This is a genomic window from Lysinibacillus sp. NPDC093210 (assembly GCF_044753985.1).
In the GTDB taxonomy this organism is placed as follows: Bacteria; Bacillota; Bacilli; order Bacillales_A; family Planococcaceae; genus Lysinibacillus.
On sequence record NZ_JBIVOE010000001.1, the window covers coordinates 205,279 to 262,949 of the forward strand.

A 57,671-nucleotide genomic window follows, 5' to 3' on the forward strand; every position below is an offset into this window, starting at 1 on the left:
AGTTGGCTATTGAAAATGACACAACACACAAAATGAATACAAACCATTTATAGCTTATTTTCGGGAAAACTTCATGGAAAAATTCACTACAAGAAGTAATTAAGCCAATACTTGTTTTTAAACAAGCTAGCACAATAATTACTGCCAATAAAATCGCACCAAATGAGCCAAAATAATGGTCGGCTACTGCTGCGAAAATTAATCCACCATTTTCAAATGTTCCGACAGCCTCAATACTCGATGCGCCCATATACGTAATGAGCCCGTAAATTAGTGTCATTAATGCCATCGCAAAGATACCTGATGTCCATGTTGCCTTGGCAATTTCTTTTCTATCTGTAATACCTGCACTTTTAATAGCATTAATAACGACGATACCAAATGCAAGTGACGCTAGCGCATCCATCGTATTGTATCCTTCTTTAAAGCCCGTCATAAAGGAAGAATGGATATAGTCACCGATTGGCTGTTGGAAATGACCCATCGGCTTCACAATACTGATAATAATTAAAATAAATAAAACAACTAAAAAGGCTGGTGTTAGTACCTTACCGATATAGTCCATAATCTTCGCCGGATTTAACGAGAAATAATAGACAATTGCAAAAAATATAAAGCTAAATAGAGCTAGTAAAATTGTTGTATATTCCGCATTGATATATGGTTCAAAACCAACGACAAATGGTACTGTGGCAGTTCGAGGAATTGCAAAAAAAGGACCGATTGTTAAGTATAACGCTAGTGAAAAAATAACGCCAAATAAAGGATGAATGCGGCTTGCTAAATCCCGCAGACCATTACTACCCGATAAACCAATCGCTAAAATGCCCAAAAATGGCAAACCGATCGCGGTAACTAAAAAGCCGATCAGTGCAAACCAAAAGTTTGTTCCCGCAAGTTGTCCAAGTTGAATTGGAAAAATAAGATTCCCCGCTCCAAAATACAGTCCGAATAACATCGTTCCTATGACTGCATAAGTAGAAAAAGGTATTTTCTTTTGCATAATTGATGTACTCCTTAGATGTGTTTGACTATAGCAAAATACCTTGACGTAGTTGCGTCCAGATTTTTTCGAGCTTGCTCGAAAAGCACTCTTAAAATCTGTGATCTCCGCCGGGGCTTAAACCTGATTCAGACTGATTTAAGCTTTCACATAATTCAGTGATTATTCGTCCCCACTTAAAGTAGTAGAGGAGTTGCTAAAACAAGTTAAATCGAATGAATTTTCACTACAATTTCACTATGGTAACAGGCATTTATTATAAAAACAATAGTTTTTTCGTAGTTGATTGCTAATTGTACAGTTCCTAGCTAATAAGTTAAATGAAAAAATGAAAAGAGCTGTCAGAAGACAGCTCTTAGTTTGCAACAGACCATTCAATATGGTTTAAAAAATTGTACACGTCTTCATAAACTTTCTCACGTTCTTTATCTAACGTGATAATATGACCTGAATTTTCATACCAAATAATTTCTTTATCATCTGTTTTAACTGTATCTAAAATAAACGGAGCGCTTTGTTGATATAGCTCATCGTCTAATAATCCTTGCAGTACTAAAGTTGGCGCTTTAATTGCTGGTAAATCTTCACGCGTTTCTTCAGTTAAGCGTGTAACGCCATCTAAAGAATCCTTTGGTGTAATTCGTAATTCATGTAATTCAGAAATAATTTGGTCTTTTGATTTATTTTCAAAGTGTTTATAAAGTCTTGCGTAATTATATAAACGTGTAAATAATCCTTTTGAGCTATCGCGTGTTATCGGCGCACACATGGCAACAACTCCTTTAACAGGAAATTGCTCTGCTACTTTTAATGAAAAGACACCGCCAAGTGAAATTCCTACTACTGCGATTTCTTCATGGCCTTTATTTTTTAGGAAGTTGTAGCCTTCTACTACATCATTCCACCAGTCTTCAGGCTTTGTTTCAAGTAGGGCTTCTGGTTCTACCCCATGACCACTATAGATAGGTGCATGAACAGTATAACCACGTGTTGATAAAAATTCCCCTAGCTTTTTCACATCTTTTGTGCTACCTGTAAATCCATGCAGTAATAGTACGGCTTTTTTGCCTCCCTCAATTGTTAGAGGTTGCGGCTTTGATAACTTCATTTTATAATATCCCCTTCACGGAAATTTGTATTTGTGTATTTTATGTGTCTATCTTAACACCCTTTATTCATAATGTACAATTTATAGTTTTTATCGTTTCGATACTTTTCATGCATGAATGATGTGAGGTTGAAGCCTTGTATAATCACCATTTAGGGATGCTTAAAAATTATAAAAATTATTTTATTAAAATTCCTTTGCTATACCTTATAAAATATTTCCACGTTGCCTATACTTCCTATACTTTTACCGTTATAATGCAGGTAACAAATAGTAATACTATTAATGGAGGTGAAAAAAATGGAGTGGCAACAATTGGAATATTTTGCAACAGTAGCAAAGCTTGAACATATGACACGTGCTGCAGATGTATTAGCAATTTCACAGCCTGCACTAAGTCGCTCAATCTCTAAGCTTGAGGAGGAATTAGGTGTTCCGTTATTTGACCGACAAGGGCGTTCCATCATGCTAAATCGTTATGGAGAACAGTTTTTATATCGTGTGCAGCGTATGCGCAAAGAATATGAAAAGGCAGTATTAGAATTACAAGAGCTTAATAATCCTGAGCTTGGAGATGTGTCACTGGGCTTTTTACATACACTTGGAACAAGTATTGTACCTGATTTGATCCGCGCCTTTCGACAGCAACACCCGCAAATCCGCTTTCATTTCACACAAAACTATTCACACTCACAATTAAAACAACTACTTGCAGGTGAGCTTGATCTTTGCCTACTTGCTGCTATTAACACAGAACCACCTGTATGCTGGAAAGAACTGTGGCGAGATGAGCTTTACATTATGGTGCCAATTGATCATCACCTTGCCAATCGTAAAAGCATTACAATGAAGGAACTGGAGCATGAAAACTTTGTACTTATGAAAAAAGGCTATGCATTGCGCCGTACTGCTGATCGATTATTAAACGCAGCGGGCATTAAGCCTAAAATTACCTATGAGGGAGATGAGGTTTCGACCGTAGCAGGATTTGTAGGCGCAGGCCTTGGCGTATCACTACTACCTGATGATGAAGATCTTAATCCAAAAAAAGTCGTAAAAATCCACGTTGAAGATATGGTCTGTGAACGTATTATCGGGATGGCTTGGATTGAAAATCGTTACCTCTCCCCTTCCGCACGACAATTTCAGAAATTTGTTTTTGATTATTATGAGAAAATGGGACCTTCAAGGAACAACGACTAAAAGCGGAAGGATGCTTTATAGCATTCTTCCGCTTTTAATTTTATGATTTGAAAGTTATTGTAGGAAACTAATTATTTCCCTATATATTTTATTTGATAAGAAAACATATCTGTCGTGTCACCACTAATTTCAAATAACCCTTTCCTAGCTAGGGTGAAAATTCGATATTCTAAAAAGGCTTCACTCATATAGTCCTCTATTTTATTGAAAGTTCGCCCAATGACACTCACTGGTGAAAGCCATAACTCCTCATTGTTAGCTCGTAAATCTTTTGCACATTCAATAATAATTGCATCGTAAATGTGCTCCTCTGCATGAACAATACCATTTTGCCAAACGCGCAATGTACTTGGATTTTGCTTTAGCTCTTCCCATTCTTTAGCAAGTCGCCGACACTCATCAAGTGTAAACCGTTTAGCATCAGATCGAAGTTTCATAAGCAAATCCGATGATAGTTCTCCAGTATGGCGAATGGACATATCTGGCTGAATTCGCTTTAAAGCTGCGGTTGTATCTATTCCAAATACCATGCTGCATTTAGTGATAAACTCGCTCATCACATAGCGCAAACCAATTTCCTCATGTGAATTTTGACTATACCAAATCCAAACATCCAAATCACAAGGGATGCCGGCTATTGATTTTATCCACATCTTATGGATGTCCTCGTATAATTCTTTTTCTTCTATATCCTTAAAAACATTAGTTTCTAACCATTTTTTTCGATTTTCCAAGCTTGCAAGTGGTCCGATTGAGAAAACATCATTGACACAAATCACCGACTCTTCTCGCTGTAAATGGTGTTGTCGTATCGCGTGTTTAATAGAACCGTGTGTAGACAAGCTAAAGGTAATATGTAAAATTGCCATATAGCCTCCTCCTTTTATTGTTTACTTAGTGCGATTTGTATACCGATAAATGTAAATAGTATGCCTTGTACCATATTCAAGCGTTTAGCAATTGCTGGCTTCCCTATAAGGACTTTTCTAACTTTCCCTGCAAAAATACTAAATAATAAGAATAAAATAAGGGCCTGCACTAAAAATACCATACCCAAAATTATCATTTGTAACGCCACATGGCCGTGTATTGGATTTACAAACTGTGGCAATAGTGCTAAGAAAAATAAAGAAATTTTTGGATTTAACAAATTCATCAAGATTCCTTTGCGATACAGCAAATCTAATGCTTGAATATTTTGTTGCTCCAAATAGATCACCTTTTGCTCGAAATGATTGCCATGCTAAATATAATAAATAGGCGGCACCTGCAAATTTGACAACCGAAAAGATAACCGTCGATTGATAAATAATAGCTGAAATTCCTAAAACTGCAGCTCCGATATGAACAAGCAAACCTGTACATAAACCTAATGAAGTCGCAATACTTGCCTTTTTATCTTGTGTAATGCTTTGCGCAAGGACAAATAAATTGTCTGGCCCTGGCATTACCGTTAATATGACTGCCGCACCTAAAAACGTTAGCAACGTTGAAAATTCCAATTATTCCCCTTCTTTCCACTACTTTTAGAAAAAACCAAAATTATAATGGTTGTATTTTCATTATACTACACGACACTCGCTACTTTAGTTGTGAGTTTATGACTATATATAGAATTTTTACAAAAAAATTATTGTCTCAATTAATGTTCGTTCACACAACATTTTTCTTCGTTCATGCATTATAATGAAAATTAACACTCTATATTTAGTCCATATTGTATGAAGAAAGAGGTGTCGTCGATGGCAGTAAGCGATATTGTTCAAGAAATGGAGGACGAGCAAGGGAATGTCTTTTATAAAATGAAAACACATGATATCGACGTTCAAGCAATGCAATCCTCTGGCTTGGCACCAGTTATTACCTATCGGATTGGCGAAAAAGATATTACGGACGATATCCGAAATTTACGTTTCAGCCCCAGACCTCCATCAAGTTATATACAAGATTATGATGAATTTCAATCAATGCTCTACGCAAAAGAGCAAAGCGCCATCAACCAACTCTATGAAAAAATGAGCATTAAGCCAAAAAATATGACAACAGGTAAACAAATATTGTGGAGTTTCTTTGTGATGATTTTGGCCATGTTACCTTTATTTGTTGCCATCTGGTGGTTTAAATAATTTGTTTTTTTATTTGACACTTTAAGCGTGTTTTTTAGATATCCCCCTTTTAGTATAATGTTCACAACTTCAGCATTTTGTTCTCATTTATACAGAATTTTTCTATTCAGCTTGACAGACACACAGAAGTAGTGCATTCTTTATTCAATTACTAGTACGAACGAGAGCCTGTGGTCATTATATATGGTACGGACCTCTTTAAAATAATCAATACCTATAAAGCGCACGAAGACTAGTACGTAGAAACTAATTGCTAAGAGAGCGATGCCCACCGGCTGCAAGGCATTGTACAAAAAAGACTACTGAACCTACTTCGTGAAACGTCCTAGCCAAACTAGGCGCAGTCTCAAGCGTTATGAGGAAAGTGGAATATCTCAAGATATTCAATGTAGGTGGTACCACGGAAAGCAACCTTTTCGTCCTAATTTTTAGGATGAAAAGGTTTTTTTTATTGTTTTTTAACAAATGTTTTCATGTTGCAAGACACGTGGCGACCATGAATGGTGAACTGGAGGAAATGTGATGGAAAGAAAAAGAATCGTCGTAAAAATTGGCAGTAGCTCCTTAACGAATGCAAAAGGCGAAATTGACAAAGTACGCTTAATGGATCATGTGCAAGCTATTGCAGAATTAAAAAAATGTGGCCATGAAGTTTTACTTGTATCTTCAGGTGCTGTAGCAGCAGGCTTTAAACAATTAGGCTACCCTTCTCGTCCAGTGACAGTTAAAGGCAAACAAGCTGCTGCTGCAGTCGGCCAAAGTTTGCTTATTCAAACATATCATGCGCTATTTAGTATTTATGATATTATGCCTGCTCAGATTTTACTTACACGTACTGATTTTTCGAAAAAAGAACGCTATAAAAATGCCTATGCAACATTTGAGGAATTGTTAGAGCGTGCTATACTCCCAATTATTAATGAAAATGATACTGTATCTGTCAGTGAGTTAACATTTGGCGATAATGACATGCTATCCGCACTTGTAAGCGGACTTGTTCATGCAGACCAGCTCATTATCCTTACAGACATCAACGGCTTATACGATGCTAATCCCAATAAAAATCCGCAAGCAAAGCGCATTGATCGTTTAACAGAAGTAACAGATGAAATGCTTGGCTTCGCTGATGGTGCAGGTTCAAAAATTGGAACAGGTGGTATGGAGTCTAAACTATTGGCAGCGCGAGCAGCTTTAAATGCTGGTGTTAAGGTGTTTATCGGTACAGGCTACGGTGCGCATAAGCTGGTCGATATTATGGATGGTCATGGAGATGGCACATATGTTGAACATGAGGCGCTCGCTGTTTTAACAAATAATAAACAGTGGATTGCACTTACGGAAATTTCTGGTAAAATCTTTGTAGATAACGGTGCGGAAATGGCGTTATTAGAAAATGGTAAAAGCTTACTACCAGCTGGTGTCTACCGAGTTGAAGGAGACTTTGAACAAGGTGACGTTGTAGAGGTTTATAGTGAAAATAGGCTTATTGGACGTGGTGAAGTTTTATACTCATCACTTGAGCTAGCACATGCTATGGGAAAACGGACCGATGAATTAACGAACTATCCAATAGAAGTCATTCATCGAGATAAATGGTTAAAAATACAAACAAAATAAGGAGGCATAAAGATGACTAGTGAAGTCTATCAAAAAGGACAACTCGCAAAGACAGCAAGCTATGTATTAAATATTAAAACAACGTGCGAGAAAAATGATGCGTTAACTAAAATTGCTGAACAATTAATCATCGATCAAGATATGCTAATTGCAGAAAACTTAAAGGACTTAGCAAGTGGCAAAGAAAAAGGTATGCCCGCTTCAACACTTGATCGCATTATGTTAAACAAGGACCGAATTACAGCAATGGCAGATGCTATTCATTTACTTGTAACATTAAATGACCCAGTTGGCACAATACTTGAGCACATTGACAAAGATAATGGCTTGCATATCGAAAAACGTATGGTACCAATTGGTGTGATTGGCATGATTTACGAGGCACGTCCCAATGTTACCGTTGATGCAGCAACATTATCGTTGAAAACAGGCAATGCCGTTATTTTACGAGGAAGCTCTTCAGCTAAATTTTCAAATATAGCGCTTGTTTCAAGTATTCACCGAGCACTTGCTAAAACGTCTATCCCTGTTGATGCAGTGCAACTAATCGAAGATACGAGTCGTGAAACAGCGAAGGAATTATTTCATTTAAAAGAATATCTAGATGTATTAATTCCTCGTGGTGGTAAGGCACTTATCGATTTAGTCGTTCGTGAAGCTTCAGTGCCAGTGCTTGAAACAGGAGCAGGCAATTGCCATATTTATGTTGACCAAACTGCTGATTACATAAAAGCAGAAAGAATTTGTCGAAATGCAAAAACACAACGTCCTTCTGTTTGTAACGCTGCTGAAAGCTTACTTATTCATCCGGATTGGTTTAATGAATACGGTACAAAGCTGCTAAACGCTTTGCACGAAGCTGGGGTAACAATTATCGGTGATGCAGCAGTTTGCCAAGCGGTAGATTTCGCGCAGCTCGCAACAGAGGAAGATTTTGCTACGGAATACTTAGATTTAAAAATAAGCGTTAAAGTTGTCGAAAACGTATTTGAGGCCATTGAGCACATTCATCAATACGGTACAAACCACTCTGAAGCCATCATTACTGAAGATCCACTTGTAGCATCTACATTTTTAAATAATGTAGATGCGGCAGCTGTTTACCATAATGCCTCTACTCGCTTTACAGATGGTTTTGAATTCGGCTATGGCGCCGAAATTGGTATTAGTACACAAAAATTACACGCACGCGGACCAATGGGCTTACCTGCATTAACATCAACAAAGTATTTTATCCATGGAAATGGGCAAATCCGCGAGTAACGATTATTTACCAATATAAAGAGCCGACAGTAAACCACACTGTCGGTTTCTTTACTAACATGATAACTAAAAAAATAGTAGCTATTGTAGGTCTACTAGAAAGAAGGTTTGATATGAATATTTCTGCAGTAATAAAACTTACTGTATCGATGGCCATTTTCGGCTCTATCGGCTTTTTCACCATCCATACTGGCGTTCCAGCTATTGAGCTAGTCTTTATCCGTTGTATTTGTGCTACTCTATTTCTTTGTTTTTTATGGCTAATGACAGGTGGCCATAAAACCGAAGTATGGGACAAAAAGGAAATAGCGCGTACACTTCTATGCGGTGTCTTTATCGTCTTAAACTGGGTATTTTTATTTAAAGCATTTGAAGAAATGTCGATCTCGATTGCCATTTCAATTTATAATTTGGCACCTATATTTGTGCTTATTTTAGGGGCTCTATTGTTAAAGGAAAAAATGACTGTACAAGCTCTTGTCGCAACATTGACATGTTTTATTGGTAGTATTTTTATTATTGGTTTACAAAATTTTGTTTCTCTGTCTGAATTTATGCAGTCAGGCTTCGTTTGGGCACTACTCTCTGCATTGTTTTACGCCTTTACAATGTTAACGAGCAGAACGATTAAAAATTTAAGTTCCTATGCATTAACATTTATACAAACGACTGTTGGTATCGTCATACTATTACCTTTTGTGGACTTTTCACTATTTGAAGGATTAACAACAACGAATTGGCTTTATATTTTGGGTACAGGCTTTATTCATACTGGATTCGTTTATTATTTATTTTTCGATAGTATTCGCAATCTATCTACTATACTAGTTTCTGTTTTAGTATTCGTAGATCCAGTCGTTGCTATTTTATTAGATATGCTATTGCTCGATTTCATGCCTAGCATTATGCAAACTGTTGGCATTGTTTTAATTTTCGGAGGGATTTTTTATACAATTTATATCCCTAATCAAAAAGTTAAGTTAGAGGAATGAATTTTCCATGGTAAGAGGAGGAATTGTATGCGTAAACTATATGCAATCGGTGAGCTGTTAATTGACTTTACCCCTACTGAACAATGTGACTCACTTTCATCAGTAGAACAATTCACAAAAAATGCTGGAGGTGCCCCTGCCAATGTGGCCGCTGTCTGTGCAAAAATGGGACAACAAGCTGCCCTGCTATCACAGGTAGGGCAAGATGCATTTGGTGACTTTTTAATCAATACAGTAAAACAAGCTGGCGTGGACACCCAATATATTGTGCAAACAACTAAAGGCGAAACAAGCCTTGCCTTTGTTTCTTTGTCAGCAGATGGAGATCGTGACTTTTTATTTTACCGCAGAAATGCGGCTGATTTACTATATCGACCAGAACAATTACCAGCTAATTTACTTACAGCGAAAGACATCCTCCACTTTTGCTCAGTGAACTTAGTAGACAGTCCAATGAAGCAAACACATGAGGCAATCATTGGGCAGGCTCATCATACAGGCTGCCTCGTATCTTTTGATCCGAACGTACGACTCCCTCTATGGCATGACGCGGAAGCTTGTCGACAAACAATTTTGAATTTTATTCCGAGCGCACATATCGTGAAGCTTTCTGACGAGGAGCTATCGTTTCTAACTCATATAGACAATGTACAACAAGCGGTTCAATCATTATTTCAAGGGAAGGTCCAAGTGATTTTCGTGACCCATGGTGCACAAGGCGCTAGTCTTTATACGAAGCAACAACATGTGAACGTTTCTGCAAATGTTGTACAAGCGATTGATACGACAGGTGCAGGTGATGCCTTTATTGGATCCATTTTAAGTATGTTGTTGCTGAAAAATATTACAGCAGAGAAAGTCGAAGCATTTTGCAAAACGTTTGCTACTCCTCTCCTTAGCTTTGCTAATCATTATGCTGGTGCATCCACAACAAAACATGGGGCCATCCCTTCCTTTCCAACTCTCCAGGAAGTACCCTTTTCTTTTTAAATAAAAGACTCCATTTTGACAGCATCAAAATGGAGTTTGTTTTTATAGATTTTCTTCATCATCAATACATAATCAATTTTTAAGAAATATATGTTTGCCAAATGGTGTAGTTTTACAACTTAAATGTAAGCCGATTATTTTATGAGACATCTAACGAACAAAAAAGAGTAGCAATCTATGCTGCTCTTTTTCTTCTCTTTCATCCATCCATAACAATGTTGCATTTTCATTTACAATCTCATTTGGCTAAATCCTAAGTGTTTTCATCGGTAAAAGTCAGTGTGACTGCCTGAACTAAATACATTTCTTCAAATCTTGAAGGAGAAAAGAAATCTTCCATAGCAAAGCTTTTGATACTTGAACTATCATTGTAAATCATCATCGCAACAGGTATTTCTTTATTAATTTCTATCTTTTGAAATTCTGTTAGATAAACTTTTGAAGAAGCTAAAATTTCATCATCGACATCCAATATATCCGTTTTATACGAAATCGTCGCCGTTGTATTGATGTTGAAATCTACTGCATAGTCATCTTTAAGTATCATTGCAAACGTACCTTCTAAACTATCATTGGCATTGGCATCCGACCCTAAAAATATCTGTCCGCCACCTATCACACTCCAAGTGTCGTCATCCTGCAAAGTATAAACATTAACTTTAAGGCTTTTTGCAGTTTTAGGAGCTTTGAAAGATACAATATTTGTATCCTTTTCAAGTCCTAACGACTTCAAAAGATATGTATCACTTGCTGTTAGCGCATAGGGTGCAACGCCTTCCTTACTGGATGATTTTGGCATTTCTATGTTGTCTGAACAAGCAGAAAACATGATTGTTGTAACAATAACTAATAATATGGTAAAAAACTTCCTCATGCTAATTACCCCCTCATAATATAATTCCCCTTACTTGATAAATATTCCTTTTTAACCATAAAAATCATTATTTAAAATTTCCTTTATGATAAATGCGAGTAGTTATATGAATTCTCTACGAGACTGATATCTTCTTATAAAACAACTTAAATAAAAGACTCCATTTTTACAGCATCAAAATGGAGTTTGTTTTTATAAATTTTCTTCAACATCAATACATATTCGATTTTTTAGAAATGGATTCTATATTTTTTGCTTTCTATATTTTCGCTAGACAAAAAATACAAAATAATTATAAAATTTAATTATCTTCACTATCGTCGTATAAACATTATTCAACACTATAACTTAATATTCTTCGTTTACTTTAATGGTTACAATAAAAGATTGAAAGATTTGCTTGCTAACTATATTGGGGAAAAATGTCTCATAAAGTTACTTTCTATTGCGCCACTCTGAGTATAGTAAAAATGGTTGTTTACCACTGCTACATTTAAATCTAGGTAGGTAAAAATCAGAACATTCAGAGTCTATTGATGCGACAGTAGTGAAGTATTCTATAAGGTAAGGAGAAGGAGAAAATAGGAAAAAAATAGTCGCTAAAATCTTGCAAATTTTTCACGGCTCTTTTTGCTTTCGCTTGTATTCTCTTTATTTCACATAGTAGTGCTTCAGCAGCTACGTTAAGTCAACAGGAAAAAGAACAACTACATCAACAATATATCGAAATATTAGAAGAAGTAAAATATACAGTACCATGGGGAGATGGTCTCGTAGACATTGAAGTTTCTCCAATAGATTCATTCGAGGAAGAAGATTGGGTTTCCCTAGAAGAATATAAACAACGTGCTATTGACAGGATACAAGCTACCGTTGTTGTTGAAAATCCTGTCTATAATTTCGAAGATGCTGCTTGGGGTTCAGAAGAAGGTTGGATTTCACCAGAAATAGTTAATCAACAAGCCGTCGAGGAGACACAAACTAACGAAGTTGTAGCTCCTTCAAATAGTATTAAAAATAAAAGTACCGCATCAGCAACTATGTTAAGTCAAGAAGAAAAAGAACAACTACATCAACAATATATAGAAATTTTAAACGAAGTAAAATCCACAGTGACATGGGGAGACGGTCTAGTAGATATTGAAGTTTCTCCAATTGAGGATTTTGAAGAAGAAGCTTGGGTTTCTCTAGAAGTATTTAAACAACGAGCAATTGAGACAACAACATCTAGCGTTGTTGAACTTCCTTTGAATTATTTGGAAGGTGAAGGTTGGGGTTCAGAAGACGTATTTTATCACCAAGCAATTGAGACCACACAAGCAAACAATGTTGCACCTCTTTCAAATACAATAACGCCATTCTCTACTACTTCTGCATCACGTAAGGTCAGAGTTAGACATGGTAAAACGCCTGTTGATATAGCAGTATCTGCAACTTTTACAACACAGTTATCTGGTGGTCGTCAAGTTTTTGCTAGCTATTCTAATTTACGCACCACTGCTTCAGAAGGTAATTTTATGCGAACAGGAGTAAACGCTCGTATTACTGGTTTAGGCAGTACTTATGCATTCACTATCGGTGGAGGATTAAATTACCTTGGTTTTACAACTCACCATACATTAAATACAAACTTCATATGTTTGCCAACTGGGGTAGTTTTATAACATAATTCAAAAACAAATTACTTTATGAGACATCTAACGAACAAAAAAAGAGTAGCAATCTTTGCTACTCTTTTTCTTCTCTTTCAACAACTCCCCCTCCTTACCTATGCTAATCATTATGCCGGTGCATCCACAACAAAACATGGTGCTGTCACATCTTATCCAACACTTTAGGAAGTGCCATTATTGTTTTATAGATTTTCTTCAAAATCAATACATATTCTATCTTTCATTAATGAGCCTACTAACTGGCTAACACGGACATGGTCTGGATGAATTTGATATTGTTGCAAATGTTCTTCGCTTTCAAATAGGCTAATCAACAGTACTTGTCGATTACTAGATGCTAATGGATTTGTGATAACATTTAATGAGATAATCCCGTTTATTTTATCTGTCAGGCTCTCTAACTCTGTTTTGACGATTTGTGCATTGTGTGCTTTTTGTTCTTCGTTAAATTCATCTTTATGATTCCACATCACAATATGTCTAATCATGTACATATCCCCTCCTATACATCTTTTTTAATAATCATATAGAGTCGTCTATTAAATTTCAATACTAGTAATTTTGACAATTTTTATTTTTTTGAACAATATTCGTAAATTTATACGTCTAATCATTAAAAGACAAGTAAGGTGGTAGTTTTATGGAGCAGCTAGTGGACGAATACGGTGAATACCTATTCCATCTAAGCTATTTATATGTGAAAGATCGGCAACTCGCTGAGGAAATTACGCAGGATGTATTTTTTACATTTGCCACAAAGGGTGACGCTTTTCGCAAAGATGCATCATTGAAAACGTATTTAACAAGAATATTAATTAATCGCTGTCACGATGAATTACGCAAAATGAAGCGCAAAAACGTCCTGCAATTTTTAACACCCTTTTGGACGAATGAAAAATCAGCCGAACAGGAAGTCATGCGTCAACAACAATTTCTTTCGTTAAAACAAGAAGTAATGAAGTTACCGATTCACTATCGGGAAGTCATTATATTGTTTTATTACGAGGAATTTGAGGCATCGGAAATAGCCGATTTGCTAAATCTTTCTCAAAACACAGTTCGCACGAGATTACGTAGAGGAAAAGAATTACTTAAATCAAAGTTATCTGCACATACGGAGGTGTTTATCCATGAATAATTTTAAAGAGCAATTAAAGCAAGAGCTTCGTGCAGACGTTCCATTTACTGAGGACATGAAACAGCGTATGCTCATGCCTAACCGACCTGTAAATAAACGCATCAAAAAACAATATTGGCAAGTACCCTTAATTGCGCTGACATTTGTTTTGGTTTTAGGTGTCGTTTTGAAGTTACAATTCACAACCCATGAGGCAACCGCGGCAAAAACAGTTGCGACATTACCAACAGATCCTTATGACGTTGTCAAATTACTGCAAAAAAATGAAACTGTGCTACCAATTATCGAATCCAACGATTCAGTTGTCATTAAACCTACGATTTCCTATGTAATGGGGAAACAGTGGGCATTATCCTTCCTACCAATGGTGATTGATCCACAAGCAAAAATTGTAGTAGGTGATTATATTGCATACTATGATATGTACGATATCGTAGTTTCCCCTGTATTTGGCGTTGAAGGCGATAAAGTACAAACATCGAATGGACAAGTAACGTTAAATGGTGAATTTCTTGCTTTGCCGGGTGCAGTGGCTCCTGTGCAATTCGCGCAACCCGAGCAACAGGAAATATACAAATATTATTTTAACAGTCGCTTTCATATGGATGCTGTAAAAATGCAGACGATTGATGTAAACCTTGCACCATTGCAAGAAAATGAGTATGCCGTTTATAAGAATAAAAAAGGTGGGACAGTTGAAGTAGTAAATAATGACGCATTTATCGGTAAAGTTGTCGGAGTAAAAAAACTTAAGCCTACCTTTACATTAACTGACAAGGAACAATCACTTTATAATAAATTTAAAGAAAATTATGATTTAAATTTTCTTAAAGGTGTTAAACCACTATCCATTGCGAAAATGTATGCAATTTCAGAAGCACAAGGGGATTACTTAGCACATTATTCATTATTAGCGACGGATACACGATCGAAAATTGAAAAGTATATAAATAATCAAAAAATAAAGGAATATTATTATACAAAAGAAATTCAGATGCTTTTAAGTGCTTATAATTATAATGGTATTGAGGAAGCAGAATTTGAACAACTAAGTGAAACGCAAGGAACTATACTTATACATTCTATGGATTTTACATTCAAAATTAATTTTGTTAAAAACGAACAAGGTGTATGGCATCCTACAACTAAATAATTTTAAAAAATAATAAGGTCTTCTCAAAAATCAGTTGAGAAGACCTTTTTAATATCAATCGATTGACTTTCAAAATTAAGCTTTGGTAAATTGCTTTTTCATTAAAATATGTGGGATTCCTGCATCCAAATATTCTTCACCAGTACGTGTATAACCGAGCTTCTCATAAAAGCCCTCTGCATATACTTGCGCACTTAGCTTCGACTTCGTTAAGCCCTTTTCTTGTGCTAACTTTTCTAGCGTTTGAATAATCACTTTTCCTAGCCCATATTTACGGTATTCCTCTAAAATACAAATTCGCTCAAGCTTCCCATAGCCATCTACAACACGTAAACGACCTGTACCAACAGGCTGCGCATTGTAATACACAAGAATGTGATCACATACAGCATCGAGTGCATCAAATTCATCGTATTCTTCTGAAGCTGGAATTTGTTGTTCTTCAATAAATACAGCTTTCCGAATAGCAAAAGCTGTTTGTAAGTCATTTTCTGTTGTAATAATTGTTGTGTTCATGTATATAGCCCCCTCGTATTTAGCATGCGTAATCTATATAGTATAGAATGTTTTTTATCGCAATGACAATAGCCGTTTTTTATGATTTTGAACGAGGATCCAGATAATCACGTAAGGCATTGCTCAGCATATACAACCCTAGTACTAACATTGTAATCGCTCCTCCTGGTGCAAATGTATACCAAGACGCTTTCACTAAATAAGCCTGAGAATCTTTTAACATACGTCCCCAGCTAGGATTTGGTGGTTGTACGCCAAGCCCTAAATAACTAAGTGCTGCTTCAGCGAGCATGGCTGTGGCAAAAGTAACCGTTGCGGCAACAATAATTTGTGATGAAATATTGGGCAAAATGTGGCGAAACATAATTTTATATGGCTTTACACCAATTAATTTAGCCGCTAGTACATATTCGGCTTCACGATGTTGAACAAAACCACTGCGTGCAATTCTAGCGATGGCTGGTATTGCGATAACCCCAAGTGCTATCGCCGTATTGACTACCCCAGGTCCGAAAACAGCTACTAGCATTAAAGCTAAAATAATCCCTGGAAATGCCATTAAAGCATCCATTAAACGCATAAAAATTTCATCTACCCAGCCACCGATATACCCTGCTATACCACCGATTAAAATACCAAATGTTGAGCCAATAAATACCGTTAATAAACCAACCGCAAATGCAGTTTGTGTCCCTTTCATCATCCGACTAAAAATATCACGCCCGAATTCGTCTGTCCCAAAGAGATACTTACTACTTGGACTGTGCAATTTTTCTGGTATATTCATCGTATTGACATCATGCGGTGTATAAAAGAAGCTAATGACCATTACAAGTAAAAATCCGACGATGACGAGTAGACCAATGATTAAATTTATATTTTTCATGAAGCGCTGTACAGTTTTCATTGCATCCACCTCTCATCGTAATCGGATTCTTGGATCTAAAACAGAATATAAAATATCGACAACAAAATTAATAACAACTACTGCAACCGTTATATACATGACAATTCCTTGAACCAAAGGGAAATCGCGATTACTTATAGCAGTAATGAGTAACTGACCAACACCTGGCAATGAAAATACTTGCTCTACGATAATTGTCCCTGCCACCACTTCTGCCATAATTAATCCAAAGACCGTTAATATCGGTATCATCGCATTTTTTAAAACATGCTTATACATAACATTTTGCTCCGACATTCCTTTACTGCGTATTGTTCGAACATAATCAAGCTGCATTTGCTCTAAAATAGCAGTTCGCACGTAGCGGAAGTTGACAGCAATTTGGGGTATAGCAATTGTTAATGCTGGAAGGACAAGCGTACTTAACGCACCAGATACACTTTGTGACCAAGGGATATAGCCGCTAATTTTAAAAAAGCTAAATTTCATTCCGACATATAAAATAAGCATCATACCTAGCCAAAATGAAGGAACAGCCATTCCGATTTGTGTCAATGTCGATAATGACACATCGCTCAGCTTATTTTGTCGTCTCGCTGCAAACATGCCAAGCGGCAAGGAAACGAGCAATACAATGGTTAGTGTGAGCAATGCTAAAGACATCGTTACAGGAAGTCTATCAAACAATAAATCTTTTACAGGCATTGAGAAACGAATGGAATTGCCTAATTCCCCTGTCAATAATCCCTTCATCCAATCAGCGTATTGTTCATAAAGGGGGCGGTCCAAACCAAGCTCAGACCGCAAATTTTCAATTTGTGTAGGATCTGCTTCCGTTCCTAACATTGTTCGAACAGGATCCCCAGGTAAAATTTGAAAAACACCAAATGTTATGATTGATACTAGAAGAATCGTTGTTATTAACAGGATGAATCGACGTATGATATACATCATTTGCAATCATCTCTTTCTAGTTTGAGAATTTTACCTCCGACATATCGTGGAACCAGAATGGATAACTCTTCAGACCTGTCACTTGCTTATCAGATCCCCACACGATTTGGTAATCCGCCACATAAACGGACACTGCCTGCTCTGCTAAAATTTCTTGTGCGCGTTGGTAGTAGTCAATTTGCTTTGCAGTATCTGTTTCTTTTAACACGTCTGCCATGATTTTGTCGTACTCATCATTCTTAAATAAGAAGAAGTTTTCACTATCATTTGTAGAGATATAGTCATTTAGTATTTCATAGGCAGATGCGCGACCTGTTAAATCAATCGTTGTCATATTATAGTCACGGCCGAAGTACACACGATCAAGCCAAATACCCCATTCCACTACTTCAATTTCTACATCCACGCCAATTTCCTTTAAGTTAGCCGCAACAATTTGCGCTATATTTGAATAAATATCGTTATGTGAGGAAACTGTAATTTTTGTTTTAAAGCCATCTGGATAACCCGCTTCTGCTAATAATGCTTTCGCCTTTTCCACATCAAGCTTGTACATGTCCTCTAAACCTTTCTTTTGATAGTCCCCCATTGCAGGACTCATGTTCGAACCAAGTGGTACGGCATAGCCTGCAAATACCGAGTCAATAATATCCGATTTACTAATCGCATAGTTCATTGCCTGACGCACTTTCACATTATCAAAAGGTGCTTTCGTTTCATTAAACGTTACGATTAAGGAAGAGTTATTGTTTTGATGCGATAAATGATGACTACTCTCCACTTCATTAACGCGTTGCCAAGGAACACTTGTTAAGTCAACCTCATTTGCCATTAAGTTCATAATGGCTGCTTGATCATCCGATTGGAAGGTAAAGGTTACTTTATCTAAGTAAGGCAAGCCTTCTTTCCAATAGCTATCATTTTTTTTCAGTACTAAATTTGAACCAGGAGCATATTTTACATAGGCAAATGGGCCAGTTCCAATTGGATTTTCATTGTGTTTGCCATCATTACTTTTCGGTATAATTGCTGATTGGCGAGCAGTAAGTGAATATAAGAAATTAGAATTCGGTTCTTTTAACTTGATAACAAAGGTCGTAGCATCTGGTGCTTCGGTAGACGCCACATTATCAAAGTTATTCGACATTTTTTCTCCACCACTTTTACCCATTAAGCGATCAAAAGAATATTGAATATCTTCTATCGTTAAATCCTCACCGTTATGAAATTTCACACCTGAACGGATTTTAAATGTATAGGTTAAACCATCCTCCGAAATATCATAGCTTTCAGCAAGCCCTTCTTTTAATGAGCCGTCTGTTTCAGGAGCCATCAGCCCTTCAAAAATATTAAGAATCATCTGGTAGGAAATAGACGCTGTCGCTTTATGCGGATCTAAAAAATCCGGGTCATCATTAATTCGAACAACAATTTCTTGTGGTGTTTCCGTTGTCACTTGTCCAGTTGTAGTGACTTTATTTGTATCTTTTTTGTCGTTATCATTTGAACATGCGCTAATAATCAACCCTACGAGCAGTAACAGCATTAGTAAAAACCACTTTTTAATCGGCTTCAAGTGTTTCTCCCCCTTATCCTTTATGTTGTTGAATACTTATATAGCTTTCTACTTCCTCTAATTTTGTAGCAGCTTTAACACCAACAATAATGGCATCCTCCATGACCTTAGTTGCTAAGTGTCCGATATAATCAACAGGATACGTTTGCTCTCCAGTACCCAAAACAAAAATCGTATCGCCATCTAGCATTGTATGGACAGGGTATATCGTACGCGCTAATGCATTTTGTGCTAGTTGGGCAATTTTTTTTGCCTCTGCTTTTGTTAACTTTGCGTTCACAGCAACGACGCCAATTGTCGTATTTGTTCCTGAAAGTGCCTGAGAGTGTCCATGCTCTTCTAAATACGCACAGCTATCTAGCCATTGACCCGTTTCTCGGTTACGGGCTCCCGCAATGGTTGCTCTTGTATTGGGCTCCTTTATATCACCTACTGCATTTACCGCAACAAGTGCTCCTACTACAAGCCCCTCTTTGCCTTCAAGCGAGCTGCTGCCCAATCCTCCTTTCATACAATATTGCGGTCCTGCTAGCTTACCTACTGTAGCGCCATATCCAGCACCTATATTTCCATTAAAAAAAGGTCCAATCGTCGCATTTTCCGCTGCCTCATAGCCCATCTGAGCTGTCGGTCTTCCATGTGCGTCCCCAATAAATAAATCAAACAAAACTGCACTAGGTACAATTGGTATTTTTGCAATACCCGCATCTACCCCAACATCTTGCTCCTCTAAGTAATGCATGACACCTGTTGCGGCATCTAAACCAAATGCACTGCCACCAGCTAAGCAAATGCCATGCACTTGCTGAATTTCATTGATTGGATCGAGCGCATCTGTTTCACGGGTGCCCGGTGCAGAGCCTCGTACATCGACGCCACAAACTGCTCCATTTTCTACGAGAATGACGGTGCATCCTGTTATCGCCTCTTTATTTTCTGCATGACCAACTTTCACGCCAGGTACGTCAGTAATATTGCCGAACATCTATACACCTCCTAAAAAAATTGAATATTCAGATTATTAATCATATAAAAAACATGCTACTTGCTGTTGCGCATTTAGGTGTTGCAGTGTAGGTCGTTCTAAACGACACTTCTCCATGACAAATGGACAGCGCGTATGGAATACACAGCCAATTGGTGGATTCATCGGACTTGGTAGCTCCCCTTGTATTGGCACTACTTGCTTCGGCTCATCAAAATTCACAACAGGAATCGCGGATAGTAATGCCTGTGTATATGGATGGAGAGGATTTGCATACAACTCTTTTTTCGCGCCTAGCTCAACTACTCTCCCTAAATACAGCACTGCAACACGATCACTAATATGTTTAACAACACTTAAATCATGCGATATGAATAAATACGTTAAATGAAATTCATCCTGTAAATCCAACATTAAATTTAATACTTGTGATTGTATCGAAACATCTAATGCAGAAACAGGCTCATCTGCAATAATAAACTCTGGATTGATAGCAAGTGCGCGAGCGATACCAATTCTTTGTCGTTGCCCACCCGAGAATTCATGGGGAAATTTATACATAGCATCTTCAGGTAAACCAACCTTTTGTAAAAGCTCGCTAACTCGTTTTTTACGTTCTTCTTTTGACAACGTTAATTGTAATGCCATCGGTTCCTCTATAATGGATCCAATACGCATCCGTGGATTTAACGATGCGAAAGGATCTTGAAATATCATTTGCATTTGGTTGCGATACTTTTGTAAATGGCGTCCTTTCAAATGTTGAATAGGTTGGCCTTTATATAAAATTTCTCCGTCTGTCGGTTCAACGAGCTTTAAAATTGTACGTCCTAACGTGGACTTACCTGAACCTGACTCTCCTACAATTCCAAGTGTCTCACCACGGAAGATTTCAATTGAAATATCATCTACAGCCTTGACGACTTTTTTCTCTTCCTTCATAGATTTTCGTTTCACAGGAAAGTAGGCTTTTAAATGATGAATTTCAAGTAAAACTTCTCTCTCCGTCATGTGTAAGTGCTCCTTCCTCCGTGAATAAATGACATCGTACGCTATGATCATGCTGGATAAGCCTAGTCTGTGGCGTTACTTGACGACAATGTTCCATAACAAATGGACAACGTGGTGCAAAACGACAGCCATCCGGCAGTGCATAGGCTGGTGGCACAGTGCCAGGGATAGAAGGTAATCTAGTCATATCTGTTTCAAGACTAGGCATCGTTTTTAATAAAGCAACTGTGTAAGGATGTTTGGGCTGAAGAAAGAGCTCTCGGACAGGAGCCTCTTCCACAATTTGTCCAGCATACATGACCATCACACGGTCTGCCGTTTCAGCAACAACACTCATATCGTGTGTAATAAACAAAATGGCTGAGTGCTGTTCTTTTTTCATTTTCATCATTAGCTTTAAAATTTGCGCTTGCACAGTTACATCTAAAGCTGTTGTAGGCTCATCTGCGATTAATAGCTGTGGATTATTGGACATTGCAATTGCTATCATTACACGCTGTCGCATCCCGCCTGATAACTGATGTGGATATTCTGTTATAATCTTTTCTGCATTGGCAATGCCCACTTCTTTTAATAGCTGTAGTGACATTTCTTTTGCTTGTTTTTTGGATACTTTTTGATGCCTTCGAATCGATTCCATCATTTGATTGCCGATTGTAAAAACAGGATCAAGTGACGTCATCGGCTCTTGAAAAATCATACTCACTTCATTGCCACGTATCATACTCATTTCTTTATTTTTATAATGTAATAGATTTTTTCCATTTAAAATAATGTCACCTTTAGTAATTTCTCCAGGTGGCATCGGAAGCAAGCGCATAATTGACAGTGAAGTTATACTCTTGCCACTGCCAGATTCTCCAACAAGTGCAACGGTTTCACCTTTATGAATAACAAAGCTTACATCATCTACTACTTTTGCCTTTTTACCATTTTTTAAATGAAATTGTACATTTAATTGATTAACTTCCAACAACACTTGCATGTCTTGTGCTTGTTCCACATCCTACCCTCCTACTCACAGTCGAGATTGGGTGTTGCATAGCGTATCGCAATATTTTTCATTTGTGTATAATTTCTTAATGCAACAAAGCCCTTTTCACGACCGATACCGCTCTTTTTATAACCTCCAAACGGCATTTGAATGCCACCTGCTGCGCCATAATTATTGACGAACACTTGTCCAGCCTTCACACGACTTGCCACATAATGTGCTGTGTCTAAATCTTTTGACCAAACACCGGCTACTAATCCATAATCGGTCCCGTTTGCTAATGCAATCGCTTCATCTATTGTTGTAAACGTCAATATTGTTAACACTGGGCCGAAAATTTCCTCTTGCGCCAGTGCAGCATTTGCATCTACGCCATCGAGAATCGTCGGTTGAATATAATAGCCTTTTTCATAGCCTTTAATCGTTATTGTTGCGCCACCAGAGATGACATAGCCATTTTCTTTTGCCTGCTGCAGAAGTGTGGAAATCTTCACGTATTGCCGTTGGTTTAATAGTGGCCCCATATCAACATCCGCTTCTCCTGGGCCGACCTTCAATGCTTGAAATTTCGTAACTAGCTTTTCGACGAAAGCTTCTTTCACATCTTTTTCAATAAGTAACCGCGCACCCGCCGAACATGTTTGTCCAGCATTTTGGATAATGGCACGAACTACCCCTTCTAGTGCCTGTTCCATCGGCGCATCTGCAAAAACAATATTTGGCGATTTGCCACCAAGTTCTAAAGTGACAGGAACAATGTTTTGAGCCGCTGCCTTCATCACTTCAATACCAGTAGGGACAGAGCCTGTAAAAGTTATATGATCAATATCAGTATGTGTCGTTAAAAATGGTCCTACATCTCGACCTAAGCCTGTTATATGCTGAAAAATCCCTTTCGGCAATTTTTCAGCAAACCATTTCGTCATAGCATGCGTCGTCAAAGGCGTATCCTCAGCACTTTTAACAATTACTGCGTTCCCTGTTGCAATCGCTGCGGCAACGCTTCTTGCTGTAATTTGTAAAGGATAGTTCCACGGCACAATATGGACAGTAACCCCAACTGGTTCTAAGACAACCGCATTTAAAATACCGTCTTCGATAGGAATTGTGTCCCCCATAATCTTGTCTGCCGCTCCGCCGTAAAATTCAAAGTAGCGAGCAGCCGCTTCAACATCGGCACGTGCCTGTGTCAAAGGCTTACCAACATCACGACACTCTAGCAAACTCCATTCTTCAGCATGCATACGTATATATTGTGCTAATTGTATAAGTAGCTGACCTCGCTCAAAAGCTTTCACTTGGCGCCACTCTTCACTTTCATATGCATGACGAGCCGCACGTACCGCCTCGTCTACCTGTTCCTTACTAGCATTCTTTAGTTGCGCGAGTACTTCACCAGTAGATGGATTTACCACATCTATTAACCCCTTACCATCTCCTTGCACCCACTTACCATTTATTAACATAGGAATAATTTGCATCGTACCCCTCCTATAAGCCACGGCCACCGTCAACATGTAACGTTGTGCCTGTCACCATTGCTGCTGCGTCTGATAGTAAATAATTTACTGCACCTGCTATATCAGTTGGATCAACTAAACGACCAAGTGGCACTGATTGTATAAAGACATTGTGCTTTGTTTGCTCTGCATCAGCACCATCTGCAGTAAACTGTGCTAGCATCTGCGTATCTGCTGGTCCTGGATGAATTGTATTAACACGAATTTGATGAGATGCAAGCTCAATCGCCAGCCCACGTGTAAAGCTTTCGGCCGCTCCTTTTGAAGCAATATAAGCCTGCAAGCCAGGACGGGGACGCACTGCGGAAATAGATGCAATTGTCACAATTGAGCCTTTTTTTCGCTCCTTCATATAAGGAACTACGGCCTTTGTCGTAATAAATAAACTTTTCACATTTACGTCCATAAGCCGATTCCAGTCATCCATAGTTACTTGCTCAATCGGTGTCGCAGCCTGTGCAATACCTAGCGCATTAACGAGCCCATCAATCCTTCCATACTTTGCAAAAACCTCTTGCGTAATCGCCCGAATACTTTCTTCCTGCAAAACATTGACCTCGTATGTTTGTAACGATTCCTGCGCTAGGTCAGCGAGTGAGGCAACTGATAAATCAATGCCGATTACAATATTTCCTTGCTCTAGCTGATCTTGAATAATTGCTTTCCCCATGCCTCCACCAGCACCTGTCACAATAAGTACTTGCTGTGCCACCGCCATCTTACACACCCCCTGCTGTTTGTCTTATGTTTACAAGCGCCTGACAAATTGCATCGCCCATTTGTGAGGTTGTCGCTTGTCCTCCAATATCCGCTGTTTTTACGGCACCGTCTTTTAGCACGGCTTCAATTGCCATTACAACTCGTTTCTCTGCATCTGGTCTACCGATATGCCCAAGCAATAAAGCAAGAGACCAAATTTGTGCAATCGGATTGGCAATCCCTTTCCCTGCAATATTGGGTGCAGAACCATGCACTGGTTCGAACATCGATGGAAACTCCTTTTCAGGATTTATATTTGCCGAAGGAGACAGCCCAAGTCCTCCGACAATCGCTGACCCTAAATCCGACAGAATATCACCAAATAAATTGGATGCCACAACTACTTCAAAATCTTGAGGACGTTCTACAAAATAAGCGACTAATGCATCAACATAAATAGATTCTAGCGATAATGTTGGCGAGGCTTTTTCTACAATATGTTTCGTATGCTCATCCCAAAATTTCATGGAATGAATAATGGCATTTGATTTCGTAGCACTTGTAATTTTCGACTTACCATATTTACATGCATAGTCACATGCTGCTTGTACGATTTTTTCAACCCCGAGCCGTGTCATAATCGTATTTTGAATTGCCATTTCCTGTGGCTGATTAGGATACATATGGCCACCGCTATTGGAATATTCACCTTCTGTATTTTCACGAAAAATAACCATATCTATATCCCTGCCATTTATGAGTGGTGACGCAATACCTTGTAGCGATTTGACCGGCCTGAAATTTACATATTGCTGAAATTGTTTGCGTATGGGCATAATGAATTCCCATACTGTAACATCATCTGGTACACGAGCATCACCGATTGCACCGAATAAAATTGCATCATAGTTCCTTAATATTGTAAGTGCATCATTTGGCATCATAGTGCCATGTTGTACGTAATAATCCGAGCTCCATGGAAAAATGGTCGTTTCAATTTGTAAAGATGGATCATCTTGCTGAAGTTGGTCAAGCACTTTTAACGCTTCCACCATTACTTCCTTGCCTATACCATCTCCAGGAATAACAGCGATTTTGACCATTACACTTCACCTGCTAAAAACTTTAATGCCGCTAAACGGTAAATGGCCGTCGTTTCTGCCAGTTCTTCAATATCGACATATTCATTAATTTGATGCGGAATTTCACGATCACCCGCCCCAACCGTGACAATGGGTACACCATGTACATGAAGGAAAGTACCATCCGTTGCACCTGGGACACCGTTATAAATCGGCTCTTTCTGCGTTACTTCTGCCACCGCTTCATAAATTGCTTGTACTACTGGTTCTTCCTTCGCAGTAGCGGTTGCCGGGCGATTATCAAGTACAGTGAGCTCCACTTTAAAGTCTGGATCATCTGCTTGTAGTCGTTGAATAATGGCATCAATTTTCCCAAGTAATTCATCATGATTCTGTGCTGGTACGGTGCGAATATCAAGCGTCGTCATACAATGATCTGGAATAACATTAATTTGCGCATCACCTTTCACAGGAGCGCGTAAAATCGTTGGCGTAATCGATGGCCAGTTGAGCATTGGGTCTTTCCCTAATCGTGCCTGCTCTTCTTTTTCTAACTTTTCTAGCTCCACAATCAATCGTGCCATCCGCCAATTCGGATTAATGCCGCTCCATGAAATCGCACCATGCGCCATTTTGCCGAAAATATCGACCTGTAATCGAATAGCCCCACGCTGTGCAATGCATACATTGTTTTCCTGCGGCTCACAAATAATCGCCCCGTCTACGCCATCCGCCCAGCCATTGCGGATAAAATGTTTAATGCCAAGCATAAGCCCCTCTTCATCACACGGGATGCATAAAATGATTTTGCCTGTAAATTCCTCACCGTCTAGTAACAATGACTGACAAGCAGTAATCATACATGCGAGATTCCCTTTTGTATCATTTGTCCCTCGACCATACATACGCCCATCAATGATTTCAGCTCTGAACGGATCATAAGTCCACGCCTCACGATTGCCCTCCGTGACGACATCTGTATGTCCTTCAAATAGTAGGGTTTTCCCTGGCTTCCCCGAATCAATAATGCCAATGACATTTGGTCTTCCAGGTACAACTTCTTCCACAAACGTTTCAATACCGATATCTCGTAAATATTGTGCGACGTAATTGGCTACTTCCTGTTCATTTCCATGCGGGTCATTTTCCCGATAGACACTTTCGATCCGAACGAGCTTTTGTGTTAATGCAATGACCGTTTCTCGATCACGTTTATACGTTTCCGTTGTCTTTATAGTTGGTTCTAGCATTTAGGAAGCCCCCTTTATATTAGTAAAAAATTTACAAATCATATTTTCATATTGTATATTTACTAATATATTGGTTAAATTGATAATCATTCATAGAATTACAGGATCTTTTTTTGCTATGATTTCCCCAATAGAAAACACTCGCTCAAAACGCTATAAAAGCTACGTTTTGAGCGAGTGCACGTATGTTAATCCCCAGCTAGTAATTGGTACTCATACTTAGTAAAATCCATAAGATGCTTAATTTTCTTTTGAAAATATGGAGCAATATCTTCGGTAATTAAGAAAGCACCCGTGACTGGATGAATAGAAGAGAGTTGAAAAATAGTTCGCAACTCCTCTAAAGAAATACCTCTCAATGTTTCCCTACCTTGAATTAATTTACGCTCATCCCCTAAAAGATTCCACGTCACTTCCCGTATAACATTGTTTTCGGAAAGATAATAAGGAGACCTCATTTGTTCTACAAAAAGACACTGCTCGTTCGCAAATTGAAGCGCTTCCTGTTGTATATCATTTGCCCCAATAAACATATAATAGTCATAACCGAACTGTACGAAAAAATCCTCAGTAATCAGTTGACAATAAATATACTCTCTCAGCGCCATTTTACAGACAATAGGAATTTGATCAATGGTTACTAGCATATCTTCTGCCAATGGAATTGTATCAAACAATGGGTCATACAATGGAGAAGTTTTATCCACGTTACTCAAACCATACGTCTCAAGATGAATGAGTCGTACGTTCTCTATTTGATAAACCTCTAGAAATTTCATTACCGTATCCACATATGCTCTCTCGACCTGTAAATAATTGTCTAACGTTACTATTTCTCCATGAAAAGATTTCCCGATTTCTGAAGCACTTGTCCACTCATCTCTCAAATAATAGCCTTCTGCATTTCGATAAGCTGGATTGTATTTTGTAATCCGCCATTGATAATTGATTTCTTTACTCACAGATAGGCACCTACAATTTAAATAAAAGTAGAGATTAACTAAAGTGTTGTGTTAAAAACCTTATCAATTTTCGCTCTATCATAGTCTAAAATCCAATCATTATGCTTTTCATAAATATCTTTTATTGTAGCAGGTGAAGTTGCCAACAAATCACAACCTCTGTCATCGTAGACGTGAAAAATGGTTTTCCGATGACTATTTATGAAGTATACGTCATAGTAAATCCGCGGTTTCAATCCTAAGTCTTGATTGCAAATGGCTTTTAACAATGGAATATAGTTAAAATCGGAAGTTTTACATTGTAAAGTAAATCGATGCGTTATTAATTTCCCATCTTCATCATCTTCAGGGAATATATATGGTAACGCTTCATGCTTTAATTTCAACAATAAAGATTTGTTCACATAGCGCGGAAAATTTCTTAACTTACGTTTTAAGTTTCTATTATTTTTTAAATCATGAATGTCCATCACGACAAAAATCTCTTCATGTGGCACATGTAGTGCTTCAAATAAAGTAATGGCTCTTTTATAACACCCTAACACATAAGGGCTATTTAGATAATGATACTCATTTTTCCAATCGACACCCAGTTCAAAGCGAATTCCAATATCCCAGCTATAAAATAAAGGTGGTCGAAGTTGTAAATGGGGGTAATTTTCGTGCATAAAGTCATTTAACTGCATTTTATCACCTCTCATTATTATCTCCTTAAAATTTCGAATTTCGGGGAAACACAAACTACTATGTTTCAATAACTATAAATGTTAGTATATTAGCTCTTTACCAAATAAACAGTGGTTTCTAATAACTTAAACTCGCCCAAAACGCTTTAAATGTAACATTTTAGGCGAGTTATTGTGTTCATAATATTATATAAATGACGGCTTTGAACACCTCTATTTACTTAACTCCCAGCTAATAAATAGTATTCATACTTACTAAAATCCATTTTATGCTTGATTTTCTTTTGGAAAAACTTCGCATTATCCTTTGTAATTAAGTAAGAGCCTGTTACTGGATGGATAGATGATAGTTGAAAAATATTTTGCAATTCCTCTAAAGAAATATCAGTCAATATTTCACTATCTTCGATTATTCTTTCTCCTGGAAAGCTCCATGCCACTTCTCGAATAACATTTTTTTCAGAAAGATAATACGGGGATATCATTTGTTCTACAAAAAGACGCTGCTCGCTCGCAAATTGAATCGCTTCCTGTTTTATGCTAGTAGCACCAATAAATAGATAATAGTCATCACCGAGATGGACAAAGAAATCCTCGGTAATCATTTGGCAATGAATAAACTCTCGCAACGCCATTTTACAGACAATAGGAATTTGATCAATGGTTACTAGCATATCTTCTGCCAATGGAATTGTATCAAACAATGGGTCATACAATGGAGAAGTTTTATCCACGTTACTTAAACCATACGTCTCAAGATGAATGAGTCGTACGTTCTCTATTTGATAAACCTCTAGAAATTTCATTACCGTATCCACATATGCTTTCTCGACCTGTAAATAATCGTTTAACGTCAATATTGCCCCCTGAAAAGATTTTCCGATTTCTGAAACACTTGTCCATTCATCTCTCAAATAATGTCCTTCAGCATTTCGATAAGATGGATTGTATTTTGTAATCCGCCATTGATAGTCGATTTCTTTATGCACTAATATATACACCTCCATTTTTATAATATTAATTAGATATTATCAAAAACTAATCACGAATTCTTTTAAAAACAGCATCATAAGTACCTAATTTAATAGTGTTATTTTTTAAATATTCTACCTTGTCGGTCCCTGCTTGCCTACACCCTATTTACTTCTATTATCCAAAATATCTTGAATCGTATAGTCTGCTAGCACAGATTGAAACGTTTTTTCCGCTTTCGCAATAATCATTGAAATAAAACGTTCTGAACCGGTAGATGGTACTGACCAATAAGGTGTTTCACTATCATTTCCTAACACGATATAAATATCTTGCATCGTAATTTGCGCTGGTGCTTTATTGAGACAATAGCCACCGTAACGGCCACTATGCGCCTGTACATAGTCATGTTCTGCAAGCTTCGCAAGCATTTTCCTAACGAAGGTAGCATCCTCCCCTAGCTTCTCCGCAATAACATTACTTTTTTGTAGTTCATTCGATTCCGCCATTAGGACGATTGCTCGCAATGCTACATGGAACCATTTTGGCCCTAGATCACCCGATTGGATAAGTAGCTGCATTGTCATTCCCCCAATTTTCAAAATACTCTATTTTTAATTTGACTTCTCTTATTCATTGTACTATATTTTAATTGTGATATTTTAATCACAATTAAAATGATAGCGTTTTCAAAAATAAGGAGGGCATGCAATTGGAAAATCGAGTACATTCTGAGTTAACAACATTCTTATCCGCTATGCAGGAACTAAATTTAACAAGAGAGAATATTGCTGAATCACGTAGTGTCATGAATGAAGCGCTTGGTAGCGAAGAAGTAAAAATGGAAAACGTTACAACGACAGAACGCTATATTACTAGTCCTAACGGGGCACCAGATGTACGAATTCGAATTTACGAACCGACTGAAAAATACGGCACGTTGCCTGCTATTTTGTATATCCACGGCGGCGGTTTTATCATTGGGTCTATCGAAATGTTTGATGCAAGTTGTCAGATGCTTGTTTCACAATTAGATTGTGTGGTCGTTTCAGTTGGCTATCGCTTAGCACCCGAACATCCTTATCCTGCTGGTGTAGAAGATTGCTATACAGCGCTTGAATGGGTAGCGGCAAATGCGGATGAATTAGGTATCGATTTAACACGTCTTGCAGTACATGGTGCAAGTGCTGGAGGCGGATTAACGGCTGCTGTTTCACTCATAGCTCGGGATCGAAAAGGGCCTAAAATTGCTTTCCAAATGCCACTATATCCAATGATTGATAATCGTTGTACTTTACCTTCAAATGACGAAATTTCAGATGCCCGAGTATGGAATGGTCCACAAAATCATCTAGCATGGGAAATGTATTTAGGGCCAAATTACGCTGTTGATGCGCCTATTTATGCGGCTCCTCTTCATGCAGAGGATTATAGCGATCTACCTCCTACGTATACATTTATAGGAGATTTAGATCCATTCCGTGATGAAACAATCGAATATATTGCCAGACTGACAAAGGCGGGTGTACCGACCGAATTCCATCTATATCCAGGTTGCTTCCATGGCTTTGAACACATGGTCCCTCAAGCGGTAATCAGTCAACGTGCAATTGAAAATTATATGTATGCCTTTAAAAAAGCTTTTGAAAAAGCGGCTTCACCTACTACTTAACTAATCAGCGATTCTGGGGAATTTATCGGTGATTTCCAATGTTCTATCGGTAATTCCTGATGCTCTATCGGCGATTCCTGATGTTCTACCAGCGATTCGCATGGTTTTATCGGCGATTTCAAAATCAACCAATCCAACATTTCTGCCGTTGATGTCCGCTGCGGGCGGGGGTTCCTCGGGCACACCATTAGCCTCAGGAGTAGCCGACTCTGCTACTATCAACTATAAAAGAATCACATTCCTTTCTATATCAAGACAACAAAAAGAGCATCTAAATTTAGATGCTCTTGCGAATATTTTTTTATGCTATTATTGCTGACGTGATTCCGTCATTTGCTTCCATACAGAACCTTTTGCCTCTTCACCTTGTTCAATACGAGCGATGGCCATTTTTACTTGAAGCTTCACTTCAAACTCTTTATCCTCTTCAGCTGCCTTTAACGCTTGTAATGATTGCTCTGTCCCTACTTCATACAAATACATCGCTGCGCGCCAACGAACAAGCTTATTTTTATCTTGCAATGCTTGTTGCATCGCCTCTTCAAATTCCACCAAGCCTAGGTCACTCATACAGTCGCCCGCAGTACGGCGCACCGCAGCACTTTTATCACGTAATGCTTTTTCCAAATACGGTACAACTGCTACATCTTCTATCATGCCTAAGTAAACTGTTGCTAGGCGACGAATAGACATTTGTTCATCTTGCAACGCTAAATCTAAAAGTGGCAGGTCATCTAGCTCTGGATCCGCCATTTGGTCAAGTAATTGGAAACGTTTTTCCCATTCTGGCTGTTGGAACTGCTCCACCGTTATTTTTAGTTTAGCAGGCTTTTGGTAAACCTTTTCTGTATCATTAATCGTTGCCACAATGTCAGCTAAACGTTGTGCAGAATAAGTTACATCAATTTCCTGTTTGACCGCTTCTGCAATTTCCTCAAGCTCGCCATAACGAACACCGTAGTCAATCCATTTACGTTGGAAGATATAGTTTTCATCGACATCTGTTTCAATAATTTTATTGAAGGCATCAACAAAGCGTTCACCACAGCTTACACGGTATTCGCGTTGATTATCAAATACCTTTACTTGCAGTGGGACCTGTTTGTAAAACTGTACATGGACATAAACTTCACCGTAAAATTCATTGGCAATTTGTATATCACTAGCTTCCGTTACATCCTCGCCTAATACTTGTCGAATGCTCGATAAAATACTTTCCCATGCGTATTTTGCATTACGCTCAACTGCAAAGAAATCTGCTACATGATAAACACCTTTAACCCCCTCAATGGCTAAAATAGCTGCCGATTCACCAGTAGCCTCGTCTTTATTATCCTTTGTAAAGTTAAAGCTTTTGCCAAACGGTAACTCCGTATCGACGATAATCTTCATAGAATTGGGACTTGGTGTCGGCTCAATTGTAATAATTTTCATGTTATACGCTCCTTATCCGTTTACGATTTCATCTAAGTACGACCATCTTTCTATTAAATGCTCATATTTTGCATTCAGCTCATCTAGTTTAGCCGTTAACTCCTGTAATTTAGTAAAGTCAGCGCCAGCGCTTGCAATACCTTCTTCTGTCTCCATAATTGCAGTCTCTGTTTTTTCTATATCATCTGCAATGGTTTCCCATTCTTTTTGTTCTTTAAATGATAGTTTTTTCTTATCTGATTTTGGCTTCTCTATCTTTTGCTTGTCGGCTTTCGGTGCTTCCACTTTCACAGACGTTTCCTGCTCCCGCTTCTGTAAATAATCACTATAAATATCAAGTGACTCATCTACATGTCCTTGTCCGTCTAAAACCCATAGTTTTTTAGCAATACGATCGAGGAAGAAGCGATCGTGGGAAATAGTAATTACGACACCTGGGAAATGTTCAATAAAGTCCTCTAATACCCCAAGTGTTTCAATATCTAAGTCATTGGTTGGCTCATCCAGTAATAGCACATTCGGTTGCTCCATTAATAATCTTAATAAGTGCAGACGCTTGCGTTCTCCACCGGATAACTTACCAATCGGCGTACCATGTGCATGTAGTGGAAATAAAAAACGCTCCAACATTTGTGCAGCAGAATAGCGTACACCCTCGGCATCCGTAATATCATTTGACGCTTCACGAATATATTCAATCATGCGCTCATTTTCATTCATCTTCGGTAACGTTTGTTTAAAATGTGCAAGTTTTACAGTAGAACCGACATGAATTTCTCCTTTGTCTGGCGACAGTTCACCAGCAAGCATGTTGAGTAAAGTTGACTTTCCAACGCCATTGGCACCAATTATACCGATTCGATCGCCCTGTTGCAGTAAAAACGTAAAATGCTCTACTATTTTTTGCGAACCGAAAGCCTTTGATATATTTTCAGCCTCTAATACTTTTCGTCCAAGTCGCGTTGTTGCTAAGCCCAGTTCAAGAGAAACATCATCTGACTTGCGCTCTAAGTTATCTTCTAGCTGTTCGAAGCGCTGAATACGTGCCTTTTGCTTTGTTGAGCGTGCCTTCGCACCACGGCGAATCCATTTTAACTCTGAACGATAACGATTGCGATCTTTTTGGGCTGAAGCAGCAGCCATTTCCTCGCGAATTGCACGTGCCTCTAAAAAGTCTCCATAATTCCCTGTATGGCGATATAGCGTTTGGTCTGCTATTTCGTAAATATGCGTCGACAATTCATCTAAGAAATAACGATCATGGGTAATGAAAATAACAGCACCCTTTAAGCGTAACACCATTTCCTGTAGCCATTCTGTTGACTGAACATCTAAATGGTTGGTCGGCTCATCTAATAAATAAAGGTCTGCTGGTTCAATTAACACTTTCGCTAAAGCGACACGCTTTTGTTGACCACCAGAAAGGGTTAACACTTCCTTATCAAACATTTCAATGCCTAGCTTTGTCAGCGCAGTTTTAGCAAGTGCATTGACATCCCATGCTTGCTCTTCGTCCATGCGCTGCTGTAAGCTAAACAATGTTTTTTGTAAGCTTTCTGATGTTGGATTTAACGCGAGGGCTGCAACAATTTCTTCATATTGACGGTTAAGTTGTAAAACGGGAGAATCACCGGCAAACACTGCCTGTAGTACTGTTTCGCCACTATTAAATGTAGGTTCTTGCGGTAAATAAGCAACACGATATTTATTTGGGCGATCAATCTCTATTGCATCCGCTTCGATTTGACCGGCTAAAATTGATAGCAATGTTGATTTCCCTGTTCCGTTAATGCCAATTAGACCCGCACGTTCCCCTTCATATATTGTAAATTCAATATTTTGAAAGAGCGTTTTATCGCCCACTGTCTTCGTTAAATTTTGTACGATTAAATGACTCATTATGCTTTTCCATCTCTTTCGTTTTGTAATTGCTCTAAAAAGCATACCATAAATTGATGACGTTCATTAGCCATTTGCTTGCCTTTATCGGTCGTCATTAAATCTTTTAATAATAAAAGCTTTTCGTAAAAATGGGTTACAGACGACGTATTTTTACTACGATAATCTTCCTCAGACATTGTTGTTCTTGCTTCCTCTGTGTCATCATATAATTTCCGACCTTTGGCACCCCCATAAGCAAATGTCCGCGCAATTCCAATCGCTCCAATTGCGTCTAAACGATCAGCATCCCGTACAATTTTCGCTTCAATAGAAGTTGCCTCTAGCTCATTGCCACCATTAAATGACACTTGTGCGATACAATCACGAATATGTTGTTTTTTAGCTTCACTTATTTTCAATTCATGAATCAACTTGTCTTCTTGCTCTTTACTATCTGTATACTTCTTATCACTTACATCGTGTAAAAGCACTGCCATTTTCACAACGTCTGCATCTGCTTTAGGCTCTGTATGTAAAATCGCTAACGCATTTTGATAAACACGCTCAATATGTTGAAAGTCATGACTCGCATCAAATTGCTCATATATGCTACGCACCTTGTTCTTTAACTCATTCATATTATTAATCAGTCCTTTCTCTTTGCCTATTATACTGTATTGCTATGGGAAGTTGGTAACGATGTCGCCTTTTCTATAGGAAAAACAAAAAAAGATACATATCAATTGACTAATTATTCAGAATATTGTAGGATAAATATACAGAACAAACTTTATTGTTCTGTAAGCTCACAATTTGCGTAATGTACAAAAGCTATGTGTTTTTACAGTTTTAAACAACTTCAGCGGGTATACAATTGAATACTGTTTTGCAAAGAAATGCGTATAGTGTAACCGATCATCTTCAATAAAAGTGAACACTTTCCCTAAAATTTCAAGTTTGTTGACCCGCATAGTGGAAGTACAATACAAAAATGTGAACAACCAGTTAGCTTTGTTTTCGCGACCGCGAAGGTTTTGACCAAATGTAGCAAGGCGTTATGGATTTATCATTAAACGCTGTTACCTTCTAACATGCTTTTACTGAATATGTTTGAACGTAACTTCTCCTTTTAATGATTAATGTATAACCCACTATGCGATCATTTTGCGAAAAGCCGCTTCATTAGAGTCGTGTTAACAATATTCGATAATTCATTTAGACAATGAAAGTTCATTTAAGCCATTTGTAAGAAATACGTTATGAAGGAAGTAGGAAAGAAATTGATCGTATGTAATACCCTCCCGCTGAAGGAACAATAAAAGCTGCCCATCTCGATGAGATGTTGGCAGCTTTTATGAATTAGGTTGCTTTCTTTCTATTTTAGCATTCTATTTTTTTCTTTTTACAAACCCTTACCAATAACCGTATCAATTTCCTGTAATAGCTTGGCATTTTTCATCGTTGAGCTTAAATTTAAATGGCTTTGATCAACTTGAATAACAGCTATATGCATGCCTTCTTTAATGCTAGCACTTGGTACAGGTACCATCCCTTCAATATCAAATGTCATTATTAAATCTGGAAATCTCGATTGAATAGTCCCTGCCTTTGATAATGTCATATATTCATTCCAGAAAGTTAATTCAACATCCTCAACAGTTAAGCTACCGACATCAAAGCCGTTCTCCTTTATCAAAGAAAAATCCTTTACTACTCCAGATACGATATGCTCGCCATTTAACAGTTGAATAATATTATCTAATTTTTCATCCATTGTTCGCCCATTTAGGAAGCTATATCCGAGCTCAATAGCAGCAGATATTGCATTTGGTGCACCATGTTCCTTCAAATAGCCTATTGTTACTGGATTACGTGTCACCGCTACCATTCCTCCAGCTAGAATAGAAGCATGACGAACTGTTTTTGCAGTGTTTTGTAAATTACCTTCAGCTAAGCCTTGAATAGCGAAATCATCTTTTCCACCTGCATAAAATTGAACGGATTGATAATCTTGTTGCTCATGTAGGTTTAAAGAACCCATTATGGCAGTCGGGTGAGCCCGTCCATTGCAAGGGGCATCAACAACTGGTACGTTCAATAATACCGATTGTAACCAACCATTGATTGTCGTTATAGCACCATTTTCATTCGTAATAATTCCTTTTAATTGATGATCCATATAAGTATTCATATGTTGATAGCTCCAGCATAGCTGTTCATTGGATACATATTGTTCTTCCGCTGAAGGTGCTCCAACCATCGCTACGCAGGCTACTAAATCTTCATGGTTTAATGCCGTTAGATCGATAAGTTGAGGGTTTCCAGCAGCGAAAATTTCCTCAACTAACTTTAAGCCTTCCCCTAGGAGGCCACCACCGCCGCCTCCTAGGATTGCCCCTCCATAAACAGCAGCTAAACCATCCTCATACGTTAACACCTTTACCATCTGCACTTACCCCTTTCTATTTTCCTATTTTCAGAATGGAAGAAAAGAAGCTATATAAAGCGTCTCCAGCAATAACACCTGCTGCAAAAACAGTCATTTCAGATTCTCTCTTACCTTTTGTCATATAAGTGAAAATAACACGAAGTAAAATGCCTACTAATACTGCCCAACCAGCTATAGGATTGATTAGTAATAAACCAGTCGCAAACAGAATACCCATTTGTCTCTTTGAACCGCCAATTAATTGAATCAATGCCCCAGGAATCGCCCAAATCAATAGCTGTTTTGCTACGTCACCAGTCACTCCTGATTGGATAGTGGCTGCGTATACATGGTTGACAGGTGCTACTAAACCCTGTTCAAAATAAGATTGATATGAAAGTAAAACTACAACAGCAGCTATTGAAAACGCTAGCATACCAGCAATCATTTGCTGTTTACGTCCTTCTTTTTCTAATACAGGATCACTGCCATTTCCACGTAAAATAAAACCTGTTTTCAAGTCATAACCCATATCTGCAAATGCTACCCCTGTTGCCGCACTAAAGCCAGCTAACAAAGCAAGAGCAGGTGCCGGGAAACCAATTAATATTCCGACAATTAGTGTGATAAACGCTACTGCAAATGCAGGGAACCAGCCTGCATGCATTGCAGCAATCCCAACGATAAGTTCGTGAACAAACGCTGCAATTGTTGCGAAAATGATAAAGCCGATGAGCATTCCAAAAGACATATGTGAAATCATACCACCTATTAAAGCAATTAATAATGCAATCGCTAAATAAGCAATAAAACCTACACCGAAACCTTGTCGAATTTCTTTTTGGTCTTTTGAATAGATTAATTCTTCTGACTCTTTAGTTGCTCTTTTACCTAGCAAAGTAAAAGCAACCTGGAAAAGGGCTACAATGCCCGCTCCAATCATAACACCATGTGGTATATAATATTCATTCAAATCGACATTAAATAATTGAACAGAATAACCTCTCAGTAAAAGACCAATTCCAAACATGGTAAGCGCCCAAATATTTCCGATAAATGCTACCCCGAAAGCTGACATTGGAATTTTAAGAACAGACCCAACTATACCGATTAACACTCCGCCAATTAAAACCTTTGCATTTTTACCACCTTTATCACCGGCTTTAATAGCCTCTGCTGTTGCAATCCCCGGTGGCCAAGTACCTGTTGCTGGGAAAATCTTTGTATCAAAAAATTTATATAATAATAAAGCATCCACAAACATTGCTAATATAACACCAATAAACAATGGCAAAACTAAATTTTCATAACCTAAAACATATGGAATACCAATTGGCAACATTAAACTACTCGCTGCACTAAAAGTAGCCGATGAGATTGCAGTCTGTATAATATTTTGTCTATGCACGGATTTAAATGCAATTAGCTTGCCAATTGGAATTCTTCCTAAAATCATCGCAAATATCGCACCAATAATGGATGTATTAGCAGAAATACCTAAAGTCGTAATTAGCTGTATCCCAATAATTGCCCCTACAACAGATGTTAAGACAATCATTAGTAAAGTTACAGGCTCCAAAGCCCGTGGATGTAATACTTTATTATTCATAATGTCAGGTCCCCTATTGTTGTTATAGTTTAGATATGTGAGATTGAATTTGATGAGCAATTTTCACTAACTGTTCAAGCATGTATTTCTCCCTTTGATCGTCAATGTCATATACTAATCCAGATATCGTTAGAGATGCCATGATTTCTTTCTTATGATTGAATAATGGTACACTTATACCAAAAGCATGTTCATTGTACTCCCCGACAGTAACACACCACTTATTTTGTCGTATGGTTTGTAACTCCTCTTGTAAATTATCAAGTAGCTTTTTATGCTCCTCTTCAGACTGCTTTTCATGAAAATAGGCTAACAATTCAAGTTGCCTTTCTTTGTCTAAATAGGCAAACATAACTTTACAGGAAGCACCAATATAAAGCGGTGTTTTTGTACCTAAAGACACCGCATATTTTATATTCTTACTACTTTCAGCAATTTTTGTTGTGACTCCATACTCATTATCCATATAAGTTAGAAAGACTGATTCATTGATTTCACTTGCAAGACTTTGCATCAATTCATAAATTGTAAAGTGAGGGTCATTTGTATGGGAGAGCATGTCATGAAATATAAACATTTTATAACCTAATTTATATTTTTTTGTAGCTTCATCCTGTAATAAATACCCTGCTTCAGTAAATGTATTGATCGTTCTTTGCACAACACTTGTATGTAATTTTGTCATGCGTGCAATTTCACGTACACCTAAAGCACTTTCTGTAGTTGCAAAGCATTCTAGTATATCCAATGAGTTTTTTAATGTCTTGACAGTCATTTATATATTTCTCCTTTTATGCGTTTTGGTAACCGTAACGTTTTTCAGCTACCTCTAAAGAAATATATCCATTTAATAGATCTTTTTCAATTGCTTTCGTACTTCTCTCTTGTGGATTGCCATAGCCTCCCCCTGTTGCTGTGACAAGTTCAATACGATCGCCTTTCTGTAATTCATAATTGGCGAGCACTCCTACTGGCCCGACCTTTGCACCATCTTTTTTATGAATAATCAGATAGTTATGCGAACCTTCCTCACCATCATTTAAGCCAAACGGTGCAAATTTATGTCTACCTAAGTTGACAGAAACCTTTTGGCTATCATGATTAACGGTATAAACTCGGCGTACACCTAAGCCACCTCTATATTGCCCTGCACCAGCACCATCGCAATTTAAGCTATATTCATCAATTTGAATACCGTATTTTGTCTCTGCAATTTCAACAGGAAGATTATACGTTTCTCCATCTCCCATACAATATTGCCCACTTTGACCATCGTCATCATTTGATGCTCCCCAGCCACCTACTGATGGCTCAACAATTAGGAATGATTCATTATTTTCAGGATTTTTGCCTGTTAAAATAAATGTACAAACCGACTGTAAATGCCCAGCTGATAATCTTTCAGGTAAATGAGGTGCAAGTGCCTTCCAAATTAAGTCTGCTGCTCCAATACGTGCCTCAAAGTTCATCGAAACAGGATGTGGACGCTTGGCTGATACAATTGAATTATCATCTGTAAGAATTGTTAGGCGTGTAAAGACACCTTCATTAATCACGTCAATATCTCCAAGTAATGCTAAGAACATTACACGAACACTAGCCATTAAGCCAAATTGTGAACAGTTTACTGGCACATTCACAGCAGGGTGTGAGCCTCTAAAGTCACAAATAAATTCTTCATCGCTAATCGTTACTTTCACTTTAATTGGATAAGGTCCACCTTTTAATGGATCGCCCTCAATAAAGTCTTCTGCATAAAATTCACCTTTTGGTAGATGTTGAAGCTCAAGCTCTACAATTTTTTCACCTTTGTCCAATAATTTTTGAATGGACAACTTCACCGATTCAGCACCAAATTTCCGACAAAGCTCTGAAATCCGTTTCTCACCTGTTTTCAAGGCTGCTACTTGCGCTAACATATCTCCAATAGATAGCTCTGGTAGACGAACATTTGTATATATAATTTCATAAATGCCTTCGTTAAGCTCCCCCTTTTGATAAAGCTTCACACCTGGTAGCTGAAGACCTTCCTGATAGATTTCATTTGAATTACTTGTAAATGAACCAGGGTCCATCCCACCTACTTCGGTCCAATGTGCTTTGTTTGCAGAATAAGCAATAATTTCTCCATTGTAGAAAATTGGTAAAACTAATCCTACATCTGATAAATGCGAGCCTCCCCCAACATAAGGGTCATTTATAATGATGACATCACCTTCGTTTAATTTTCTCCCATTATCATATTTTTCTATGACACGTTGAACCATTGGACTCAACATCCCAATAAAACTTGTCACACCATTACCTTGACTAATCAAATTACCCTTTGCATCAGTTAAACCGCAGGCATAATCTAAAACCTCATAGATAACAGGGCTCATCGATGAGCGTGCTAATGCAACAAACATCTCATCTCCAATGGCCAGCAATGAATCCTGAATAATTTCTATAGCAAAAACATCTTTTTTCATGTGTTATTTCCCCTCCATCTCTACAATTAGATTTCCGAATTTATCTATTTCAATAGATTGCTTTTCATTTATCACAACTGTAGATGTAGGACTTTCCACAATAGCAGGACCAGCAATAACATAGTCAGGTACTAATTTTTGTTGATCGTATACGCTAACCTCTACCCAGCCTGTTTCTTTGACGTATAGCTTTCGAGTTGCTTTTATACATGTCGAAGCATCAATATGTGAGAAATCTAACTCCTTAAACTGGACCGCTTCATCTTTTCCATAAATCGTCAGATGTAAATTTACTAGCTCTATTGAAGTCTCTGGTAAGTCAAAAGCGAACTCCTGTTTATGTTTGATATGGAAAGCTTCTGCTAATTGAGCTAGCTCTTTTTCATGAAGCGAAGTATTAGAGGCATTTAATTTAACTGCATGCTCTTGACCTTTATAGCGCAAATCATAATTAATCTCGAAATAATAATGTTCCTTCGATAAAGGTGCATCCGCATAAGCATTTTCAATAGCCTCATCAATATTTTTTTGGATAGCAGTTAAATGATGATTATCAAAATTCATTAAGCTGGTTTGAATATAATCTTGTCGATATTCTGTCATCAACATCCCTAATGCTGAAAAGACTGATGAGCCATAGGGAATAATAACTTTCTTCATGCCTAGTTCTTCAGCTAAATTAATCGCATGTAGTGGACCACCGCCACCAAAGGCAACCATTGTAAAATCCTCAGGGTCATAGCCTTTACGAATAGAAATGAGCTTAAGAGCATTTAGCATATTAGAGTTGGCAATATCTAAAATTCCTTGCGCTGCTTCTTCTGCTGTCACATTAAACGGTTTTGCGATTGCTTCAGTAAGTGCTTCCTCCACTTTGTCAATAGACACTGGATTATCGAAATTTTCTAATGATAATCTACCTAAATAGACATTTGCATCTGTAATTGTTGGCTGCGTATTGCCTAAACCATAAGCAACAGGTCCTGGATTTGCTCCAGCAGAATCTGGACCAACTTTTAAGGAGCCGAATGGATCGACGCGTGCGATGGAACCACCACCATTACCGATTTCAACAATATCTACAACAGGTGTTTTAATCGGATAACCTGCAAATTTTTCATTTCTTTCAATATAGTAATCTGTTGTAACATTTACTTTTCCTTCCGTAATGAGTGAACATTTTGCTGTCGTTCCGCCAACATCAAATGCAATGATATTCGCTTCATTTAAAAGCTCTCCTAGCTTTGCGGCACCAAACATACCCGCTACAGGACCAGATTCAACTAGATTAATTGGCAATTCCATCGCTTTATCAAAGCTTGTCGTTCCACCGTTTGATTGCATTATTTTCAAATGATCTGTTATACCAATCGAGCTTAATTTTTCTTTTAGGTTTTTTAAATAAGCGTGTGCAATTGGTTTTACATATGAATTTAAAACAGTAGTATTTGTTCTTTCGTATTCTCGATATTCTTTAATTGTTTCGCTTGAAAGTGTGATGTACACCTCTGGCCATAGCTTTTCAATTTCTTCTTTTAGCTGTAATTCATGAATTGGATTTTTATAGCCATGGATCAATGAAATAGCAATAGCCTCTACACCTAATTCCTTGAATTTACTAACAATTACTCCAACTTCATCGGTCTTAAGCGCTTTCATAATATTTCCTTTAAAATCGATGCGCTCATCAATCTCTTGTCGTAAGTATCGCTCTACAAAAGGTTCTGGTTTTTTATATTTAAAATTATAAAGGTCTGGACGATTACCACGAGCAATCTCTAATACATCACGGAAACCTTTCGTTGTAATCAGCCCGACTACGCCCCCTTTTCTTTCCGTTAATGTATTAATAATGACCGTTGAACCATGAATAAATGATTCAATCAATGAATCTTCCGTAACGTGTCGCCCTAATACATTTAAAATACCGTCCTCAAAATGACCTGGAGTCGTATGTCCCTTATCAAAATGAAGATTTCCCTTTACATCTGTGTAAACTAGGTCAGTAAATGTACCGCCGATATCTGTTGCGATTTTCAAGACTTCACCCCTCCGTGTTCCTATTATCGGAACAGTGTTCCGATTAAGAATTAAATAAATTATATTTAAAATAAAAAGAAAATTCAATGTATTTTTTAAATAAAAATTTATTTGACAATTAAATTTATCGTAAAAAACCTCTTTTTCTTACCATTTTTAGGTTTTCATTTATAAAAACAACCAAATATTACATTTTATAAATTTGCTTTTATTAGTGTTATAAAAACACAAAAAGACCCTGGTTATACACCAGAGCCCTAAACTACATAATTAAAAAAAATCATATCCTCTATAGGAGAGGATAATTATAAATAAAAAGCCTTTTAGAAAATATAAGTTTATTGGAAAACGTTTATGAATTATCTATCGCCATACTTCTTCTATGTTCCCTGTTTATCGTAAGACTTCTAGAAAGATAAAGCGAGAAATAAAGCTTTCTGCCTTTGAATTTACAATGAATTTTTTAAAATATTTAAGCTGCCCTTTCTGACTAAAAAGGAGCAGCCTTTAATATTTTATAATAATTTAGAACAATCCTACCGCATGTCCTTCACTATCAACATCCATTCGTAAGGCAGCTGGCTGTTTTGGTAAACCTGGCATTGTCATAATATCACCTGTCAGACAAACTAAGAAGCCTGCACCAAGCTTTGGAATGACTTCACGAATCGTTACGGTAAATCCTTCAGGACGTCCAAGTAACGTTGGTTGGTCAGATAATGAATATTGCGTTTTTGCCATACAAATCGGCAGAACGTCCCAGCCGAATTTTTCGATTTGCACGATTTGCTTTTTCGCTTGATCTGTAAAATGAACATCTTTCCCGCCATAGACCTTTTGTACGATTGTACGGACTTTTTCTTCAATCGATTCTGCTACATCGTATAAAGGGGAGAAATTATTTTCTTCATCGAGGACAGAGAGTACTTGCTCAGCTAAGGCTAAACCGCCTTTGCCGCCCTCTTCCCAGACATTTGTACGGGCAATGCGAACATCATGTTCTTGACACCAATTTAACACTGCTTCCAGTTCAGCTTCTGTATCTGTAATAAAACGGTTTAACGCAATGATTGGTTCAACACCGAATGTGCGAATCGTCTCAACGTGTTTGGCTAAGTTTTCAATGCCTTGTAACAGTGCAGGCACGTTTTCTCCAACGAGTGCTGTTTTCGCGACACCGCCATGCATTTTCAATGCACGAATTGTTGCCACAATCACTACGGCACTTGGTTTGAAGCCTGCTTTACGTGCTTTAATGTTCATGAACTTTTCAGCACCTAAATCGGAACCGAAGCCCGCTTCTGTTACAACGATATCAGCTAACTTACGTGCTGTTTGTGTTGCCATAATCGAGTTACAGCCATGTGCGATATTAGCAAATGGACCACCATGAATAATAGCAGGTGTCCCTTCTAATGTTTGCACTAAGTTTGGTTTGAAGGCATCTTTTAATAGCAGTGTTAGTGCGCCTTCTACTTGTAAATCACGTACAAATACCGGCTCACGATTATACGTATAACCGATGACGATACTTGCTAAACGCTCACGTAAATCATCGATGCTTGTTGCTAAACAGAACACCGCCATAATTTCAGAGGCAACTGTAATATCAAAGCCATCCTCACGTGGCATTCCTTGCACTGGACCACCAAGACCGATAACCACTTTTCTTAGAGCACGGTCATTTAAGTCCATTACTCGTTTCCAAATGATACGGCGAGGATCAATGTTTAATGCATTCCCTTGATGGATATGATTATCTATAAATGCTGAAAGCGCATTGTTGGCTGTTGTGATAGCATGCAAGTCACCAGTGAAATGCAGGTTTATATCTTCCATTGGTACAACTTGAGCGTATCCTCCACCTGTCGCGCCTCCTTTTACACCCATTACTGGGCCAAGGGAAGGCTCACGCAATGCGACAACAACATTTTTCTTTAATTGATGAAGTGCATCTGCCAACCCAACCGTTACTGTTGATTTTCCTTCACCAGCTGGAGTTGGACTTATCGCTGTCACTAAAACAACCTTCGCATCCTCGCCCTGTGCTGTTATTTTTAAAGGATCTATTTTTGCCTTGTAGCGGCCATATTGTTCTAGTGCATCTTCTGGAATACCTGCCGCTTTTGCAATGTCTATAATAGGCTTCATAACCGCTTGACTAGCGATTTCTAAATCTGTTAAAGGTTGATTCTTCGTTGTCATTTGGCACCCTACTTTCTATATTATTTAACTCCATTATAGACTTTATTGAGAAAGAAAACACAGTTAGTTACGCAATATTTCGACAATCAATTGACAACTGTAATCAATTCATGTATGTTCTAAGAGAAAATGCAATTTTTTCATTTTTTATCAATTATGCCAAGAGTTAATTGATAGTATTTTACATTCAAGCGCATTGGAGGCGAATGCTTATGCAACAAGGAATCGTAAAGTGGTTCAATAACGAAAAAGGTTATGGCTTTATTGAATGTGATGATGGAGAAGATGTATTTGTACATTTTACGGGCATACAAGAGGAAGGCTTCCGTACACTTGAAGAAGGACAGAAGGTTTCATTTGATGTAGTGGAAGGCAATCGTGGCCCTCAAGCGTCAAATGTTGTAAAATTATAAGCGACAAGGAGCTGTTCAACAAATGAACAGCTCCTTCTTTATTTTTATTTTGTCATTATGGGTTAAGCCAATAAAATGCTCCAGGAGAAATTAATGTTTCCTTCGTCCGATCTGTATCTCTCAACGTAACACCGAACGGCCCTTCACATTTTCGACCAAGCATCATTTTTGTTGCGGCAGCTTCTTCGTAAAAATCTAAACGAATATTAGGCAAATGTAATGAAATAAATTCCGAGTGAACTTCAGGCTCTGATAATTGTAATACTTCTTGCCATATCTTTGCCGTTGCCCTCGCATCTTGGACATAAAACTGTACTGACTCCATCGAAATATTTTGTGTTGTTTTTAGTGCGCCACTTGTCTCTAATTGTGCGTAACGCTCCTCATCCCCATCAGCCCATTCAATAAAAAATGGAAAATCGATTACTTGCTCTTGTTTCCCGAAATGTAATAGTTTCCATTCAACAACTGATCCATCAGGTCGTGTTCGACTACAAGCATCTGGTCCATAAACTTCTAAACCTAGCGCACGTAAACGCTGTGCCTCTTCTTCTATTTTTGTAGTACGTAAAGCAATTCTAGAAAAACCATAGCACTCATTGTCCTGTTTAAAAGTATAATGTAAGGAATACGGTAATTTCGCCGCTTCCTCAAATAGCGCATGATCATAAACCGCTATTTGTTCAATGTAGCTTAACCCAAAATAGCTTAATGTGTTATACGTTCCCCACATTGTGTGCTGACCACCATTTACGGTATGGATATGACGTTTATTTAAAAAGACTTTCATATTTTCCGGTGATTGAACTTGATGAACGATATGATCAAAATACAAAGTCATTCTTCTTCCCCCTTTTTGTCCTTTCATTATATACTTTACCTGTTAGTTTTCTAGGTTTAAATTAAAATTAGGAATATTCAAATAATTAAAGGTGTTTAATTGGGTATTTGGAAGAGTAGAGATTCATTACAACTACAGATCGTTATGTATATTGTCATACACTATTTTATTCACTATCACTTTTTAAATTATTAAAAATGCTTAGCATGAATGTTAAACCTGCAACAATTTCAATGAAGTAGGAACTTATAACTTTAGTAAACCATACACCACCGATTGGATTTGACAAAGGCAAAATTGTGGCCAATGGCACATAAATCGAAATGAGAAAACAAGGAATAAACACGCAAATAAGTAAAGGCAGATTTAAATGAATGGTCCATTTTTTTATAAAAATAAGTGATAAATAGACACCCCACAAAAAGAGCGTAATAAAGTTAGCCCAAAAAACAGGAGTTATACTAAATGTTGAAGCTGACATAACTTTAATTTCATTTTTAATATCAAAACTGATAATTGTTAATAAAAATAAACCTATAACCCACATTAATTTCCATAAATAAGGTGACCATTTTTTCATAAAAAACCCCTCCTTAGCCTCTTAGAAGTTTAATTTATTATTATAAGTACGTTCCAAAATAGTCCATATATTATAAATTATTCGCTTTTTAAAATGAACACCAGTACGTAACTACAGAAAAGTTTCATACATAGGAAATAGGGTAATTTATTGATAAATGAATTAAACAGAATCAGCTAGAGTTATAAGGAGCGTTTTCTGTAGTCGTTTTTTCGACTTTTAGATGCTCCTTTTCATAGTCAAAAATATTGATATAACAGACATTCTTCATTTTGTCTTTTGTTAATGTGCCTTTTTTGGACAAACCAATTTTTTAAAGCAGAGCTAGCGGTCAGAAAGGATAAGAAAATGAAAAAAATTTTTTATGTAGGCCTAATCATCCTTAATTTTTGCCTATTTACCATAATGAAGGAAGTAGAGGCAAAGGAAAATCACGAAACGGATCGAAAGGTCATCCTTATCTCGTTTGACGGAATGAAAAATGACTATACTAAAAAATATGTTCAAGAGAATAAATTACCTCATATCAAACAGATGCTAGAAAATGGCGTTACGGCCGAAAAACCTACTACTATTACCCCTTCCCTTACTGCGCCATCACATGCAGCAATAGCAACAGGGGCTACACCGAAACAAACCGGCATCGTAAGTAATCATTTCCACGAACCAAACACAGCTTTGGATAATGAAGAAAGCGGTTTTCAGGCAGAAAGCGAAGTACCTCCTTTATGGGTAGAAGCTCGAAAACAAGGAAAAACAACAGCCACTATCGCTTTTCCTGGTGCTAATCCCAAAGAGGAAAAACAAGGCGATTATTCTATATATTTTGGAGAAACTTGGTCTCCAAGCAAGTTGGAATCGTTAACCTTTAAGAAAACTACTGAATGGGTTCAATCCCCTAATAGCTTCAGTCCTTTAAAGGATGCGGAATTCTCCATTAAAATGAAAAATGAAAAAGATCGTTCCATTCACATTTTGGCGATTGACTCAACTGATGATCAAAATGAAAACTATGACACGTTTATATTATCCGAAGATAAAAAAGTAGGTTCTGAGGACGCTATTGTAAAAGGAAGCAAATGGGGATCACTTCCAATCCAAATAAAAAATCATCAATCTGCGGGCTTTTGGTTCAAAATGAAAATAGATAACGAAGACCTTAGCCATTCTGTAAAGTTGTACCGAACAGCAGTAACTTCTAGTCGAATTAGTGGTCCTAAAGGATTTGCCGAAGAGATTGAGAAGGAATTTGGATATTATCCAGCACAAGATGATGATAGTGCCCTTGAGAAAGGATGGATTACAAGAAAGGAATATGAGGAGATAAGTAAACGACATATCATGTGGATCACAAAAGTTTCGCTTTATATAAAACAGCAATACAATCCTGATTTGCTAATGTTTTATACACCGCATATTGATCATGAACAACATAAATATTTATTAATAGACCCTCGTCAGCCAGACTATTCAGATGAAAAGTCAAAAAAATATATGAGCTATATCGAGTGGTCTTACCGATTAGCCGACGAAGTAGTTGGTGAAACATTGAGTTCCCTAAAAGACAATGATTATTTGTTTGTCGTCTCCGACCATGGAATGGAACCTGCTCATTCTACTCTTTCGCCTAACAAAGTATTACTAGATGCAGGGTTATTAACGGTCGATCAACAAGATAAAAATAAAATTAATTATGCAGAATCGAAAGCATATGCCATTCCAAGCGGATCAGCAGCGAATGTATATATTAACCTACAAAACCGTGAAAAAGGTGGAATTGTCCCTCAAGAAGAATATAATCATATCCGTGACCAAATCATCCAAGCTTTTAAAGAGGTCGAAGTCACATATAATAAAGGAGCAATGCTTCAATATGAAATGAAAAAAATGAAGTCTGCCATACAATCGGACAATTATTCGTTCTCTACTGTTCAACAGCATGTCAAAAATATTTGGAGCCATCTGTTGGAACCAAGAATCCATCCTTATGAAAGTGTATTGAAAAATGAAAATATAACCCTTTTGGAACATCAAAATGCAGGCGATGTCGTATTAATAGGTGCCCCTGGCTATGTTATTGGTAGCGACATTGAAAAAAATGTAACGCCACCAATTGAATTAGGGACACATGGAGGAGATGCAAACAGAAGCATGCTTAGACCTATTTTTATCGTTACTGGAGCAGAATTTTCAAAAGGGAAAGAAATTAAATCCACATCTAATTTAGATATAGCGCCTACAATTTATGATTTATTAGGGTTAAAAATACCTTCATTTGTAGAAGGTGAAATAATTGAAGGCATTTATAGAGATAATAAAATGAAGGAACTCGGGGAGTGAATAATACATTTTTCCAAATACGCTTTGATCTCCGCTAAGGGTGGACGCTTAACTCGAGCACATCGTAAGCCGCAACCCTCACTAACGTTCGTTTGGTTGCGGCTTACATAACGTGCTTTCCCACGACATAGGAAAGTTAGCCTTGCTAAAATAGCATTACGTCCTTAATTTGTAAGTAATGTTCCAGCATAAATTGCGTTCGTTCTTACTCCTGGTTTAATTTCTCCATTAATAGAGTAAATATTTTTATCCATTAATACTAAGCCCTCTCCACAAGGTGCATCAAATGGAACTTTTCCTACAGAGCGCCAAGTATCCTTTTGCGCATTATAGATTAGCACCTCTTTATTCCAGTTAAACTCATAAGGATCTGCAGTAAAGTATTTTGTTCTAAATGCCAATAATTCTTCATCTTTTAATGACCCTAAATTTTTAACAGCATCATCATACACTGTTTTATTAAAGCCACCGATTACCAACATTTCATTTTTATTTAATTTGACTGAATTAGCGCCAAGTAAAGAAATTTCTTTCCCATTTACTTTTACAGAAGAAACTTTTGTCCATTGATTTTTCTCGATGTTGTATTTGTAGCCATCTGTATAAGCAATTGATCCTCCCCCACTAAATACATAGAGGTTTCCATCTAATATTTGAGCTACGCTTTGATTTCTAACACTTTCTCCTGGTATTGTCGCTAGCTCTCTAGTTTTAGATGTTTTTAAATCATACTCGTATAATTTATTGCTTTCTTTTGCATTTTGCTTCCCTAGCCCAATATACAATTTTCCATCTTTCTCAGCAGCTATCCCATCACTAATAGTAAATGGAAGATCTCCTACTTTTTCTACTTTCAATTTTTTATTTTTATCAATCGTTAATAAAGTAATATCGTCTGCATATTCTTTGTCAGGACTGCCACCAATATAATAGATTCCTTTTTCTGTCGTTACGGAAGATCCATAGCCAATTTCATGGTTAAGATTCGTATGTTCCACCATTGTTAATTGATCTTTCTCTTTTTTATAAACATATATATCTGAGTAATGTTGCTTTGCGCCTCCATTTAATACTGTATCATAAGGGAAATTCGCGCCGCCTCCTACGATTAAATAATCTTTATATGAGCCAGATAACACGCCAGCTGTCCCAATATTCTTTTCAAATCCTTTTTGCGCCTCTAGTTCTCCTGCATATTCCCATGTTATTCTTTCCACTGAATCTCCGCCTTTAGAAGCTTCTACTTTACTTCCAATACCTACGCCCAAAACCAACATTGATGTCATAGCTGCTACCAAAAATTTTTTCATAATTTCTCCTCCTTTTAATATGGAAATTACATCAAATTTCTTTTATAGATAATGACAAAATATCTCCAATCACCTCCTTTGGGGATTGCATTTATTTCTAGATCACCATATCGAAATTCTTAATATTCCGAAAATTCAACTGTTAAAAGTTTTTTACTTTGTTATAAAAGGAAAACTAAAAGAGAAATGAGATAGAATCGACAATCTTAGTGATATATAGGCTACGCTGGAAGTCGCAAAAGCAATTTATCAATAATCATTTAAGAACGCGTCAAATTTCAAAACTATGTAAATGACTAGTTCAAGAAAATTATCGCGTTCTTTGTTTAACCGCTCCCTTTGTCTATTCCCCCTATAAATAGTCTGATAGGGTATATTAACAAAGAGATTTACAATATAATTATTTATTATCTATAGCTTTAAAAGTTCATTGCTAAAAACGATTAGAAGATTAATAATGCTAGTCCTCCATCGGGCTTTCTTTTTGATAAGATAAAATCCCTCGGCAAAATGTCATCAGCACATCCTAATCTTTGTTTAACACCACTAATCTGCATCCATTCCAGCTTTAATACTTCCTTTACGATCTCTTATATTTAACTGTTTTGCAGGATTAGTTGATGTCATTCTAATAACATCCTCGAGTGTACAGTCATCACAATATTTCAGCATATTTTTTAACGCAACACTTAGTATTAAAACACTGCCTGCTAATGTGCCGATCTCTAATCCAGCCATTCCATCTTTCACAATGACCATCTCACCGCCTAAAGGGATGCTATTTCTGCATCCATAACATCAGCGCCAGATGTCCCGTGCGTGTGAATATCAATCATGCCAGGTATTACTGATTGTCCTTGTAAGTCGATAACATAGAATTGATCATCTGCTTTATAGTTGGTCATCCAGCCTGTTTCTTGAATTTTCATTCCATCAATTTTAATAAATCCATCGGAAATAATCTGATTTTCTGCATAAATTTTTGCATTGATTAAAACAATTGATTGATCCATTCTATCTTACCTCTCAATTCATATAGCTTAGCCATTCCACATTTTACGAGCTCTTAGCAACCTCAAGTAATCCTCTAAAACATCTTTTCAATAACTGCTTGAGCAGTTAGTTCTTTGTTATGAACAGATTCTTTGTTCGTTTTCTTGAAGTATTCAAGATAAAGTAAATCTAAAAGATAGAGCTGTGAAATTTTTGCAGATAAGCTGCCCCCTTGCAGTGGCCCTTCATTTGCACCACAAAGCAGTGTAATATCTGCGAAACTTGTCAAAGGAGATTTTGCAAATCTCGTTATCGAAATAATTTTTGCGCCTCTTTCTTTTGCTACTTTTGCTACTTCAATCGTATCTTTCGTTGAACCTGAATAAGATATAAGAACAGCTACATCTTGCTCAGTCATTAAAGCAGCAGACATAATTTGAAGATGAGAATCCACTGAGCACTCAGTTTTATTGGTAATTCTCATAAATTTATTTTTTGCTTCCATTGCTGTCATTAAGGAAGAACCGACGCCAAAAAAGTGTATTCTTTGAGCGTTTATCATGCACTCGACAGCATGCGCTATATCGCTTTCCGATAGTAGATTATAGGTTTCAGTCAGCGCATGGACATTTGACGATAAAACCTTGGACGATAGTTCTGCAATTGTATCTTGCATCGTAATCGCACTGGAAAGTTGCGGGGTTTCATTATCAAGCGTAATGCTATGTGCTAGCATAATTTTAAACTCTTGGTATCCTTTAAGATCCATCGTTTTACAGAATCGAAACACGCTTGACTCACCTACGTTACATGCGTCAGCTAAATCAGTAATTGACATGTAAATGACATCTTTTATATTTTCGAGAACATAATCTGCTACCTTTTTTTCCGTGTTAGTAAATGAGTTGTATCTCGAATGAATAAGTGAAAATATATCTTGATTTCCCATAATAGTACTCCTTCTATTAATCGCCTCTTAAATGAAGTGATACTGCGCCAAGAATGCCAGCTTTATTTCCAAGAGAGGCTTTCATGATTTTTACATCCGAGAAACTCTCCATCGTTAACAATTTAACTTTTTCCGCTATATTGTTGACGAGATTTTCTTGCTCCATTACACCACCACCTATAATAATCGCTTGTGGATTAAAAATGTGAATGAAGGAAGCTAACCCTAATGCTACTTCTAAAATCCAATCCTGAAGAACCTTTTCTAAACTTTGATCCCCTTGATGCATTCTTTCAAAAATGACTCTACCATTTATAAAGTCAGCGTTTATTTCCTGTGCTCTTTTTATTAAAGAGGTTGTAGATGCATATGTTTCATAGCATCCATTTTTACCACAGTTACAATTTTCACCGAATGGATGGGTAATAACATGCCCAAATTCTGCTGCCAATCCATTATGTCCTTTATAAATTTTAGAGTCTATTATTATGGCCCCCCCAATACCTGTACCATATGTTAAACAAAGAAAATCTTTATAGTCCGTTGCTGCACCAAAATACTTTTCCCCTAATGCAGCTGCGTTTACATCATTTTCTACTTTAACAGGAACTTTAAATTGTTGTTCAAGGATAGCTTTTAGTTGAGTACCAGTATAATTTGGAATATTATCATTAGCATAAATTATAGATCCATCTGTACTATTAACCTGTCCTGCTGTGCTAATACCTATTGCCTGAAAGCCCTGATACTCACTTATTATCTTAATTAGTTTTTCAACTAAATACTTTCCACCTTTTTTACTTTCTGTATCATATTCTTTAAATACTTCTATTTGCCCATTTTCATCAGACATGCCAACTTTTATCGATGTGCCGCCAATATCAGCTGCTAATATCTTCACTTCAATCATCCCTTTAGCCTGACTATCTAATTTACTTTATACTGATTGAATCGCACTAACAAATCTTTTAGTAATTTCCATCGGTCTTGTAATAGCAGTACCAACAACTGCTGTATGAACGCCAAGATCAAAAACACGCTTTAGTTCGTCTGGAGTCCAAATGCCACCTTCCGCAATGACAGGAATAGGGAAACTTTGGATTAGTCTTTTAATCAACTCTAAATCGGGTAATTTTTTATCATTTGTATATTCTGTATAACCGCTCAATGTTGTACCTAAGCAATCAAACCCCAATTCATACGCCTCTTTAGCCTCTTCATAAGTAGAGCAATCCGCCATAAAAATCTGATCTTTATACTTCTGTCTAATTTCAGGGAATATTTCACTTATTGTAGTGCCGTCAGGTCTAATTCTTTTCGTGGCATCAAGAGCGATTATATCTACCCCCTCCTTGTAAAGCAATTCGACCTCTTTACTAGTCGGTGTAATACATACGTCCGATTCGTCAGATGACTTTTTGATAATGCCAATAATGGGTAGATCAACCATACTCTTTATTTCTCTAATATCTTCAATACTATTTGCTCTAATTCCCTTAGCCCCTCCAAGCATTGCTGCATAAGCCATCTTCCCCATAATAAAAGAGCTGTGAAGAGGTTCTTCTGGAAGTGCCTGACATGAAACAATCAGTTGTCTTTTAATATCATCAAAAACTTGCTGTTTTTTATTCATTTGCATACATCTCCATGGATAATCATATTACTTATCTGCCCCAATCGTAATTCCTTTTGTAAAATACTTCTGGAAGAAAATAAATATTAGTAGCATAGGAATTGCTGCTACAGTAGCACCCGCCATCTTATAAGCGAAGTTTGGATTTAAATCTTGCATTAAAGTTGCAATACCTACCATTAGTGTTTTTGAGTTAACATCTTGGCCTACAACGAGTTGCCATAAGTAATCATTCCAAACCTGAACAAAATTAAGAATAAATAATGCACCAATTCCCGGCTTAACTAGCGGTAGCATGATTTTATAAAATATACGAAATTCGCTAGCACCATCGATTTTTGCGGCTTCTCTTAATGAATCAGGAATTGTATCAAAAAAACCTTTTAATAAAAATACGCCAAATGCTGTTGCTACGTTAGGCCAAATCATGCCACTTAACGTATTTACCATATTTAAGTCTTGAATAATTCTAAACAGTGGAACAATCATAACTTCTTTTGGAATCATTAAACTTGAAATAAAAATAATGAAAATCACATTTTTCCCTTTAAATTTTAGCTGTGAAAAAGCATAAGCTGCAAGCGAACTAACAACAATTAAAGCAAATGTAGACATCAGCGCTACAAATAAACTATTATACGTCCATGTTAGAGCAGGCTGATTATTAAACACATCTACATAGTTACTAAAGTTTAAGCTTTTAGGAAACCAATCTGGTGGCATTTTCACAACATCAGCACTGTTCTTTAAAGAACTTGTCACAAGCCAATATAATGGAAAAAGACTTAAAACAGCGAAAAATATAACAATGCAGTTTGTTATAATTTCTATTTTTTCTCTTTTCCTCTTGTTCTTATTTCTTAACATAATCATTCACCTCTAATCCTTCTTAAACATAGCTCTTAGCTGTGGAGTAGATAACACTAATGTAATAAGGAACATAATTACACCTACTGCAGAAGCAATACCAAGCTGATTATACTTGAATGCATTATTATATAAGTAATACATAAGTGTCGTAGAGGCGTTGTTTGGACCCCCACCTGTTAATAGCTGTATTACGACAAATATTTTGAGTACAGCAATAATGTTCATAATAATAATGTAAATCGTTGTTGGTTTTACCATTGGTATAATAATCTTGAATATTATTTTCATTCGGCTTGCACCATCTACTTCTGCTGCTTCAAATAGTTCCTTTTGTACACCAATCATAGAGGCAATATAAAGAATGATTGCCTGCCCTACATTTGTTGCAAAGGTCACGAAAATAATTACTGGCAGTACCCAATGTGTATCTCCTAAAAAATTGACTGAGGTTTCCATTTTCCTCGCTATAAATGGTATAAGTCCGTTTGCAGGATTTAGCAAAAAACTCCAAATCATACTCATAACAACCATCGAAACCATGACCGGAATATAATATGCTCCTTGTATGAAGGACACATATTTTGCATTTTTATCAAAAACAGTAGAGGCAACAAACAGAGCGAAAATTACTGTTAATGCTACAATGAATACAACAAAAATAATTGTGTTGATTGTAGATTGCACGAAAACAGGATCGCTAAATAATTTTCGATAGTTTTCAAACCCAACAAATATTTCATTCTGATAGTTAATCTTAAATAAACTTAAGCGAATCCCTTCAATGATAGGGTAAACTAAAAATACTAAAAAAAGTAATATTTGCGGTCCAATAAACAAGTATCCTGTCATATTTTCTTTAAAAGATTTTTTATTGATTTTCATCGGTATCATTTACCTTTCTACAATTTAAGCCCCCAAGATAAAGGGGCTTAAATTGTTGTAAAGTTATATACGCGCAGAGCTATTTATTATAAATTACAGAGTCTACTTTTGATTCCTCTATAACTTTATTACCTTTTGTTTGGTAATCTTTCACAGCCTCATCTGCCGTTTTACCACCAGTATATAAAGCTTGTAATTCTGGATATAAAACTTGTCTTAATTGGCTGTATCCAGGTACATTTCCAGTGAAATTAAACATGTATGGATCATTAGCAGAATACGCCTCGAAGTAAGGTTTTTCTGATTTAAACTCATCAGCAACAGTTGTTCTAACTGGTACACCATTTTTAGATGCCTTTACAAGTTCAGGATCAGTTGAAATAAATTTCACGAAATCCTTACTAATTTTAATTCTTGTTTCGTCTTTTGTATCAAAAACGGCTGCACCTGTTACATAAGTGAAGGTTAATGGGTCCCCACCCTCAGAAGGAATATTAGCCAGTCTTATATCAAACTTAGGCGCTTTTCCACTTTCCATATCAGCCTTTGCATTATTGAATAAAATTGCGTTTGTAAAACTAATTGCAAGCTGTTGATTTTGGAACATTGCGTTCACATCGTTTGAAGAAACGGATTCCGCACCTGGGTTTGTTAAGCCCTCATCATAAATTTTCTTTAACCAATTAGCAGCCTTCACACCATTTGCGTCATCAATGATTACATTTCCATTGTTATCAAAGAACTGATTGCCAAACATTCTTAAATAAGCAAGATTCCAAGTATCACCTTGATTATTTAGCGCGTATAATCCCATTGGATACGCATTTGAATATTTATCTTTAGGTAAATCCGTTTTTAACTTGTTTAGAATTTTTTCATAGTCAGCTAGAGTCCAAGTTTTGATTTCATGCTCTCCACCAATGTACTCATCTAGTCCAGCTGCTTTAAACATATCTGCGTTGTAAGTTAAAGTACCTGGGTTATGAGAGTAAGGGAAGAAGTAAACATCATCACCAAATGTCACGCTATCCCAATAACCTTGCGCAATATCTTTTTTTGATTCGTCATCAACAATATCATTTAACGGTACTAAAGCACCTCTATGAGCATAGTCACCCATAGCAAACACACTTTCAAAAAATACATCAGGAGGTGTTCCACCATTAAGGCTTACGTTTAATAGCTCATCACGTTGATCTCCTGCAATAACTTCTACATTAACCTTTACTTTGTGATCCTTATACTCAGCAGCAAATCGCTCCCCTGCATGTTTGAAAAAGCTATCATAATCAGCTCCATCTTCAGAAGAATCCAAAACACCTTTCCACTGTGGAGTTAACCAAACTTTTAATTCTACCTCATCAGAAGAACTAGATTTAGAACTATCTGTAGAATTACTTGTACAACCAGCTAGCACTGAGAGTACAAACAAAATTGCTATTGCGGTTGCTAGATAACGCCTTTTAAACATAAACTACTCCCCCTTAATAATTTAATTTATAAATGAAAATTACCTTTATGAAAGACAAGCCAAGTAATAAGCTTGTGACCTTCCTCCTAATGTGAAACAACTTCCGCTTTGCTTTAAGAAATTCAAAACTTTGAATCGCTTTTTAGCTACTCTTTGTACTTTAATATTGTTTGATCGATTAACGCTTTAATGCCTGCTACTTTATTTAAATCCTCACCAGATACTGGCTCTAATGGGCCCCTTACGCTGCCAATAGTAACCCCGTTTAATTTTAAAACTTCTTTAATCGTTGAATACATGGAACCATTTAATGAACATAAAGCAACGATAATATCATTAATATCATGCTGAATTTTTCTCGCATTTGCGAAATCCCCGTTTGATACAAATTCCTC

Annotated in this window: 54 protein-coding genes and 1 pseudogene (2 of these 55 only partly in view); 13 read left to right on the forward strand and 42 right to left on the reverse strand. The window is 37.2% G+C overall.

What is annotated here, in order from left to right; genetic code table 11:
• Both brnQ and ACIP9C_RS01020 read right to left on the reverse strand, forming a co-directional pair.
• Positions 1-1,003, reverse strand: partial view of a branched-chain amino acid transport system II carrier protein gene (gene brnQ, locus ACIP9C_RS01015; RefSeq protein WP_401007800.1) — the 5' portion only. 347 nt of this gene lie to the left of the window's left edge; 1,003 of the gene's 1,350 nt are visible here — the first part of the coding sequence; the start codon lies at positions 1,001-1,003; the stop codon falls past the left edge of the window.
• 355 nt (positions 1,004-1,358) lie between these two features.
• Positions 1,359-2,111 carry an alpha/beta hydrolase gene (locus ACIP9C_RS01020; RefSeq protein ID WP_172771105.1) on the reverse strand — a complete coding sequence of 251 codons (753 nt, stop codon included), beginning with the start codon at positions 2,109-2,111 and terminating at the stop codon, positions 1,359-1,361.
• A gap of 300 nt (positions 2,112-2,411) precedes the next feature.
• On the opposite strand from ACIP9C_RS01020, the gene ACIP9C_RS01025 reads away from it, so the two are divergent.
• On the forward strand, positions 2,412-3,314 hold the full coding sequence (locus ACIP9C_RS01025) for a LysR family transcriptional regulator (protein ID WP_340824840.1): 903 nt from the start codon (positions 2,412-2,414) through the stop codon (positions 3,312-3,314).
• 71 nt (positions 3,315-3,385) lie between these two features.
• Here the strand turns inward: ACIP9C_RS01025 and ACIP9C_RS01030 are convergent, their stop codons facing one another.
• Both ACIP9C_RS01030 and ACIP9C_RS01035 read right to left on the reverse strand, forming a co-directional pair.
• Positions 3,386-4,183: a DUF1835 domain-containing protein gene (locus ACIP9C_RS01030; RefSeq protein ID WP_401007803.1), complete on the reverse strand. Its 798-nt coding sequence runs from the start codon at positions 4,181-4,183 to the stop codon at positions 3,386-3,388.
• Positions 4,184-4,197: 14 nt separating this feature from the next.
• A pseudogene (locus ACIP9C_RS01035) lies at positions 4,198-4,816 on the reverse strand (LysE family translocator).
• A 240-nt stretch (positions 4,817-5,056) separates the two neighbouring features.
• Here ACIP9C_RS01035 and ACIP9C_RS01040 point away from each other — a divergent pair.
• The 5 genes from ACIP9C_RS01040 to ACIP9C_RS01060 all read left to right on the forward strand — a co-directional run bounded on the left by ACIP9C_RS01040 (position 5,057) and on the right by ACIP9C_RS01060 (position 10,302).
• The gene (locus ACIP9C_RS01040) at positions 5,057-5,440 is read left to right on the forward strand and encodes a sodium:proton antiporter (protein ID WP_401007804.1); all 384 of its coding nucleotides are present in this window, start codon (positions 5,057-5,059) and stop codon (positions 5,438-5,440) included.
• A gap of 522 nt (positions 5,441-5,962) precedes the next feature.
• Positions 5,963-7,057 carry a glutamate 5-kinase gene (gene proB / locus ACIP9C_RS01045; protein WP_401007806.1) on the forward strand — a complete coding sequence of 365 codons (1,095 nt, stop codon included), beginning with the start codon at positions 5,963-5,965 and terminating at the stop codon, positions 7,055-7,057.
• A gap of 12 nt (positions 7,058-7,069) precedes the next feature.
• The gene (locus ACIP9C_RS01050) at positions 7,070-8,320 is read left to right on the forward strand and encodes a glutamate-5-semialdehyde dehydrogenase (RefSeq protein ID WP_401007808.1); all 1,251 of its coding nucleotides are present in this window, start codon (positions 7,070-7,072) and stop codon (positions 8,318-8,320) included.
• A 113-nt stretch (positions 8,321-8,433) separates the two neighbouring features.
• Positions 8,434-9,312 carry a DMT family transporter gene (locus ACIP9C_RS01055; RefSeq protein ID WP_401007811.1) on the forward strand — a complete coding sequence of 293 codons (879 nt, stop codon included), beginning with the start codon at positions 8,434-8,436 and terminating at the stop codon, positions 9,310-9,312.
• Positions 9,313-9,339: 27 nt separating this feature from the next.
• Entirely contained in the window at positions 9,340-10,302 is a 963-nt protein-coding gene (locus tag ACIP9C_RS01060; RefSeq protein WP_401007813.1) for a carbohydrate kinase family protein, read from the forward strand.
• A gap of 253 nt (positions 10,303-10,555) precedes the next feature.
• On the opposite strand, the gene ACIP9C_RS01065 is transcribed toward ACIP9C_RS01060, so the two are convergent.
• Positions 10,556-11,176: a hypothetical protein gene (locus tag ACIP9C_RS01065; RefSeq protein ID WP_401007815.1), complete on the reverse strand. Its 621-nt coding sequence runs from the start codon at positions 11,174-11,176 to the stop codon at positions 10,556-10,558.
• Positions 11,177-12,216: 1,040 nt separating this feature from the next.
• Between ACIP9C_RS01065 and ACIP9C_RS01070 the strand changes: the two genes are divergently transcribed.
• Entirely contained in the window at positions 12,217-12,840 is a 624-nt protein-coding gene (locus ACIP9C_RS01070) for a hypothetical protein (RefSeq protein ID WP_401009182.1), read from the forward strand.
• Positions 12,841-13,031: 191 nt separating this feature from the next.
• Here the strand turns inward: ACIP9C_RS01070 and ACIP9C_RS01075 are convergent, their stop codons facing one another.
• Entirely contained in the window at positions 13,032-13,337 is a 306-nt protein-coding gene (locus tag ACIP9C_RS01075; protein WP_401007817.1) for a Dabb family protein, read from the reverse strand.
• Between the two features lie 152 nt (positions 13,338-13,489).
• Between ACIP9C_RS01075 and ACIP9C_RS01080 the strand changes: the two genes are divergently transcribed.
• Positions 13,490-13,987, forward strand: a complete 498-nt coding sequence (locus ACIP9C_RS01080; RefSeq protein ID WP_401007819.1) for a sigma-70 family RNA polymerase sigma factor — start codon at positions 13,490-13,492, stop codon at positions 13,985-13,987.
• Positions 13,980-15,140 carry a hypothetical protein gene (locus ACIP9C_RS01085; protein WP_401007821.1) on the forward strand — a complete coding sequence of 387 codons (1,161 nt, stop codon included), beginning with the start codon at positions 13,980-13,982 and terminating at the stop codon, positions 15,138-15,140. Before ACIP9C_RS01080 ends, ACIP9C_RS01085 begins: the two co-directional genes overlap by 8 nt.
• A gap of 75 nt (positions 15,141-15,215) precedes the next feature.
• On the opposite strand, the gene ACIP9C_RS01090 is transcribed toward ACIP9C_RS01085, so the two are convergent.
• From ACIP9C_RS01090 to ACIP9C_RS01160, 15 genes are all read right to left on the reverse strand, one after another.
• Positions 15,216-15,656, reverse strand: a complete 441-nt coding sequence (locus ACIP9C_RS01090; protein ID WP_401007823.1) for a GNAT family N-acetyltransferase — start codon at positions 15,654-15,656, stop codon at positions 15,216-15,218.
• A gap of 79 nt (positions 15,657-15,735) precedes the next feature.
• Entirely contained in the window at positions 15,736-16,563 is an 828-nt protein-coding gene (locus ACIP9C_RS01095; protein WP_401007826.1) for an ABC transporter permease, read from the reverse strand.
• A 12-nt stretch (positions 16,564-16,575) separates the two neighbouring features.
• A complete protein-coding gene (locus ACIP9C_RS01100) occupies positions 16,576-17,517 on the reverse strand; it encodes an ABC transporter permease (RefSeq protein ID WP_401007828.1) in 942 nt (313 codons plus the stop codon).
• Between the two features lie 16 nt (positions 17,518-17,533).
• The gene (locus ACIP9C_RS01105; RefSeq protein ID WP_401009160.1) at positions 17,534-19,063 is read right to left on the reverse strand and encodes an ABC transporter substrate-binding protein; all 1,530 of its coding nucleotides are present in this window, start codon (positions 19,061-19,063) and stop codon (positions 17,534-17,536) included.
• Between the two features lie 43 nt (positions 19,064-19,106).
• Entirely contained in the window at positions 19,107-20,078 is a 972-nt protein-coding gene (locus tag ACIP9C_RS01110) for a P1 family peptidase (RefSeq protein ID WP_401007830.1), read from the reverse strand.
• 36 nt (positions 20,079-20,114) lie between these two features.
• Positions 20,115-21,089 (reverse strand): ABC transporter ATP-binding protein, encoded by a 975-nt coding sequence (locus tag ACIP9C_RS01115; RefSeq protein ID WP_401007833.1) that lies wholly within the window; start codon positions 21,087-21,089, stop codon positions 20,115-20,117.
• The gene (locus ACIP9C_RS01120) at positions 21,064-22,074 is read right to left on the reverse strand and encodes an ABC transporter ATP-binding protein (protein ID WP_401009161.1); all 1,011 of its coding nucleotides are present in this window, start codon (positions 22,072-22,074) and stop codon (positions 21,064-21,066) included. The genes ACIP9C_RS01115 and ACIP9C_RS01120 overlap by 26 nt, the downstream gene beginning before the upstream one ends.
• A 29-nt stretch (positions 22,075-22,103) precedes the next feature.
• Positions 22,104-23,564, reverse strand: coding sequence for an aldehyde dehydrogenase family protein (locus tag ACIP9C_RS01125; protein ID WP_401007835.1), 1,461 nt, complete (start codon positions 23,562-23,564; stop codon positions 22,104-22,106).
• A gap of 10 nt (positions 23,565-23,574) precedes the next feature.
• Positions 23,575-24,321, reverse strand: coding sequence for an SDR family NAD(P)-dependent oxidoreductase (locus ACIP9C_RS01130; protein WP_401007838.1), 747 nt, complete (start codon positions 24,319-24,321; stop codon positions 23,575-23,577).
• Position 24,322: 1 nt separating this feature from the next.
• On the reverse strand, positions 24,323-25,405 hold the full coding sequence (locus tag ACIP9C_RS01135) for a tartrate dehydrogenase (protein WP_401007840.1): 1,083 nt from the start codon (positions 25,403-25,405) through the stop codon (positions 24,323-24,325).
• The gene (locus ACIP9C_RS01140) at positions 25,405-26,634 is read right to left on the reverse strand and encodes a M20 family metallopeptidase (protein WP_401007841.1); all 1,230 of its coding nucleotides are present in this window, start codon (positions 26,632-26,634) and stop codon (positions 25,405-25,407) included. Before ACIP9C_RS01140 ends, ACIP9C_RS01135 begins: the two co-directional genes overlap by 1 nt.
• 188 nt (positions 26,635-26,822) lie before the next feature.
• Positions 26,823-27,596, reverse strand: coding sequence for a DUF7683 domain-containing protein (locus ACIP9C_RS01145; protein ID WP_401007843.1), 774 nt, complete (start codon positions 27,594-27,596; stop codon positions 26,823-26,825).
• A 38-nt stretch (positions 27,597-27,634) separates the two neighbouring features.
• Positions 27,635-28,264, reverse strand: coding sequence for a DUF3885 domain-containing protein (locus ACIP9C_RS01150; protein ID WP_401009162.1), 630 nt, complete (start codon positions 28,262-28,264; stop codon positions 27,635-27,637).
• Positions 28,265-28,503: 239 nt separating this feature from the next.
• Positions 28,504-29,271 carry a DUF7683 domain-containing protein gene (locus ACIP9C_RS01155; RefSeq protein WP_401007845.1) on the reverse strand — a complete coding sequence of 256 codons (768 nt, stop codon included), beginning with the start codon at positions 29,269-29,271 and terminating at the stop codon, positions 28,504-28,506.
• Between the two features lie 147 nt (positions 29,272-29,418).
• A complete protein-coding gene (locus ACIP9C_RS01160) occupies positions 29,419-29,835 on the reverse strand; it encodes an RrF2 family transcriptional regulator (RefSeq protein WP_401007847.1) in 417 nt (138 codons plus the stop codon).
• A 131-nt stretch (positions 29,836-29,966) separates the two neighbouring features.
• Here ACIP9C_RS01160 and ACIP9C_RS01165 point away from each other — a divergent pair, with 131 nt between their 5' ends.
• Entirely contained in the window at positions 29,967-30,926 is a 960-nt protein-coding gene (locus tag ACIP9C_RS01165; RefSeq protein WP_401007849.1) for an alpha/beta hydrolase, read from the forward strand.
• A 28-nt stretch (positions 30,927-30,954) separates the two neighbouring features.
• Complete coding sequence (locus ACIP9C_RS01170) at positions 30,955-31,245, forward strand: hypothetical protein (protein WP_401007851.1); 291 nt, start codon at positions 30,955-30,957, stop codon at positions 31,243-31,245.
• Here the strand turns inward: ACIP9C_RS01170 and ACIP9C_RS01175 are convergent.
• The 9 genes from ACIP9C_RS01175 to ACIP9C_RS01215 all read right to left on the reverse strand — a co-directional run bounded on the left by ACIP9C_RS01175 (position 31,236) and on the right by ACIP9C_RS01215 (position 44,994).
• Entirely contained in the window at positions 31,236-32,360 is a 1,125-nt protein-coding gene (locus ACIP9C_RS01175) for a conserved virulence factor C family protein (protein WP_401007853.1), read from the reverse strand. The genes ACIP9C_RS01170 and ACIP9C_RS01175 overlap by 10 nt on opposite strands.
• A 12-nt stretch (positions 32,361-32,372) precedes the next feature.
• Positions 32,373-34,259, reverse strand: coding sequence for an ABC-F family ATP-binding cassette domain-containing protein (locus ACIP9C_RS01180; protein WP_401007855.1), 1,887 nt, complete (start codon positions 34,257-34,259; stop codon positions 32,373-32,375).
• The gene (locus ACIP9C_RS01185; protein WP_401007860.1) at positions 34,259-34,879 is read right to left on the reverse strand and encodes an HD domain-containing protein; all 621 of its coding nucleotides are present in this window, start codon (positions 34,877-34,879) and stop codon (positions 34,259-34,261) included. Before ACIP9C_RS01185 ends, ACIP9C_RS01180 begins: the two co-directional genes overlap by 1 nt.
• Positions 34,880-35,643: 764 nt before the next feature.
• Complete coding sequence (locus ACIP9C_RS01190; protein ID WP_401007863.1) at positions 35,644-36,687, reverse strand: S-methyl thiohydantoin desulfurase domain-containing protein; 1,044 nt, start codon at positions 36,685-36,687, stop codon at positions 35,644-35,646.
• Positions 36,688-36,703: 16 nt separating this feature from the next.
• Complete coding sequence (locus ACIP9C_RS01195; protein ID WP_401007865.1) at positions 36,704-38,278, reverse strand: OPT/YSL family transporter; 1,575 nt, start codon at positions 38,276-38,278, stop codon at positions 36,704-36,706.
• A 22-nt stretch (positions 38,279-38,300) separates the two neighbouring features.
• Complete coding sequence (locus ACIP9C_RS01200) at positions 38,301-39,053, reverse strand: IclR family transcriptional regulator (protein ID WP_401007868.1); 753 nt, start codon at positions 39,051-39,053, stop codon at positions 38,301-38,303.
• A 16-nt stretch (positions 39,054-39,069) separates the two neighbouring features.
• Positions 39,070-40,749, reverse strand: coding sequence for a hydantoinase B/oxoprolinase family protein (locus ACIP9C_RS01205; protein ID WP_401007870.1), 1,680 nt, complete (start codon positions 40,747-40,749; stop codon positions 39,070-39,072).
• 3 nt (positions 40,750-40,752) lie between these two features.
• Positions 40,753-42,789: a hydantoinase/oxoprolinase family protein gene (locus ACIP9C_RS01210; protein ID WP_401007872.1), complete on the reverse strand. Its 2,037-nt coding sequence runs from the start codon at positions 42,787-42,789 to the stop codon at positions 40,753-40,755.
• Between the two features lie 525 nt (positions 42,790-43,314).
• A complete protein-coding gene (locus ACIP9C_RS01215; protein ID WP_401007874.1) occupies positions 43,315-44,994 on the reverse strand; it encodes a formate--tetrahydrofolate ligase in 1,680 nt (559 codons plus the stop codon).
• Positions 44,995-45,206: 212 nt separating this feature from the next.
• On the opposite strand from ACIP9C_RS01215, the gene ACIP9C_RS01220 reads away from it, so the two are divergent.
• Positions 45,207-45,407 (forward strand): cold-shock protein, encoded by a 201-nt coding sequence (locus ACIP9C_RS01220; RefSeq protein WP_004269397.1) that lies wholly within the window; start codon positions 45,207-45,209, stop codon positions 45,405-45,407.
• A 55-nt stretch (positions 45,408-45,462) separates the two neighbouring features.
• On the opposite strand, the gene ACIP9C_RS01225 is transcribed toward ACIP9C_RS01220, so the two are convergent.
• Together ACIP9C_RS01225 and ACIP9C_RS01230 are read right to left on the reverse strand one after the other, a co-directional pair.
• On the reverse strand, positions 45,463-46,248 hold the full coding sequence (locus ACIP9C_RS01225; RefSeq protein WP_401007877.1) for a VOC family protein: 786 nt from the start codon (positions 46,246-46,248) through the stop codon (positions 45,463-45,465).
• Between the two features lie 166 nt (positions 46,249-46,414).
• Positions 46,415-46,828: a hypothetical protein gene (locus tag ACIP9C_RS01230; protein WP_401007879.1), complete on the reverse strand. Its 414-nt coding sequence runs from the start codon at positions 46,826-46,828 to the stop codon at positions 46,415-46,417.
• Positions 46,829-47,176: 348 nt separating this feature from the next.
• Between ACIP9C_RS01230 and ACIP9C_RS01235 the strand changes: the two genes are divergently transcribed.
• Positions 47,177-49,168 (forward strand): alkaline phosphatase family protein, encoded by a 1,992-nt coding sequence (locus ACIP9C_RS01235; protein ID WP_401007882.1) that lies wholly within the window; start codon positions 47,177-47,179, stop codon positions 49,166-49,168.
• A 164-nt stretch (positions 49,169-49,332) separates the two neighbouring features.
• Here ACIP9C_RS01235 and ACIP9C_RS01240 read toward each other — a convergent pair whose 3' ends face one another.
• The 10 genes from ACIP9C_RS01240 to ACIP9C_RS01285 all read right to left on the reverse strand — a co-directional run.
• A complete protein-coding gene (locus ACIP9C_RS01240; RefSeq protein ID WP_401007884.1) occupies positions 49,333-50,478 on the reverse strand; it encodes a cyclically-permuted mutarotase family protein in 1,146 nt (381 codons plus the stop codon).
• A 546-nt stretch (positions 50,479-51,024) separates the two neighbouring features.
• Entirely contained in the window at positions 51,025-51,237 is a 213-nt protein-coding gene (locus ACIP9C_RS01245) for an amidohydrolase family protein (RefSeq protein ID WP_401007887.1), read from the reverse strand.
• 8 nt (positions 51,238-51,245) lie between these two features.
• Complete coding sequence (locus tag ACIP9C_RS01250) at positions 51,246-51,491, reverse strand: hypothetical protein (RefSeq protein WP_401007890.1); 246 nt, start codon at positions 51,489-51,491, stop codon at positions 51,246-51,248.
• 74 nt (positions 51,492-51,565) lie between these two features.
• Positions 51,566-52,420: a MurR/RpiR family transcriptional regulator gene (locus tag ACIP9C_RS01255; protein ID WP_401007892.1), complete on the reverse strand. Its 855-nt coding sequence runs from the start codon at positions 52,418-52,420 to the stop codon at positions 51,566-51,568.
• 16 nt (positions 52,421-52,436) lie between these two features.
• Complete coding sequence (locus ACIP9C_RS01260) at positions 52,437-53,330, reverse strand: ROK family protein (RefSeq protein ID WP_401007895.1); 894 nt, start codon at positions 53,328-53,330, stop codon at positions 52,437-52,439.
• A gap of 27 nt (positions 53,331-53,357) precedes the next feature.
• Positions 53,358-54,053, reverse strand: a complete 696-nt coding sequence (locus ACIP9C_RS01265) for an N-acetylmannosamine-6-phosphate 2-epimerase (protein ID WP_401007898.1) — start codon at positions 54,051-54,053, stop codon at positions 53,358-53,360.
• Positions 54,054-54,080: 27 nt separating this feature from the next.
• A complete protein-coding gene (locus tag ACIP9C_RS01270; RefSeq protein WP_340824901.1) occupies positions 54,081-54,920 on the reverse strand; it encodes a carbohydrate ABC transporter permease in 840 nt (279 codons plus the stop codon).
• Between the two features lie 12 nt (positions 54,921-54,932).
• The gene (locus ACIP9C_RS01275; protein ID WP_401007901.1) at positions 54,933-55,814 is read right to left on the reverse strand and encodes a carbohydrate ABC transporter permease; all 882 of its coding nucleotides are present in this window, start codon (positions 55,812-55,814) and stop codon (positions 54,933-54,935) included.
• 70 nt (positions 55,815-55,884) lie between these two features.
• Positions 55,885-57,276: an ABC transporter substrate-binding protein gene (locus ACIP9C_RS01280; protein WP_401007904.1), complete on the reverse strand. Its 1,392-nt coding sequence runs from the start codon at positions 57,274-57,276 to the stop codon at positions 55,885-55,887.
• A gap of 146 nt (positions 57,277-57,422) precedes the next feature.
• Positions 57,423-57,671 carry the final stretch of a dihydrodipicolinate synthase family protein gene (locus ACIP9C_RS01285; RefSeq protein ID WP_401007905.1) on the reverse strand. The gene runs 663 nt beyond the window's last position, so only the last 249 of its 912 coding nucleotides appear in the window; its start codon lies off the right edge, out of view; its stop codon occupies positions 57,423-57,425.

Excerpts from the sequence above, each read along its gene's own strand:
- ACIP9C_RS01020 (WP_172771105.1), bottom strand. The coding sequence starts at position 2,111 with ATGAAGTTATCAAAGCCGCAACCTCTAACAATTGAGGGAGGCAAAAAA.
- ACIP9C_RS01025 (WP_340824840.1), top strand. The coding sequence starts at position 2,412 with ATGGAGTGGCAACAATTGGAATATTTTGCAACAGTAGCAAAGCTTGAA.
- ACIP9C_RS01030 (WP_401007803.1), bottom strand. The coding sequence starts at position 4,183 with ATGGCAATTTTACATATTACCTTTAGCTTGTCTACACACGGTTCTATT.
- ACIP9C_RS01040 (WP_401007804.1), top strand. The coding sequence starts at position 5,057 with ATGGCAGTAAGCGATATTGTTCAAGAAATGGAGGACGAGCAAGGGAAT.
- proB (WP_401007806.1), top strand. The coding sequence starts at position 5,963 with ATGGAAAGAAAAAGAATCGTCGTAAAAATTGGCAGTAGCTCCTTAACG.
- ACIP9C_RS01050 (WP_401007808.1), top strand. The coding sequence starts at position 7,070 with ATGACTAGTGAAGTCTATCAAAAAGGACAACTCGCAAAGACAGCAAGC.
- ACIP9C_RS01055 (WP_401007811.1), top strand. The coding sequence starts at position 8,434 with ATGAATATTTCTGCAGTAATAAAACTTACTGTATCGATGGCCATTTTC.
- ACIP9C_RS01060 (WP_401007813.1), top strand. The coding sequence starts at position 9,340 with ATGCGTAAACTATATGCAATCGGTGAGCTGTTAATTGACTTTACCCCT.
- ACIP9C_RS01065 (WP_401007815.1), bottom strand. The coding sequence starts at position 11,176 with ATGAGGAAGTTTTTTACCATATTATTAGTTATTGTTACAACAATCATG.
- ACIP9C_RS01070 (WP_401009182.1), top strand. The coding sequence starts at position 12,217 with ATGTTAAGTCAAGAAGAAAAAGAACAACTACATCAACAATATATAGAA.
- ACIP9C_RS01075 (WP_401007817.1), bottom strand. The coding sequence starts at position 13,337 with ATGATTAGACATATTGTGATGTGGAATCATAAAGATGAATTTAACGAA.
- ACIP9C_RS01080 (WP_401007819.1), top strand. The coding sequence starts at position 13,490 with ATGGAGCAGCTAGTGGACGAATACGGTGAATACCTATTCCATCTAAGC.
- ACIP9C_RS01085 (WP_401007821.1), top strand. The coding sequence starts at position 13,980 with ATGAATAATTTTAAAGAGCAATTAAAGCAAGAGCTTCGTGCAGACGTT.
- ACIP9C_RS01090 (WP_401007823.1), bottom strand. The coding sequence starts at position 15,656 with ATGAACACAACAATTATTACAACAGAAAATGACTTACAAACAGCTTTT.
- ACIP9C_RS01095 (WP_401007826.1), bottom strand. The coding sequence starts at position 16,563 with ATGAAAACTGTACAGCGCTTCATGAAAAATATAAATTTAATCATTGGT.
- ACIP9C_RS01100 (WP_401007828.1), bottom strand. The coding sequence starts at position 17,517 with ATGATGTATATCATACGTCGATTCATCCTGTTAATAACAACGATTCTT.
- ACIP9C_RS01105 (WP_401009160.1), bottom strand. The coding sequence starts at position 19,063 with ATGCTGTTACTGCTCGTAGGGTTGATTATTAGCGCATGTTCAAATGAT.
- ACIP9C_RS01110 (WP_401007830.1), bottom strand. The coding sequence starts at position 20,078 with ATGTTCGGCAATATTACTGACGTACCTGGCGTGAAAGTTGGTCATGCA.
- ACIP9C_RS01115 (WP_401007833.1), bottom strand. The coding sequence starts at position 21,089 with ATGACGGAGAGAGAAGTTTTACTTGAAATTCATCATTTAAAAGCCTAC.
- ACIP9C_RS01120 (WP_401009161.1), bottom strand. The coding sequence starts at position 22,074 with ATGCAAGTGTTGTTGGAAGTTAATCAATTAAATGTACAATTTCATTTA.
- ACIP9C_RS01125 (WP_401007835.1), bottom strand. The coding sequence starts at position 23,564 with ATGCAAATTATTCCTATGTTAATAAATGGTAAGTGGGTGCAAGGAGAT.
- ACIP9C_RS01130 (WP_401007838.1), bottom strand. The coding sequence starts at position 24,321 with ATGGCGGTGGCACAGCAAGTACTTATTGTGACAGGTGCTGGTGGAGGC.
- ACIP9C_RS01135 (WP_401007840.1), bottom strand. The coding sequence starts at position 25,405 with ATGGTCAAAATCGCTGTTATTCCTGGAGATGGTATAGGCAAGGAAGTA.
- ACIP9C_RS01140 (WP_401007841.1), bottom strand. The coding sequence starts at position 26,634 with ATGCTAGAACCAACTATAAAGACAACGGAAACGTATAAACGTGATCGA.
- ACIP9C_RS01150 (WP_401009162.1), bottom strand. The coding sequence starts at position 28,264 with ATGCACGAAAATTACCCCCATTTACAACTTCGACCACCTTTATTTTAT.
- ACIP9C_RS01160 (WP_401007847.1), bottom strand. The coding sequence starts at position 29,835 with ATGCAGCTACTTATCCAATCGGGTGATCTAGGGCCAAAATGGTTCCAT.
- ACIP9C_RS01175 (WP_401007853.1), bottom strand. The coding sequence starts at position 32,360 with ATGAAAATTATTACAATTGAGCCGACACCAAGTCCCAATTCTATGAAG.
- ACIP9C_RS01180 (WP_401007855.1), bottom strand. The coding sequence starts at position 34,259 with ATGAGTCATTTAATCGTACAAAATTTAACGAAGACAGTGGGCGATAAA.
- ACIP9C_RS01185 (WP_401007860.1), bottom strand. The coding sequence starts at position 34,879 with ATGAATGAGTTAAAGAACAAGGTGCGTAGCATATATGAGCAATTTGAT.
- ACIP9C_RS01190 (WP_401007863.1), bottom strand. The coding sequence starts at position 36,687 with ATGGTAAAGGTGTTAACGTATGAGGATGGTTTAGCTGCTGTTTATGGA.
- ACIP9C_RS01195 (WP_401007865.1), bottom strand. The coding sequence starts at position 38,278 with ATGAATAATAAAGTATTACATCCACGGGCTTTGGAGCCTGTAACTTTA.
- ACIP9C_RS01200 (WP_401007868.1), bottom strand. The coding sequence starts at position 39,053 with ATGACTGTCAAGACATTAAAAAACTCATTGGATATACTAGAATGCTTT.
- ACIP9C_RS01205 (WP_401007870.1), bottom strand. The coding sequence starts at position 40,749 with ATGAAAAAAGATGTTTTTGCTATAGAAATTATTCAGGATTCATTGCTG.
- ACIP9C_RS01215 (WP_401007874.1), bottom strand. The coding sequence starts at position 44,994 with ATGACAACGAAGAATCAACCTTTAACAGATTTAGAAATCGCTAGTCAA.
- ACIP9C_RS01220 (WP_004269397.1), top strand. The coding sequence starts at position 45,207 with ATGCAACAAGGAATCGTAAAGTGGTTCAATAACGAAAAAGGTTATGGC.
- ACIP9C_RS01225 (WP_401007877.1), bottom strand. The coding sequence starts at position 46,248 with ATGACTTTGTATTTTGATCATATCGTTCATCAAGTTCAATCACCGGAA.
- ACIP9C_RS01230 (WP_401007879.1), bottom strand. The coding sequence starts at position 46,828 with ATGAAAAAATGGTCACCTTATTTATGGAAATTAATGTGGGTTATAGGT.
- ACIP9C_RS01235 (WP_401007882.1), top strand. The coding sequence starts at position 47,177 with ATGAAAAAAATTTTTTATGTAGGCCTAATCATCCTTAATTTTTGCCTA.
- ACIP9C_RS01240 (WP_401007884.1), bottom strand. The coding sequence starts at position 50,478 with ATGAAAAAATTTTTGGTAGCAGCTATGACATCAATGTTGGTTTTGGGC.
- ACIP9C_RS01245 (WP_401007887.1), bottom strand. The coding sequence starts at position 51,237 with ATGGTCATTGTGAAAGATGGAATGGCTGGATTAGAGATCGGCACATTA.
- ACIP9C_RS01250 (WP_401007890.1), bottom strand. The coding sequence starts at position 51,491 with ATGGATCAATCAATTGTTTTAATCAATGCAAAAATTTATGCAGAAAAT.
- ACIP9C_RS01255 (WP_401007892.1), bottom strand. The coding sequence starts at position 52,420 with ATGGGAAATCAAGATATATTTTCACTTATTCATTCGAGATACAACTCA.
- ACIP9C_RS01260 (WP_401007895.1), bottom strand. The coding sequence starts at position 53,330 with ATGATTGAAGTGAAGATATTAGCAGCTGATATTGGCGGCACATCGATA.
- ACIP9C_RS01265 (WP_401007898.1), bottom strand. The coding sequence starts at position 54,053 with ATGAATAAAAAACAGCAAGTTTTTGATGATATTAAAAGACAACTGATT.
- ACIP9C_RS01270 (WP_340824901.1), bottom strand. The coding sequence starts at position 54,920 with ATGTTAAGAAATAAGAACAAGAGGAAAAGAGAAAAAATAGAAATTATA.
- ACIP9C_RS01275 (WP_401007901.1), bottom strand. The coding sequence starts at position 55,814 with ATGATACCGATGAAAATCAATAAAAAATCTTTTAAAGAAAATATGACA.
- ACIP9C_RS01280 (WP_401007904.1), bottom strand. The coding sequence starts at position 57,276 with ATGTTTAAAAGGCGTTATCTAGCAACCGCAATAGCAATTTTGTTTGTA.